The sequence below is a fragment of the Aeromicrobium sp. CFBP 8757 genome, from assembly GCF_014841755.1.
Classification (GTDB): Bacteria; Actinomycetota; Actinomycetes; order Propionibacteriales; family Nocardioidaceae; genus Aeromicrobium.
In genome coordinates this window covers 1-57,671 of the sequence record NZ_JACYUM010000001.1, presented here as the reverse complement: position 1 = coordinate 57,671, position 57,671 = coordinate 1, and the positions used below count along the sequence as shown (strand labels likewise).

The window sequence follows — 57,671 nt, the reverse complement described above, 5'->3', positions numbered from 1 at the left end:
CGAGCAGCGCGGACGGGCGGTGCGGCGGCCGGACGTGCTGGCGTCCGAGCCAGCACAGCAGCAGGAGCAGACCCCCGACGTACCAGGCGATCGAGACGGGCGTCAGGCCCAGCGTGAACGGGACGACGACCGACTGGCGCGTCGCGAGGAGCCAGCCGCAGACCACCGCGACGACCGTCGCGCCGACGCCGACGCGGTCGTCGACCACGACGCGGGGGCCGCGCACGCCGGTCGGGCCGGCGGCTGCGTCAGCCACGACCCGGGCGGATTGGGCGCGAGCGCTCGACCTGCCGTGTGCCGGACCGCTGCTGGGCCTCGAGCCGGGCCTCGGCGTTGCGCCACGCCTGCCGCGCCTCGGCGCGGGTCAGCGGCACGTTGCGCCCGCTGCGCTGCCACTCGTCCTGCAGCAGCTCGCGGACCGCCGATCGGGGGACGCCGCTGCGACCGGGGCCGTCGCCGCGCCCACCCTTCAGCAGGGGGGTCAGCGCCACGAGGGCCACGAGCGCGACGAACCCGGCCGCCAGGCCCGTCACGCCGGCCGCCCGCAGCTGGGCGTTGCCGACCGCGACACCCGTCGTGGGTGCGGCGGACGTGACGGTCGTGGCCTGCGAGGCCGGTGCGACGCTCGCCGACGTCTGGATCGCGGTGAGCTGCGTCGAGACCTGCTCGACGAGGGCGGCGGCGGCCCCCTGCGCACCGTCGGCGCTGTCGCCCGACGCGGTCAGCGAGATCAGCGGCGTCAGCTGGGCCACCGCGGCGTTGTCGCTGCTGAGCGTGTCGGCCGAGTAGACGCCGTCGCCTCCGGCGGCGACGACCGCGTCGCGGACGTCGTCGCCCTCGAGCTGCGTGCTGACGGTCAGCGCCAGCTGGCTGATGTTGTAGTCGAGGTTGACCAGCGGGTTGGCAGCGGCGCCCCCGTCGGCGGCCGGCGGCGGGATGACCAGCACGACGGCACGGCTCTCGTACGTCGTCGACGCGGACGTCCACCCGTAGGCGGCGCCCAGCACCCCGACGACCGCGACCAGGAGCAGCGCGACGGGCCGCCTCGTGAGCGACCGCACCAGCTCGTCAACCCGCACAGCTCGTCCTCCACGTCTCGGCTCGTCGTCTCGTCCGGCGGCTTCTCCACCGGTGGATAGTCTCGTGGTGCATGAGTATCGGGAGCGGCAACCATGACGGACGAATCGTCCGCGTTCGCGCGAACCGGCGTGTGGCCCCGGCCACGGCCGGTCCGCGACGCGTCGACGGCCTCGACGTGCTCCTGCGCGCCCCGCGCCTGACCGACGGGCCGTCGTGGCGACGGGCGCGGCTGCTCGACGAGGCGCGGCTGCGGCCGTCCCTGTCACGTGGCCTCGACACCTGGGACCGCGAGAGCTCGCTGACCGCCTGGGTCGAGCGCGTCCACGACCTCCGCGCCGGCGCCCGCGACGGCACCGTCGTGCCGCACGTGCTGGCGCAGGCCTCCGGCGACGTCCTCGGCGAGATCACGTTCGCGATCGACGCCCGCTCGGGTCTGGCCGAGCTGTCGCTGTGGACGGCGCGCAGCGTGCCGCACGCGGTGACGACGTGGTCGACGGCGACGGCGGTGCTGGGGGTCCTCGAGCGCCCGCACGTCGTGCCGTGGGTCGTGGCCCCCGTGGCGGTGGGCAACCCCGGGCCGTCCGGGCTGCTCGCACGGGCCGGCTTCGAGCCGAGCGGCACGGCGCGGCTGCTGCGACCGTACGGCGGGGTGCCGGCCGATCACGTCGTCTGGCGGCTCGAGAACACCGCCGCGACCCGCGACCACCTGCACGCCCAGATCGCCTGAGGCACCCCCGTGGGCGGGTTCAGGCGGAGGCGCGCAGGATGCCCGCCAGGACGGCGCTCATGCCCGCGGACGTCATCGCGGTGCGGGCGTGCTCGGCCGCGGCGCGGCCCATCGCCCGGGCGCGGTCGGGGTCGGCGAGCAGCTCGCGCAGCGCGGACGCGAAGGCGTCGACGTCGTCGGGCGGCACCAGCAGCCCGGTGACCCCGTGCTCGACGTACTCGGAGATGCCGGGGTTGTCGGTCACGACGATCGGTCGTCCGCTCGCCATGGCCTCGAGCACGACCGTCAGCCCCGAGCCCGTGCGCGTCGGGCGCAGCGCGATCGCGACGGCCGTCGACCGTCCGTACAGGTCGCGCATGCGCCCACCCATGCGACCCGTGTAGAGCGTGCCGAGGTCGTCCGGCAGGTCGACCGGCAGGCCCGTCGCGAGCTCGAGCCGGGCCTCCGGCACGGTGTCGCGGGTGCGGCGGACCGCCTCGACCAGCAGGGCGTGGTCGCGGAAGCGGTCCTCCCCCGCGCTCGCGACGGTCGGCGTCGCGAGCGCCCACGGCTGCTCGGGGTAGAAGTCGGTGTCGATGCCCAGCGGCACGTAGTGCACCCGGTGCCCCGGGACGCCCCACTCGCGCGACAGCACCGGCACCATCGCGCTGCACTGCGTCCACACGGCAGCGGCCCGGGGCAGGGCGACGGACGCGAGGCGGCGCTGCACCGGATGGGCCTCCTCGCGGGTCGTCAGCCACCCGATGCCGGTCACGACGGGCGCGAACCGCGAGTGTGGCGCACACAACGCCGCAGGAACCCCGGTTCGCTCGTCATAGGCCAGCACGACGTCACTCTCACCTCGTGACATCCGGCGCAGGTCCAGCAACGCCTCGACCGGTTCGAGCCCCGACGTCCGATAGCGCAACGACCGCGCGACCCGGGCCCAGGGGCCCGTCAGCTCGCGATCACCGAAGGTGACGTCGAAACCGTGATCCCGGAGGTGGTGGAGCCCGTATGGCGACGAGTCGGGGACCTCACCACGCGCCGAGCGGCGAGCCCAGTCGGCCGCGGCCGTCCCGTCGGGAAGAGGCACGAACACCCGCATCAGCAGAGCTCCCCTCGTCGCCGTCGGAGACCGACCCTACCGTCTCGGTGCCGCTGCCGACGGCGAAGCGCATGGCCGCCGCCTTCGGATACCAGCTGGTGTTCCGGGTGCTCGGCATGGTCGCGTCGATCGTCACGGTCGCGCTGACCGTGCGCCACCTGGGTGGCGACGACTACGGCCACCTCACCACCGCGATCGTGTTCGTCAGCCTCTGGACGAGCTTCACCGAGCTCGGCATCGGTGCGGTCGTCGTGCGCCGCGTGACGTCGGGGCACGGCGACCTCGAGCGGCTCGTGCGCATCAACACCGGCCTGTCGCTGGTGTACGGCGTGCCCCTCGCGCTCGTCGCGACGGTCACCGGCCTGCTGGTCTACTCCGGCGAGCGCGAGGTCATGACGGTGCTGCCGATCGTCGCGATCGGCCTGGCCCTGACGACGGTCGGCTCGTGCGTGCAGCCGGTGTTCCTCGCGACCGTCCGGTTCAAGGCCGTCGCGTGGTCGGACGTCGTGAGCCGTGTGCTGTCGCTCGGCGTGACGCTCGTGCTGCTGCAGACCGGTGCGGGGCTCGTGTGGTTCGCGATCGTCCAGGTCGTCCCGCCCCTGGTCGTCCTCGTGGTGCAGGGCGTCGCGGCGTCGCGCATCGTCAGCTGGCGGCCCGTCTTCGCGCTGCGCGAGAGCTGGGACCTGCTGCGCGAGAGCCTGCCCCAGACCGCGGTGCTCGTGATCGGCGTCCTGTACTGGCGCATCGACGGCGTGATGCTGAGCCTGCTCGACACCCCGCTGCAGGTCGGCACGTACTACCTCGCCTCGACGCTCGCGTTCACGCTGTCGGTCATCCCGACCTTCTTCGCGTCGTCGACGCTGTCGATGATGACGGGCCTGTGGGGCAGCGACCGCGAGCGGTTCGCGACGTTCACGGCCCGCAGCGTCGAGACCATGATGTTCGTCGGCGCGCCGATCGCGGTCGTGGGGCTCGTGCTGGCGGGGCCCGTCGTCCACCTGATCGGCTCGGCCGAGTTCGTCGACGACGGCACGCCGACGCTCGCCCTGCTGTTCGTCGCCGTCGGCGTGACGTTCCTGAACGGCACCGTCAGCCAGGCGCTGTTCGCGGCCCACCAGCAGGTCTTCCTGGTGCGGCTCAACGTCGTCAACCTGATCGTCAACATCGTCCTGAACCTGCTGCTGATCCCGGTCTGGGGCGCGGTGGGTGCCGCCGCGGCCCTGCTCGTGACCGAGCTCAGCGGCCAGGTCGTCGCGTCGTGGAAGCTCTCGCGGCACAGCAGCTACCGGACGCCGTGGCGGTTCGCGATCCGGCTCCTCGCCTCGCTCGTCGTCGCCGCGGGCGTCGCCGAGCTGCTGCGCCCCGCGCCGGTGCTGCTGGCCGTCGCTGCGGCGGGGGTCGCGTACCTCGCGGTCAACGTCGTGATCGGCCCCGTGCACCTGCGCACGGTCCGCGACATGCTCCGCGCCGGCCAGGAGACCGCGGAGGTGACGTCGCCATGAGCCGCCCCCTCGCGATCTGCTGCGTCGCCTACCGCACCCCCGACCTGCTGCGCTCGTGCCTCGCGACGCTCGCGGCGCACCTGCCGGATGTGCCGGTGCACGTGCACGACAACTCCGCCGAGCACGCCACCGAGCTCGACGACGTCGTCCGCGACCACCCCGACGTCACGTGGCACCGCGGCGGGCGCAACATCGGCTTCGCGGCGGCGGTCAACGCCCTCGCGGCGTCCGTGCCCGGCCACGACCTGCTGCTGGTCAACCCGGACGCCCTGCTGCAGGGACCGCTGACCGCGACGCTCGCCGCGATCCGCGGTCCGGGCGTCGCCGCGGCCGCGCCCCTGACGCCCCCGTCCAGCGGGGCCGGACGTCCGTGGGACGTCGCGCACCGCCCGCGCGGCGTCGTGCGCGCCCTGGTGTCGGCGGCGGGCTACGCCGAGCAGCTGCGGCGCACCCCCCTCTCGGAGCTGTACGCCGAGCGGCCCGGCGACGTCGACGGCTACCTGACCGGTGCGTGCCTGGCCATCAGCCGCGAGGCGTGGGACGCGATCGGCGCGTTCGACGAGGAGTACTTCCTCTACGGCGAGGAGTCGCAGTGGCAGCAGCGGGCGCGGGCGGCGGGCTGGCGTCTCGTGCTGGCCGACGAGCCGGGCGTGCTGCACGAGTCGGCCGGCACCGTGGCGTCCGACCCCGCGGCGTCGACCCGATCGGGCGACCTGCTGCGCACCAACATCGCCCTGCAGATCGACCAGTCCGGCGGCACCGGCTCGCGGCGCGGCGACCTGTACCTCGCCGGCACCTCGGTGCTCGACCGGGTGCAGCGCTCGAAGCGCCGCACCCGGGCGCGGCGTGGCGCGACCGACCGTCCGTCGGTCGTCCTGACGATCAATCGGCTCGTGTACGGCGGTGCCGAGCGTCACCACGTCGTCCTCGCCACCGAGCTCGCGCGGCGCGGCCACGACGTCACGATCGTCGCCCTGCAGCGCTTCGGACCCCTGGTCGCCGAGGTGCCCCACTCCGTCCGCGTCGTCCGGCAGCCGTGGTGGGCACCGGCGACCGACCTGCCGCCGGGCCCGTCGGTCGTCGTCACGGGCGACACCAACACCGAGACGGGCTTCGGCACGCTGTGGCGCGCGCGCCCCGGCGCCGACGACCGTCGCTGGCTCGTCGGCGCCCACGTGCCGCCCGACCCGGACGGACCGACGTACTCGGCGGGGCTGGCGCGCGCGATGCGGCGCGCCGACGGCTTCGTCGCGCTGTCGCCACGCCACCGCGAGCAGGTCGAGGCCCACCACGACCTCGCCCGGCGCCGGTTCGTCGCCCCGAACGGGGTCGCGCACGCCGCCGGGCTGGCCGACGTCCCGCCGCGACCGGAGCGCTCCCCCGGCGCCCCGCTGCGGCTCGTCATGATGTCGAGGATCGTCGAGCTCAAGAACCCCCACCTGCTGGTCGAGGCCCTCGACGGGCTGCGCGACCGGGCGTGGACGCTCGACGTCTTCGGCGACGGTCCCGACCGCGAGCGCCTCGAGGCGCTGACCCCCGCCGACCTGCGCGACCGCGTGCGCTGGCGGGGCTGGTCGCCCGGCCCCGACCACGCCTTCGCCGACGCCGACGTCGTGTGCCTGCCGAGCCGGTCCGAGGCGTTCCCGCTCACGATCCTCGAGGCGATGGCCCGCCGCCTGCCCGTCGTGGCCTCGGCGACGTGCGCCGTTCCCGACATGCTCGACCACGGCCGCGCGGGCGTCGTCGTCGACGACGTCACGGTGCAGGGGTGGCGCACGGCGCTGGCCGCGGTGCTGGACGACCCGACGGGCCTGCCCGCCCTCGCCGACCGCGGCCTCGCGCGCATGCGCGACCGCTACACGATCGAGGCCATGGCCGACGCCTACGAGAACGCGATCACGGAGGTCCTGTCGTGAAGATCCTGTGGATGTCCCCCTGGATGCGCCCCCTGGCCCGCGTCCACGCCGACGCGCTGCGCTCGGTCGGCCACGACGTGCGGCTCCTGACGTCCGACCAGCACCCCGAGTCGGGGCCCGCGCGCCACGACGAGTGGGTGCTCGACCCGCGGCCCAAGCAGGCGTCGACGTACCGGCCGTTCCTGCGGGTGCGCCGCGAGGTGCGCGACTTCGCCCCCGACGTCGTCGTCTCCGAGCTCGTCCGCGACCCCCGCTGGATCTCGCTGGCCGGTGCCGCGCCGCGCATCGACGTCGTCCACGACGACCGGCCGCACGACGCCGGCGAGGAGCGCCCGCGGTGGGAGCGGGCGGTCTTCGACCGGTGGCGGGCCCGATCCGACCTGACGGTGTTCTTCAGCGAGTACGTCGCCGAGCAGGCCGGCCGGGGCGACCGCACCGTCGTCCCGCTCAGCAGCGACGTCGCCGACTCAGCCGTGCCGCCGTTCGTCGAGGCCCACGGGCGCCGCGACTTCGTGCTGAGCGGCCGCCTCAACGCCTACAAGAACATCCCCGTCGCGCTCGAGGCCTGGGCGATGCACCGCGACGGACCGCACCACCGCGGCGACGAGCTCGTCCTGATCGGCGACGGCGACCTCGCGGGCGACCTGCCGGCCGGCGTCCGCTGGCAGCGCGGACCGTTCCGCTACGCCGACGAGCTCGGCACCCTCGCCCGCGCGAAGGGCTCGCTGGTGCACTACCGCCGGGCGACGCAGAGCGGCGTCCAGGTGCTCGCGATGCAGCTCGGCGTCATGCCGCTGGTGTCGCCGGAGGGCGCCCTGCCCGAGCTGCAGCCGCCCGGCGGGCCCGTCGTCGACGTCGACGACGCCCGCGGCCTGGCCGATGCGCTCGACGTGCTCGCCGACCCGGCCGAGGCCGAGCGTCAGGGCCGGGTCGCGCGCGACACCTACACGCAGCGGCACGGACGCCCGCACGTCGCGGCGGCCCTCGGCGAGGCGATCAGCCGCGTGACCGCCGCGCGGCGCGATCGAGGCTGATCCACAGCTCGGTCAGGTCGTCGTACCAGTGGTCGACGTCGAAGTGCTCGGCGCGCGACCGGGCGGCGGCCGCGACCCGCTGCCGCAGGGCCGGGTCGTCGACGAGACGGCGCAGGGCCACGGCCAGCGCGTCGACGTCGCCCGGCTCGACCAGCAGGCCCTCGACGCCGTCGCCGACGACGTTCGGGATCCCGCCGACGGGGCTGACGATCGGCGCGAGACCCTGGGCCATCGCCTCGAGCATCGCCATCGGCAGGCCCTCCTCGTAGCTCGGCAGCAGGAAGACGTCCGACCGGCGCACGAGGTCGTCGCGCTCGGCGGGACCCTGCCAGCCGCGCACCTCGACGACGTCCGACACCCCGGCCCGCGCGACGACCGCGCGCACCTCGTCGACCTCGCCGTCGCCGGCCAGCACGACGCCCAACCGCCCCCGGACGTCGGACGGCAGCTGCGCCACGGCCGCGACGACGTCGTAGCTGCCCTTGCGGTGACCGAGACGCCCGAGCGAGACGGCTCGGACGACGTCGTGGGCGCCGGGCACGGCGTGCCTCGCGGCGGGCCGGGGCAGCACGACGGGGTTGTGCAGCACCCGGATGCGCTCCTCGTCCATGTGCAGGCGCCGGCCGAACTCGGTGACGTGGTGCGTCGCCAGCACGAGCCAGACGTCGGCCGCCACGCCCCGCCGCACCAGCGCCCGGCCCCACGCCGGCAGGCGGTCGAACCAGCCCGCGAAGTCGTAGCTGTGCTCGTGCACGACGGTCGCCGTGCCGCGCAGCCGGGCCGCCGCGAGCGGCAACGACTTGCGGGCGACGCTGCCGCCGTGAGCCAAGTGCACGTGCAGCACGTCGACGCGGCCCGCCAGGATCAGCGCGGACGCGACGAGCATGCCGCGCAGGCCCAGCAGCGTCCGGCGCACGAGCCCGTGGTCGGCGTACGTCGGGACGACGCGGATCGTGACCCGCGGATCGGGGTGGGCCTGCATCAGCGTCAGGACCGTGGCCATGCCGCCGCGGCTGTCGGCCGACAGCGGCGCGGGCCCGATCGTCAGCACCCTCACGGGGCGCGGCTCACCCATCGGCCCGGCCCCTCGTGGGAGGTCGGCCTACCATGGACGACATGCCGCAGCCGCTCGTCCGACGCGTGGCCCACGGGGTCGAGATGCTGCCGGCGACGGCCCGCATCGCGGTGCGGCGGGCGCGCCGACGACGACGTCCCGACCGCGACGCGACCGCGACCTGGACGTCCACCGGACGGCGCGGCACCGTCGAGGTGACACCGCCGCGATCGGCCGTGCTGGTCGACGGCGTGGCCGTCGGACGGCTCACGTGCCGCGTCGACGCCGGCACCTCGACCGCCGAGTGCTCGTCGCAGGTGCCCGACGAGATGACGTCGGACGTCGTCGACCTCGTCGTCGCGGGCGTGCGGGCGGGCGTGCGCCGGGTGGCGTGGTTCGTGCCGGTCGACGACACCGCGCTCGAGGCGACGCTGGCCACCTCCGGATTCGTCTGCGAGGGCTGGGCGGCGCCGCCGATCGGCGACGGGCGGGAGCACCGGCAGTGGGCGCTGCTCACCTGATCACGACGGCTCACGGTCACCCCTGACGACCCATCGCCCCGCGAGTGCGGGGTACGAGGCCTCGAGCTCGGGCAGCAGGTCGGGCAGCGTCAGCAGCACCAGGTCGGGCGAGGACGCCACGAGGTCGTCGGGCGAGACGATCGGGACGTCGGTGCCCGGCATGCGCCGCCCCTGCTTGCCGGGCGACGCGTCGGCGACCGCCCCGAGCAGCGAGGCGTCGACGCCGGCCAGCCCGAGCTGGGCGACCGCCACGGACGCGGCGCCGTAGCCCAGCACGCGCCGACCCTCGGCCGATCGCGCCTCGAGCCAGCTGCGGAGCCCCGCGACGTCACGGTCGACCGTGGCCTGCAGGCGGCCGACGACCGCGGCATCGGTGACGCCGAGGGCGTCCTCGTCGGCCAGCATCGCGTCGACGCCGGCGTCGGGCCCGTGCTCGCCGTGCCGTGCCGCGGCCAGCACCGTCCCGCCGTAGAGGTCGAACGACTCGACCCCGACGAGCGACATGCCGACGTCGGCGAGCAGGCGGCGCAGCGCCGTCAGCGAGTAGTACGCGGCGTGGCCATGCCGCAGCGACGCCCACTGGGAGTGGCGCACGATCGCCGCCAGCGAGTGGAACTGGACCAGCAGGACGCCGTCGGCGTCGGTCGCCGCGGCGCGCGCACGCCACGCCGTGCGCTGGTCGGGCTCGTGCATCACGCCGAAGCTGTCGAGCACGACCGACGCGCGACCGGACGTCTCGACGTGACCGCGCGCAGTCATGAGCGGCACCCAGGTGCCCCCGTGCGGGCTGGGGAACTCGCGCACCGTCCGGCCCGGCAGCCAGCCGCGGTCGGCGGCGACCGCCACGGCGCGGCCCGCCTGCTCGACCAGCGCGCGCGGCTCGACGCCGAGGGGCTGCTCCGGCTCGGTGTCGTCGTGGACGATCTGCGCCAGCCCGCACGTGCGGCACAGCGCCATCGCGAGGGGGTGCCGCGGATCGGCCGCCGGGTCGCTCGTGACGGGCGGGAACGTGTCGGCGACCGGGACGCTGCCGAGGTCGAGCACGACCTCGGTGGCGTCGGACCCGCAGGCGCAGCACGTGGGGGGCGTCGTCATGGCAGCATGACCCCATGCGCGTCGACGGCACGTCCCTGCACGAGGTCCTGCTGATGGTCCCGGAGGAGTTCGGCGACGACCGCGGCTGGTTCGCCCGCACGTTCGACACCGCGATCTTCGACCGTGCCGCCGCCGAGGCCGGCATCGCCGTGCGCTCGGCCGACTTCACCCAGGACTCGCAGTCGAGGTCGCGACGAGGCGTCGTCCGCGGCCTGCACGGTCGCGGGGGTCGCGGCGAGGCCAAGCTCGTGCGGTGCGCGCACGGCTCGGTCGTCGACGTGCTGGTCGACGTCCGGCCGGACTCCCCGACCTTCGGCCAGCAGGCGATGTTTGAGCTCGACGACGAACGCCACGCGCACCTCTACGTCCCGCCCGGCTTCCTGCACGGGTTCCAGGTGACGAGCGAGTCGGCCGACGTCTGCTATCGCATCGACCGCCCGCACGAGCCCGGCGAGGACATCGGCGTCGCGTACGACGACCCCGACCTCGCGATCGCGTGGCCCGATCCCGTGACGATCGTGTCGGATCGCGACCGGTCGGCCGGCTCGTGGGCGAGCCTCCGGTCGTCGCTGATCTGATCTCGTGGCACCGGCCCTCATCGGATCAGCGGCCTCATGCTCTCGTCGAGGCTGCCCTCGGCCTGCCGCCGCTTCAGCACCGCGAGCCGGGTGAAGCGCTGCTCGAACGACTCCTGCGTCAGCCCGTGGCGCGTGTAGTGGTCGAACAGCTCGGCGGCACCGTCGGCGATCGACCACGTCGCGTCGTAGCCGGGCAGGACCTGGCGGATCAGCGAGAAGTCGACGCGGTACGACCGGGGGTCGGCGCCCGTCTCGCCCGTGATCGACAGCCGTGAGCCCGGGACGGTGTCGGCGACGGCCTGCGCGATCTCGGCGACCGTGACGTTGTTCGCCTCGGTGCCGACGTTGAACGCGCGGTCGTGGATCGCGTCGGCGGGCGCCTCGAGCGTGCGGACGAACGCCGTCGCGATGTCGCGCGCGTGCACCAGCGGGCGCCACGGGGTGCCGTCCGACAGCACCTTGACCTCGCCGGTCAGGACGGCGTGCCCCACGAGGTTGTTGAGCACGATGTCGGCGCGCAGGCGCGGCGAGAACCCGAAGGCCGTCGCGTTGCGCAGGTACGACGGGCTGAACGAGTCGTCGGCCAGCTCGCTGACGTCGGCCTCGACCCGCACCTTGCTCTCGGCGTAGGGCGTTAGGGGGTTGAGGGGCGCGTCCTCGGTCACGAGGCCGTCGCCCGCCGAGCCGTACACCGAGCACGTCGAGGCGTACAGGAAGCGCGAGACGCCGGCCTCCTTGGCCGCCCGCGCCAGGCGCACCGACGCGGCGTGGTTGATGTCGTACGTGATCTGGGGCGCCAGGGCGCCGAGGGGGTCGTTCGAGAGCGCCGCGAGGTGGATGACGGCGTCGAAGCCCTCGAGGTGCTCCGGCGTGACGTCGCGCAGGTCGACCGCGAGCGTGTCGGGGTCGACCGGCGCGGGGCCGATGACGCAGTCGGCGAACAGGCCCGTGTCGAGGCCCGTGACGTCGTGACCGGACTCGGCCAGCATCGGCGCCATGACGGTGCCGAGGTAGCCCTGGTGGCCGGTGAGGAGGACCTTCATGCGTGTTCAGCTCCTGGAAGAGGGCGGGAGGAGGGAGGGGGTGCGAGGGACAGGACGGCCTTCTCGACGACGAAGGCCTCGGCGTGCTCGTGGTGGCACTGCACGCCGCGCAGGCGCATGAGGGCCGCGAACGCCGACTCGTCGTACCAGTCCTTCGACTGCTGCGAGGGGTACGACGACATCAGGACGCGCAGCTTCTGGGCCGCGACGTCGGGCTCGAGCGGGTGCATCAGGACGGGTTGCGGGGTGTCGGTCTCCCACTTGAGGATCTCGTAGCCCAGCACGAGGTGGTCGCGGAACTCGGTCGGCGCGAGCTCGGCGACGAGCCGGTGGTCCTGGTGCGCGTCGCGCCGGTGCGGGGCGAAGACCAGGTCGGCGTCGCCGCCGCGGGCGAACTCGCCCATCGCGTCCTTGATGCGGTCCCAGTGGGCGGGGGCGCGACCGTCGGGAACGTCGAGGATCGTCAGGTCGACGTCGCCGGCCAGGGCCGCGAGGGCCGCCCGCTCCTCGCTCTCGCGGGGGGTGCCGGCGCCGCCGAGCACGAGCGCCCGCACCCGGACGTCGGGGTGCGTCCGCTTGAGCGTCAGCAGCGTGCCCCCCATGCCGATCGCGAGGTCGTCGCAGTGCGCCGCCAGGAGGGCGACCTCGCGGACGTCGTCGAGGCCGAGCCGGATCATGCGGTCACACCGCGGTCCTCCCAGACGGCCCACGGACGGCTGCCGTCGGAGTAGGCGGCGTCGAGCTCGGCCCGCTCCTTGAACGTGTCGGCGGGCTTCCAGAAGCCGTCGTAGCGGTAGCCGTAGAGCCTGCCCTGCGCCGCGAGCGCCGTGCACGCGTCCGCCACGAGGTCGCCGTTCTCGGGCAGGTGGTCGAAGACCTCCTGCGACAGCACGAAGTAGCCGCCGTTCTCGCCCAGCGGCAGGTCGCTCACGGGCGAGATGCCCGTGACGCCACCGCCGTCGGCGACGTCGACGATGTGGAACGACGACTGCGGCGGCACGACGATCATCGACGCTGCGGCGCCGAAGTCGTGGAACTCCTTGATCATGGCGTCGAGCGGGGCGTCGCACAGCACGTCGGCGTAGTTGGCCAGGAAGAACTCGTCGCCCTCCAGGTGGGGGCGCACCCGGCGCAGACGCTCGCCGATCGGCGTCTCGAGCCCCGTGTCGACGAAGGTGATCGACCAGTCGCTGATGTCGGTCGACAGCAGCTCGACCTTGCCGTCGCGCAGCACGAAGTCGTTCGACTCGGTCTCGGAGTACGACGTGAAGAACTCCTTGATCTGCTTCGCGCCGTAGCCGAGGCACAGCACGAACTCGGTGTGGCCGAAGTGCGCGTAGTACCGCATGACGTGCCAGATCAGGGGGCGCGGGCCGACCATCTGGAGGGGCTTGGGGATGACGTCGGCGTCGCCGTTGCGCATGCGCATGCCGTAGCCACCGCAGAAGAGCACGACCTTCATGACAGGACCTCCGTGGGAGTGGCGGCCGCGGGGGCCGGGACGGTGTGGACGTGCGGCAGGGGCACGACGATCTCGCCGCCCCAGTCGCGGACGTACAACAGCTGGGCGGCGATCTCGGTCTCGAGGTTCCACGGCAGCACCAGGACGACGTCGGGCCGGTCGTCGGCGATGCGCTCGGGCGCGTGGATCGGGACGCGTGTCCCGGGGGTGAACCGGCCGTGCTTGTAGGGGTTGCGGTCGACGGTGTACTCGAGCAGGTCGGGGCGGATGCCGCAGTAGTTGAGCAGCGTGTTGCCCTTGCCCGGCGCGCCGTAGCCGACGACCCGGCGGCCGGCTGCCTTGGCGTCGAGCAGGAAGCGCAGCAGCTCCTGGCGCACCCGCTGCGAGCGGGGCTCGAGGTCGAGGTAGCCCTCGACGGCGTGCAGGCCGGCCGCCGCCTCCTCGGCGAGAGCGTCGGCGACGGCGAGGCTCGGCTCGCCCGCGGCCTCGGCGGGCCGGGCCCACACGCGGATCGAGCCGCCGTGCGTACCGATCAGGTCGACGTCGACGACCGTCAGGCCCGCGGTGGCGAGGGCCCGGCTGATCGACAGGACCGTGTAGTACTGGAAGTGCTCGTGGTAGACCGTGTCGAACTGGCCCAGCGCGACGAGGTTGAGGGCGTGGTGCACCTCGATGCTGACCCAGCCGTCGTCGGCCGTCAGCGTCCGCAGGGCCCGGCTGAAGCCCAGCAGGTCGGGGACGTGGGCGTAGACGTTGTTGGCCACGACGAGCGACGCCGGGCCCCGCTCGGCGACGACGTCGTCCGCGACCTGCTCGTCGAGGAAGGTCGTGAGCGTCGGGACCCCGCGCTCGCGGGCCGCCTCGCCGACGTTGACCGACGGCTCGATCCCGAGGCACGGGATGCCGGCCGCGACGACGTGCTGCAGCAGGTAGCCGTCGTTGCTCGCGACCTCGATCACCGAGCTGTCGGACGTCAGGCCCAGGCGCTCGACCGCGCCGTCGACGAAGGCCCGTGCGTGCTCGACCCACGAGTCGGAGAACGAGGAGTAGTACGCGTAGTCGACGAACGTCTCCTCGGGCAGGATCAGCGCCGGGATCTGCAGCAGCAGGCAGTCCTCGCACAGCCGCAGGTGCAGCGGATAGGTCGGCTCGGGCAGGTCGAGGCCCTCGGCGGTCAGGAACAGCTCGCACGGCGGGGTGGCCCCGAGATCGAGGACGCTCCTCAGACGCGCGGACCCGCACAGACGACACGACACAGGAGACTCCGACCACTCGACGGCGAGCGGTCCGTGCCGCTCACCTGACGAGAGGTGCCATGGCGTCGCCTATGACGGCGAGCCCCGGTGAACACCCGGTGTGACGTCGTCGACGGCTCGGGGCGGTCGCCGGCGCCTCGGCCTACTCGACCGGGAGGCCGAGACCGCGCGCGATCAGCATGCGCTGCACCTCGGACGTGCCCTCGCCGATCTCGAGGATCTTGGCGTCGCGGTAGAAGCGGGCCACGGGGTACTCCTCCATGAAGCCGTAGCCGCCGAACACCTGGGTCGCGATGCGGGTCGCGGTGACGGCCGACTCGGACGTGTAGAGCTTCGCGATCGAGGCGGCCTGCTTGAACTCCCGGGCCGACGCGCCGGCGTCCTTGAGCGCGGCGGCCTGGTACGTCAGCGCCCGGCCCGCGCGCACCATCGTGGCGATGTCGGCGATCTGGAACGCGACCCCCTGCTTGGCGCCGATCGGCTTGCCGAACGTCGTGCGCTCCCCCGCGTACTGGACGCACAGGTCGAGGCACGCCTGCAGGCAGCCGACCGCGAGGGCCGAGATCGCGACGCGTCCGTCGTCGAGCGTCGCGAGGAACTGCGCGTAGCCCCGGCCGCGCTCGCCGAGCAGGTGGTCGGCCGGCACCCGGGCGTCGCTGAACGACAGCGGGTGGGTGTCGGAGATGTGCCAGCCGAGCTTGTCGTAGGCGGCCTCGGCGACGAAGCCGGGCGTGCCCGACGGCAGCATGATCGCCGAGATCTCGGGAGTCCCGTTCTCGCGCGTGCCGGTGCGGGCCGTGACGGTCACGAGCGAGGTGATGTCGCTGCCGGAGTTGGTGATGAACTGCTTCGAGCCGTTGACGACCCACTCGTCGCCGTCGAGCACCGCCTTGGTCCTGGTCGCGGAGGCGTCGGAGCCGGCGCCCGGCTCGGTGAGGCCGAAGCCGGCCAGACGACGTCCGGCCACGAGGTCGGGCAGCCACGTCTGCTTCTGCTCGGCGGTGCCGTACTCGAGGATCGGCGTGATGCCCAGCCCGACCCCGGCCTGCAGCGTGATGCCGATCGACTGGTCGACGCGGCCGAGCTCCTCGATCGCGACGCACAGCGACGTGAAGTCACCCCCGGAGCCACCGAACTCCTCGGGCGCCGTCAGCCCGAACAGGCCGAGGTCGCCCATCGCCCGCACGACGTCGACCGGGAAGTGGTGGGCCTTGTCCCACGCCGCGACGTGCGGTGCGACCTCGCCCTCGGCGAACTCGCGGACGCTGCGGCGGAAGGTCTCGTGCTCGGGCGACAGGGCGAAGGACATGCCGCGATGTTAACAACCATTAACCAGACGCGACAAGCCGGACGTGGGCTACCTCATATGACGTCCTACTAATCGACGCCCTAGACTGCGGCAGGATTCCGTCGCACAAGGAGAAGACTCAGTGAGCAAGCCCCTGGCCAAGGTCCTGATCGCCAACCGCGGCGAGATCGCCGTCCGCGTCATCCGAGCCTGCAAGGACTCCGGCATCGGCAGCGTCGCGGTCTACGCCGAGCCCGATCGCGATGCCGTGTTCGTCCGCATCGCCGACGAGGCGTACTCCCTCGAGGGCTCGACGCCGGCCGAGTCGTACCTGTCGATCGAGAAGATCATCGACGTCGCGAAGCGCTCGGGCGCCGACAGCGTCCACCCCGGCTACGGCTTCCTGGCCGAGAACGCCGAGTTCGCCCAGGCCGTCATCGACGCCGGGCTGATCTGGATCGGCCCCCCGCCGCACGCCATCGAGGCCCTCGGCGACAAGGCCAAGGCCAAGCACATCGCGCAGAAGGCGAACGCCCCGCTCGCCCCGGGCACCAAGGACGCCGTCAAGGACGCCAGCGAGGTCACCGCCTTCGCCGAGGAGAACGGCCTGCCGGTCGCGATCAAGGCCGTGTTCGGCGGCGGCGGTCGCGGCCTGAAGGTCGCCCGCACGATGGAGGAGATCCCCGAGCTCTACGAGTCGGCCGTGCGCGAGGCCGTCAGCGCCTTCGGCCGCGGCGAGTGCCTCGTCGAGAAGTTCCTCGACAAGCCCCGCCACGTCGAGACCCAGTGCCTGGCCGACAGCCACGGCAACGTCGTGGTCGTCTCGACCCGCGACTGCTCGCTGCAGCGCCGCCACCAGAAGCTCGTCGAGGAGGCACCGGCGCCCTACCTGACCGACGACCAGATCGAGCGGCTCTACACGTCCTCCAAGGCGATCCTGAGCGAGGCCGGCTACGTCGGCGCCGGCACGTGCGAGTTCCTCGTCGCGGCCGACGGCACGATCAGCTTCCTCGAGGTCAACACCCGCCTGCAGGTCGAGCACTGCGTCTCCGAGGAGGTCACGGGCCTCGACCTGGTGCGCGAGATGTTCCGCATCGCGGCGGGCGAGGAGCTCGGCTACGGCGACCCCGAGATCCGCGGGCACTCGATGGAGTTCCGCATCAACGCCGAGGACGGGGGCCGCGGCTTCCTGCCCGCCCCCGGCACGCTGACCCGCTGGGCTCCCCCGTCGGGCCCCGGCGTCCGCCTCGACGGCGGCTACGAGGAGGGCGAGACGATCCCCGGCGCGTTCGACTCGCTGATCGCCAAGCTCATCATCACCGGCACGAGCCGCGAGCAGGTGCTGGCCCGCTCGCGTCGCGCGCTCGACGAGTTCGTCGTCGACGGCATGCCGACCGTCATCCCGTTCCACCGCTCGGTCGTCGACGACCCGGCGTTCACGGCCGAGGGCGGCTCGTTCGACGTCTACACGACGTGGATCGAGACCGACTACGACAACCAGCTCGAGCCGTACTCCGGCGCGTCCGCGGACGCCGACGAGCCCGCCGAGCGCGAGCGCGTCGTCGTCGAGGTCGGCGGCAAGCGCGTCGAGGTCGTCCTGCCCGGAGGCCTCGGAGCCTCGGCAGCACCCGCGGGCGCCAAGAAGGCCAAGCGCAAGGCCGGCAAGGCAGCCGGCGCCGCGGCGTCCGGCGACTCGCTGGTCGCCCCGATGCAGGGCACCGTCGTCAAGGTCACGGTCACCGAGGGTCAGGAGGTCGCCGCCGGCGACCAGATCATCGTCGTCGAGGCCATGAAGATGGAGCAGCCCATCAACGCCCACAAGGCCGGCGTCGTCACGGGCCTGAAGGTCGAGGTCGGCGGACCCATCGGCTCGGGCGAGGTCGTCGCCGACATCAAGGACGCCCCGGCCGCGGAGTAACCCAGCCCAGAAGTGCGGAGAACCGGACCGAATCCCGTCAGGGATGTGGTCCGGTTCTCCGCACTTCTGGGTCAGGGTGGGGTCAGTGCCGCCGGGGGGCGGGAGCCTGGTTGTCGACCTCGCCGAAGGCGACGCCCGCGGCCCACACGATCAGCGTCACGCCGATCCACGTGCCCCACCCCTCGATCTCGAACCCGTCGCTGGGGACGACCAGATCGACGATGGCCAGCACCAGCAGGGTCAGCACCAGCCCGCCCACGATCGTGTAGCCGCGGGCGAACCGGTTGACGGTGCCCACCACGACGCCGCGCAGCACGACCGTCAGCACCGTGAACAGCACGACCGCCGCCACGAACCAGCCGAAGCGGATGTCGAAGCGGTCGAATACCCAGGCCGCGAAGCCCAGGGACAGCGCATTGGCCGCCGCGGCGATCGCGGCGGTCCGGGCGACGGCGATCACTTCACGGACACCGTGACACGGCCGTTCGCCTCGAGGGTCAGCGTGCCCTGCGTGAAGTACGCGCGCTGCCGTCCGCCGGAGATCGCCCGCTGCGACTTCGTCGGGACGCCCAGCTTGCCGCTGGCCTCCTTCAGCGAGCGGTACTTGTTCTCGAGCCGGTCGTACAGCGCGAAGCCCGCGAGCGGCTTGTTCTTGCGCTTGACGCGGTAGATCGTGCCGTGGTGGAAGCGCTGCACCCGCACCTGGGAGCGCCGCGTCGTCGTGACGATCGTGGTCGGTGCACCCATGACGCCGGACTGCGCGCCCAGCGAGTTGTAGCGCGAGCGCACGACGTCACCCAGCGAGAACGTGCCGAAGCGCGTCGAGATGATGTCGATCTTGCGGTAACGGGCCTTGGTGCCGCCCGGGGCCGAGCCGAAGGGGTACTCGGCCTTCACGAGCGCGCCGGTCGCCTTGGGGCCGAGCTTGTCGGCGCGCTGCGAGATCGCGGTGTTGGACGCCGTCATCATCGACGCGACGCTCTGGCGCAGACCGCCGGACGCGCTGAGCCACGCGTACGCCGCGGCTCCGGGGCACTCCGTGCCGATGACGTCGCGGTGGCCCGCGATGCGGTTGAGCGTCTTGCCGCCCAGCGAGTACGTGCCGGTCGCCGGGACCCCCGCGGCGCTGAGGCGCCAGCTGATGAGCTTGGCCACGGCGTCCTTGGTGGCCTGCGTCGGGGCGCTGCTCGAGAACGTGCCCATCATCGAGACGCCCATCGTGTACGTGTTGACCGCGGCGTTGCCGGAGTGGGCGGCCCGCACGGCCTTGTCGACACCGCCGTTGCGGCCCTCGAAGATCTGGCCGTACTTGTCGACCAGGAAGTTGTAGCCGAGGTCGCACCACTTGCGCGACTTCATGTGGTACGCCTGCGTGGCCCGCACGATCGAGGCCGACTGGGCCGCGGTGTACGAGTTGGTGCCGGCGGTGTGGTGGACGACGGCGCCGCGGATGGCGCTGCTGACCGTCGGGCTGTCGCACTTGGTGTTGGGTGCGGCCCCCCACTGCGAGCGCAGGATGATCGCCGGACGCGACGTGGTCGCGGCCGTCGTGACGGATCCGGCGGCCGACGCGCGGTACACCGCGCGGCTGACGTCGGAGGTCGACGTCGAGGTGGATCCCGCGTCGATCGTGGCGACCTTGAGGCCCGCCGGGCGCTCGCCGGTGGGGCTCGTCACGCGCACCGAGACGCCGTCGGCCGATCCGACCCACAGCGGGTCGGTGCCGTCCTGGCCGCCCTCGGAGCCGTCGTCGGCGTCGACGTCGAGCGCCTCCCACTCGCCCCATGCGCCGTCCGTGCGGAGCTTGATCTCGACGACCAGGCCGGTGATGTCGAAGCCGCGGTCCCACGTCACGCCGACGAGCCCGAAGTCGTCGGTGCCGCGCGGCGGCAGCTCGGCGACGAGATCGGATCCGTCACCGCCCGCAGCCGCCGCGTTGGACCCGTCGGCCCCCTCGACGCCCTGCGCCGAGAGTGCCTGCGGTGCCGCCGGCACCGTCGTGCTCTCGACGTCGACGGCTGCGGCCGTCGACGTCGGCAGCGCGATGTCGTCGGCCTGGGCCGATCCTGCTGCGACGTACGTCATGGACGTGGCCAGCACGGCCCCGACGATCGCCCCCGAGATGAAACGCATGTGTGAAACCTAACTGCTGAAGCTGAACCAATTGGACTTGAGGCCGAACGCCCATCGGGCGTCGTTGCCGGAGATCGAGACGGAGCCGGCGGTCCCCGCGAGCGTCACGGCCGAGACACGTCCGCCCCACGACCCGCCGCCCGACCGCTTGGTGACGGTGAGCGAGCGCAGCGTGCCGATGCGGGGGTACGCCTTCTGGATCGTGCTGGCCGACACCGTGGTCGTCCAGTCGTGGTTGGCGTTGCCCGACCAGCCGTCGTACGGGTCGTCGCCCGCCACGAGGTACGGCTGTGAACCCACCGAGGTGCGCCCGCCCGAGGATGACGAGAACTGCGTCAACGCCGGCGCACCTTGGTAGGACACGTACTGACCGCTGGTGGCCCGGGCCGCGGCGTCGGTCGACGCGGTCTCGCGCGACGCCCCTCCGTACACCTGGCACGCGGTGGTGCTGCAGATGTCGTAGTAGCGGGACGGCGCGAGGCTGCGGACGCCGTACGTCCGGGCCGCGACGGCCTGCGCCTTGAGCGCCTCCGCCGCCCATCCGGCCGGCATCTCGGCGGCGATGACGCCGCGCACGTAGTGCTCGAGCGGCAGGACGTTGACGGTGTCGCGGGCCGTCGAGCCCTTCGCCGGCACGGCCGAGCGGATCGCACCGCGATAGCTCGTGACGGTGCCGCCGGGCAGCACCAGCGCGATGCGGGCCGGGCCCTCGAACTGGCCGTCGCCGGTCCAGCGGATGCCCTTGTAGGTGCGGAACGTGCTGCTGCCCGAGACGCGGTACTGCAGCGTCGACTGGGTCTTGCGCGACGAGACGCGCACGATGCGCCACGTCGTGACCTTGCGGCCGCCGACCGAGGTCGGCAGCGACCTCTTGAACGACGAGGCGAGCTTGCGGAACCGGAGCCCCGACGCCGCGCGGACGTCGACGGCGTCCGAGGTGTCCTGCGAGATCAGGACGCGGATCGAGCCGCCGCGGGCCCCCAGGGCGGTGCCCGGGTAGTACGTCGCGAGGATCCGGTCGTAGGTGACGCCCTGGCGGGCCGCGCCCTGGGCGCCGTACTGGCTCATGCCGATGCCGTGGCCGAATCCGTGACCCGACAGCGTGATGCGTCCCGACGCCGGCACCGTGACGGTGTTGGCCGAGCCCGACGAGGTCGACGACCTCGACATCGATGCGGCGTTCAGCACCGGCGTTCCCGACGACGTCGAGGTCGTCGAGATGCTCGCGGGCGACACCCCACCGGAGAGGTTGAAGCCCTTGAGCTTGGAGTAGGAGCCCTTCAGGCCGCCGTTGACGCCGCGCACCTTGGCGTACCAGTCGGTGTCCCTGGTCGGCTTGAGCCGCGACATCAGCGCCGTCGGTGACGTCACGCCGGTCATGCTCCGGTCGCACGTCTTCGTGGTCTTCGTGGCGACCAGGCAGACGTCGTACGACGTCGCCCGCGCGACCGCCGTCCACCGCAGGCGGGCCGACTTGCGGCCGGCCTTGACCGTGATCGACTTGACCGTCCCCGGCTTGGTCGTGGCCGGCGCCGGAGCCGGCGTGGCGGGTCCGCCGCCGGTGATGACCGCACCCGAGTGGGTGTAGGCCGTGGCGCGGCCCGTCGCGGCGACCGTCATGACGTATCCGCCCTCGAACGGCTGGCGCGTGCCGCCCGACACCGCGACGGCGTCGCCGGTCGGGTAGCCGAGCGCGCCGGTGCGGGAGCCGACCCGGTCGTACTCGGTGCGGGCGGCACCCGCGACGGTGAACGCACGGCCCGTGCCGCCCGCGCCCTTGGCGTAGATGTCGAGGTTCTTGGCCCGCAGGCGGCTGCCCGTCGACGTCTGCGCCTCGCCGATGAAGATCGGACCGGCCGCCGTGGCGCCCAGCGCGGTGTACCGCGACTTGACGGTGCTGGTGTAGCCCGCGAGGTAGGCCTCGACGCGGTCGCGCAGCCCGCCCGACTCCGACAGCCACGCGTACCCGTAGCGTCCGGGGCACGCGGTCTGCAGGACGTCGCGGTGCCCGGCGATCATGTTGAGCGTCTTGCCGCCCAGGCTGTAGGTGCCCTTGGCCTTGAGGTAGTTGGTGCCCATGCGCCAGCCGATGAGCTTGACCATGGCGTCCTTCAGCGCGGCCGTCGGCTTGACGAGGTCGTAGTTGCCCATCATCGAGACGCCCATGGTGTACGTGTTGACCGCGGCGTTGCCGGAGTGGGCGGCGCGGACGGCGCGGTCGATGCCGCCGCGACGTCCCTCGAAGATCTGGCCGTACTTGTCGACCAGGAAGTTGTAGCCGAGGTCGCACCACTTGCGCGACTTGACGTGATACGCCTGCGTGGCCCGCACGATCGAGGCCGACTGCGCCTTGGTGTACGAGTTGCTGCCCGCGGTGTGGTGGACGACGACGCCGCGGGTGCGGTCGCCGGCGGCCGGCGTGTCGCACGGCGTGCCCGCCGAGGCGCCCCACTGGGCGCGCGTGATGATCGTGGGCTGGCCGGTGTACGCCGGCGCGCCGTCGGACGTCGCGGCGACGCTGGTCGCGGCGGCGGTGCGGTACGAGGCGCCCGTGACCTCGGCACCGGTGCCCGTCTCGGCCTCCGCGGCGGCACCGGCCTGGGTCGCGTCGTCGGCGCCGGGGTCGATCGTCGCGATGTGCACCCCCTGGACCGCGCCGGCCTGGCTCGTGACGCGGGCCGCGACGCCGTCGGCGTCGCCGACCCACAGGGGCTCGGTGCCGGGCTGGCCGCCCTCGCCTTCCTGCACCTCCGGGTCGAGCGTCGTCCACGCCGACCACGTGCCCGACGTGCGCGTGCGCACCTCGACCGTCACGCCCGTGGCGGGGCCGCTGGTCCACGTCACGCCGACCATGCGGAAGTCGGACGTCGTCGTCTTGGGCAGCTCGGCCACGACCCTGCTGGTCGAGGGCGCGGCGGGATCGGGCTGCGTGGTCTCGGCGGGCTCGGCCTGCGGGACGGCCGTCGACGTGACGTCGACGACCGGCGCGGGCGCGTCGGTGGCGGTCGGTGACGACGCCGGCGGAGCCACGGCACCCGGAGCGTCACCCGTCACCTCGGTGCCGGCGGCCTGCGCCGAAGAGGGCGCGAGCATGCCCGCCGTGACCACGAGGGCGATCGAGAGGCCCGACAGACGCCGGGCTGCGCTCCAGGAAAGCATGGGGGAAGTCCATTCCTGTGACTGATGTGACGGATGTGACCAGAGTGGTCGCCGGACGATTATGCCCACAGTTTTTCCCGAAATGCGACCAGAAATCGGCGATCCGGAGAACTACAAGCGTGTCATTCCTGCGGTTGCAGGGGGGACCGTCCCAGGACCGTCCGACAACCTGTCAGCCGATGTGGTGCAGACGGCGTGCCGCCTCGGCGACCGAGCCCGACATCGACGGGTACACCGTGAACGCGTCGGCGACCTGGTCGACCGTCAGCGAGGCCGACACCGCGATCGACAGCGCGTGGATCAGCTCGCTGGCGCGGGGGCCCACGACGACGCCGCCGACCACGACGCCCATCCCCCGCCGGCAGAAGATCTTGACGAAGCCGTCGTGCACGCCCTGCATCTTGGCGCGCGCGTTGGAGGCCAGCGGCAGCATCGCGACGTCGATCTGCAGATCGCTCTCCTCGACCTGCTTCTGCGACATGCCGACCGTCGCGATCTCGGGCGACGTGAACACGTTGCTCGAGACCTTCGACAGGTCGAGCGGGTGCACCGCGTCGCCCAGCAGGTGCGACATCGCGATGCGTCCCTGCTGCGCCGCGACCGACGCCAGCATCAGGACGCCCGTGCAGTCACCCGCCGCGTAGATGCCCCGCACCGAGGTGCGCGAGACCCGGTCGACCGCGATGAAGCCCGCGTCGTCCAGGGCGACGCCGACCTCCTCGAGGCCGAGGCCCTGCGTGTTGGGGATCGAGCCGAGGGCGAGCAGGCAGTGCGAGCCCTCGACGGTGCGCCCGTCGGTCAGCGTCACGCGCACGCCGGCGTCGGTGCGGACGACCGACGCCATGCGCGAGTTGCCCATGACGGTCATGCCGCGGCGCGTGAACACGTCCTCGATCACGTTGGCGGCGTCGACGTCCTCGCCGGGCAGCACGCGGTCGCGGCTCGACACCAGGGTCACGGCGGCGCCGAGACCGTTGTAGGCGCTCGCGAACTCGGCCCCCGTCACGCCGGAGCCGACGACGATCATGTGCTCGGGCAGCTCCTGCAGGCCGTAGACCTGCTCCCACGTCAGGATGCGCTCGCCATCGGGCTGCGCGTCGGGGCTGACGCGGGGGTGGGCGCCGGTCGCGACGAGGATCGCATCGGTCTCGATGAGGTGCTCGCCGTCGGCGGTCTCGACCCGCACGGAGCCGGCGGTCTCGATCGTCGCGGTGCCGTCGATCATGACGACGTCGCTCGCGGCGAGCCGGTGCGCGACGTCGTCGGACTGGGCCTGGGCCAGGCGCAGGACGCGGGCGTCGACCGAGGCCAGGTCGGCGCGGATCGAGGCCGGCACCTTGACCCCCAGCTCGCCCGCGGTGCTGACGTCGGTGAGCAGGTCGGACGTCGCGATGAGCGTCTTGCTGGGCACGCAGTCGGTCAGGACCGTCGACCCGCCGATGCCGTCTCGCTCGACGAGCGTCACCTGCGCCCCGAGTCGTGAGGCGACCAGCGCCGCCTCGTATCCACCGGGTCCGCCGCCGACGATCGTCACATGAGCCACGCGGCGATTGTCGCAGCCCGCGAGGTGTCAGAGCCNGCGAGGGACGAGCCTCTGGAGCGGCGGAGCCGCGCGCCCCTCGTCGGCGAGGTGGGTCAGCGGGTGTAGCGGTCGAGGTGGGTCGTCATCTCGGCGAACAGGCCGCCGTTGAGGGCGAAGACCGCCTTGACCTCGTCGAGGACGCGCAACCGCTCGGCGTCGTCGAGCGGCAGGGCGTCGAGCCGGGCGCGGTAGGCGTCCTTGTAGAGCTTGGGCTTGGGCACGTGCTCGAACGAGTAGAAGGCCGTGCCCACTCCCCCGTCGAGCTCGAACTCGCGGCCGATGATGCGACCGATCGCCTGACCGCCGCTGAGGTCGCCGAGGTAGCGCGTGTAGTGGTGGGCCACGAACAGCCCGCCCCACGAGGCGGACTCGCGGATGCGCGCGACGTAGGCGTCGGTCGCGGGGCTGTCGACCGTGACGCGGCCCCAGTGGTCGAGGTCGGAGTCGATCGCCGCGAGCCGCTCGATCGACGGGTCGACGACGGCCGAGGCGACGGGGTCGTGGGCCAGCTCGGCGGCCGTCGTCTCGAGTGCCTCGTACACGCGTCGCAGCAGGCCCAGGAAGTGCGCGTAGCCCGCGCCGTTGATGCGTCCGGCCAGCAGCTCGGACATGAAGGTCGAGCCCTCGGCGGCGGTGTGCTCGGCCTGCGAGCCCGAGCGCAGGAGGGCCGAGAGGGACGTCTCGCGGGACGCGGCGACGAGGGTCATGGCGGTCTCCTGGCTACGGATGGCGGGTGTCCCCCCGATTATGACACACAGTCAGATTGATATGACAATGTGTCATGACGTATGTCACAGTATGGGTAGGCAACCCTTAGTGATGTTAGCCTACCCTTGCTCAGCCGGTCCGTGACCGGAACCGGAGCTCGATCGAAGGATTCCCGTGCGACGTCCCGTCCTCTCCGCCGCCCGCCGCCTCGCCGCGCTGACCCTCGCGACGGCGGTCGTCGCCGCGTGCGGCATGACCCCCGGCGGCACCGGGGGCGCCGAGGAGGGCTCGGACGTCGCGGCCGTCGACCTGTCCGCCGCGACGGTCCTCGACGACCCCAAGGCGTACGAGGGCGCCTCGCACGCCTCGCTGGCCGACACGACGATCACCCCGGTCGACTCGTCGCCGCGGCAGACCCTGCCCGTCACCGTGACCGACGCGCAGGGCACGAAGGTCACGATCCTCGACACGAGCCGCATCCTGGCCCTCGACATCTACGGGACGCTGTCGCAGACCGTCTTCGAGCTGGGCCTGGGAGACCGGGTGGTGGGTCGCGACGTCTCGACGCAGTTCGCCGAGGCGAGGAAGCTGCCGCTCGTCACGAGCAACGGTCACGACCTCACCGCCGAGTCGATCCTCGAGCTCGACCCGACCGTCATCCTCACCGACACCTCGCTCGGGCCGTGGGACGTCATCCTGCAGATGCGCGACTCCGGCATCCCCGTCGTGGTCACCGACTCCCAGCGCAGCCTCGACAACATCGGATCGCTGACGCAGGAGGTGGCCGACGCGCTCGGCGTCCCCGACGCGGGGGTCGAGCTCGGGCAGCGCATCGAGGCGGAGGCCGCCGCGACGCGGGCCGCCATCGCGAAGGTCGCGCCCACCGCCGTCCAGGACAAGCTGCGCATGGTGTTCCTGTACGTCCGCGGCCAGGCCGGCGTCTACTACATGTTCGGCGAGGGCTCGGGCGCCGACGGCCTGATCGACGCGCTCGGCGGCTACGACGTCGCCCGGGAGATCGGCTGGAACGGCATGAAGCCCGTCAACGACGAGGCCATCATCGCCGCCCAGCCCGATCTCGTCATCATGATGAGCAAGGGGCTGGAGTCGGTCGGCGGCGTCGACGGCCTGCTCGACCGGCTGCCCGCGATCGCCAACACCCCCGCGGGGCAGAAGCGCCGCATCGTCGACATGCAGGACACCCAGGTGCTGAGCTTCGGCCCCCGGACGGCCGAGGTGCTCAACTCGCTGGCCGTGTCGGTCTACGCCCCGGAGTCGGTGCGATGACGGCGACGCTGCCGGAGCGCGCGACGTCCGGGGTCGCCGAGGCGCCGGCGCTCCCCCGCCACCGCGGCGCACGTGCCACGGCGCTGTTCGTGGTGCTCGGCGTGGGGCTCGTGCTGCTGACGGTCTACGCGGCCGGCCGCGGGCAGCTCGCGATCCCCGCCCACGAGGTGTGGGGCTCGCTGATGCACCGCATCGGGCTCGACCGGGGCACCCTGCCCACCCACCCGCAGGGCGACAACACCCTCTGGCAGGTGCGGTTCCCGCGCATCGCGCTCGCGATCGTCGTCGGCGCCGCGCTCTCGACCGCCGGCGCCCTGATGCAGGGCATCTTCGGCAACCCGCTCGCCGAGCCCAGCGTCGTCGGCGTCTCGACCGGCGCCGCCTTCGCCGCGGCGATCGTGATCGTCTTCCAGATCCAGCTGATCGGCACGTGGACGACCGCGCTGTTCGCCTTCGTCGGCGGCCTGGTCACGACGCTGCTCGTCTACGCCCTGTCGCGTGCCGACGGACGCACCGAGGTCGTGACGCTCGTGCTGACGGGCATCGCCGTCAACGCCGTGTGCGCGTCCGGCCTGGCCCTCATGATCTTCCTCGGCGACACGCAGGAGCGCGAGCAGATCGTGTTCTGGCAGCTCGGCAGCCTCAACGGCAGCCGGTGGGAGCACGTCGGCGTCGTCACTCCCCTGGTCGTGGTCGGCCTGGTCGGCGCGATGCTGATGGCCTGCCGGCTCGACGTCCTCGCGCTCGGCGACCGCGCCGCACGACACGTCGGCATCGACGTCGAGCGGCTGCGCCTCGTCGCGATCGTGCTGGTGGCGCTGCTGACCGCCGCGGCGGTGTCGTTCGCGGGCATCATCGCGTTCGTCGGCCTCGTCGTGCCGCACCTGATCCGGATGCTCGTCGGCCCCGGCCACCGCGTCCTCGTGCCGGCCAGCGCGCTGGCCGGCGCCGTGCTGCTGCTCGCCGCCGACCTGATCGCCCGCACCGCCATGACCGGGGCCGACCTGCCGATCGGCATGCTCACGTCCCTGGTCGGCGGCCCGTTCTTCTTCTGGCTGCTGCGACGCACGCGCCGGACGGCGGGGGGCTGGGCATGAGCCTGCGCATCGCCGGGGTCTCCGCCCGGCTCGGCGGCCACCCGATCCTGCACGACGTCTCGCTCGAGATCGTCCCCGGCGAGCTCGTGGCCCTGGTCGGGCCCAACGGGGCCGGCAAGACGACGCTCCTGAGCGTCATGTCGGGCGACGTCGTCCCGTCCGCGGGTCGCGCCGAGCTCGACGGCGTCGAGCTGCACCGCTGGAAGGTCGCGGCCCTCGCCCGTCGTCGCGCGGTCCTGCCGCAGGAGCAGCGGCTCGCCTTCGGCTTCCGCGCCGTCGACGTCGTCCGCATGGGCCGCGCGCCATGGGCCCGGTTGCCGCAAGAAGACCTGGACGACGTCGTGGTGGCCGACTCCATGCAGCGCACCGACGTCCTGCAGCTGGCGGACCGCTCGTTCCCGACCCTGTCCGGTGGTGAGAAGGCGCGCACGTCGTTCGCCCGCGTGCTCGCCCAGCAGACGTCCGTCGTGCTGCTCGACGAGCCCACCGCGGCCCTCGACATCCGCCACCAGGAGCAGGTGCTGTCGGAGGCACGCCGGCTCGCGGCCGACGGCCACGCGGTCGTCGCGGTGCTGCACGACCTGACCGTCGCGGCCGCCCACGCCGATCGCGTGTGCGTGCTCGCCGACGGTCGCCTGCGCGCCGACGGCCGACCCCGCGACGTCCTGACCCCCGACGTCCTCGGCGAGGTCTACGGGCACCCCGTCGACGTCATCGACCACCGCGGACGCCTCGTCGTCCTGCCCCACCTGATCGCCCACTCCGAGGAGGCACCGTGCGTGTCCGCTCTCTCCTGACCGCGACGGCCCTGTGCACGGTCGCGCTGTCCGTCCCCGCGCCGGCCCAGGCCGCCGCACGGGTCACCGTCAGCAACGACCAGGGATCGGCCAAGGCCGACCCCACCTACGCGACGACCCTGAAGGTCAGCGGATCGGGCTTCCAGTCGATCAAGGGCGGGCACGGCGGCGTCTACGTCTTCTTCGGCACCGTGTCGGGCTCCTGGCAGCCCAGCAAGGGCGGTCAGGTCGGCACCGACTACCGCTACGTGCCCGACAGCGAGAGCAAGGACAACCAGGGCTACCAGCGCTTCGTGGCGTTCCCGGGCAGCGACACCGCCGGGGCCGCCAACGGCGGCACGATCGCCGCGAACGGACGCTGGTCGACGACCCTGACCGTGCCGGGCGCGACGTTCAAGACCGTCGACCGCACCGGCAAGAGCGTCGAGGTCGACTGCCTGAAGGTCACGTGCGGCGTCATCACGATCGGCGCGCACGGGGTCAAGAACGCCCGCAACGAGAGCTTCACCCCCGTGCAGTTCGCGTCGCTCGGCGCCTCGCGGGCACCTGCCGCCGCCCCCACGGAGGCGCCGGCTGCTGGGGCGGCGGCGCCGAGCGCGGGCGCCCCGACGGCCGCGGCCTCGCAGCCGACGGCTGCTCCGGGCAAGGCCGCCGACGCCACGGCCGTCGTCGACCCGAGCACCGCGGTCGTCGGACGGGTGCTGTCGTTCACCGGCAGCGGGTTCACCCCGGGCGAGCAGGTCGTCGCGACCCTCGACGACGGCCTGGCGGCTGTCGGCCCGCTGAGCGCCGGCCCGTCCGGCGAGATCGCCGGCGTCCTGCAGCTGCCGGCCGGCACGACGACCGGCACCCACGTCCTGAAGCTCACCGGGGCCGCCTCCGGCGCGACCCCCACCGTCAACTTCCCGATCGCGGCCGACCCCACCCCTGCCTCGGCCACGACCGACGACGCCGGTGGGCTGCCCGACTGGGTGCCCTTCGCGTTCGTCGGTCTCGCGGCCGTCGCGCTGCTCGGCGCCGTGACCTTCGCCGCCCTCCGGATCCGCAGGATGCGCAGGCCCGCCCATGCGATCTGAGATCCGCACCGCGCTGGCCGTCCTTGCGACCGCCGCCGTGCTGATGGGCTCGGCGACGATGGCGCTGGCCACCGACGCCGACCCGGACGAGCCCGATCCGACGGCCACCGCGACGACACCGACCGCCTCGCCGACGCCGTCGTCCGCCCCGACGCCGACGCCGTCGCCGACGACCGAGGTGCCGTCCACGACCCGCACGATCACCGACGCCCAGCTGCGCTGGGGCGTCAACGACGAGTCGAACAACCGGGCGTTCGCGCCCGGAACCTTCAACTTCCTCTCCGCCGGCAGGATCCCCGACCCGGGGCGCGGCGGCGTGATCGTGCCGCAGTCGAGCTGGAGCCAGCGGTCCGGTGACGTCTCCATCGAGAAGTTCGCGGCCGGCAGCTGGAGACCGGCCACGTGGGCCGGACTGCAGACGACGTCGTCCGGAGCCGTGATGTCCGGCACGAACGGCCCGTTCAGCAACCACGAGGTCGTCGTCTCCGGCGGCACGGGCACGGTCGATCCCGCGACGGGGGCGGCCTCGATCCGGTGGACCGGCTCCTTCACGGTCGTCTACTACTCGGGCTTCAGCTTCTTCTACGTGTCCGACCCACGGCTGACGGTCGTCGACGGCGTCGGCACCCTGACCGGGACCCTCAGCGGCTTCGGGTCGTCGATGGAGGACACGACGACCTGGAGGCCCGTGCCCGACGCGCCCGACGCCGTCCTGGCCGACCTCGGTCCCGTCGACCTGACGAAGGACCTCGGCTTCACCGTGCAGCCGGCCTACGCGGGGGTCGCCGTCGACGTGAAGGACCAGACCCCGCAGGCGCGCACCGGCGGCAGCTGGGGATCGTTCCCACAGTCATTCGTCGACTTCCAGCTGACGGCCGGCACCGGCTCCTACTGGTACTCCAGCGGCGGCTCGGCCGACGCCCACAAGGTCGCCAAGCCGGTGACCGTCAGCTACTCGTCGGGCGCACCCGTCGTCACCAGGCCCCCCAGCAGCAAGGGCGCCAAGACCTCGAAGGTCGAGAACGACGCACCTGAGGCACCGAGCAACGACGCCCTCGCCGCCCCGGGCCTCGCGACCACCCAGCCCGACCCGGCCGCCGTGGTCCCCGCTGCCGACGGCCTACCACTGGCCGGAACCACCACGACCCAGTTCCAGCCGGCATCGACGGTCCTCGGCGCCCGGTCATCGACCGAGGGCTCCGGCCGAGCCGGCCTCTGGGTGCTCGGTGGGGTGCTGCTCGCCGGGGCCCTGTTGATCGCCGTCAGCCCGTACGCCTACTCCGCCGTCCGGAAGGACTGAGCATGACGCCGTCCGCACCGCGGACCTCCGCGGCCTCGACCCGCCCGAGCGAGGGCAGCCTCCTCACCCCACACCACCCCCCTCCCCCGATCGCCGGCATCCTCCCGGCACCGTCCGAAAGGTAGAACATGTCCATCACCTCCCGAGCCCGCAGAGGGCTCGCGACGACCGTTGCAGCGGTGCTGGCCGCCGGCGGAGTCGTCGCCCTGGCCGCCACGCCCGCCCAGGCCGCCCCGGTCACGACCGTCGGCAGCAACCCCGTGCTCGACGCGACGTTCACCTGGGGCCTGAGCGACGAGCAGGGCGGCGGCGCCTTCTTCGGCGGGTGCAACTTCCTGTCCGCCGGCGCAGCCGGCAACACCGGCTCGAGCCGCCTCTGGACCGAGGCCGACGGCTTCTACAAGAACGTCGACGGCAACGTCACGATCCAGAAGCCCGACTCCACCGGCGCGCCTGTCGCACCCACGTGGTCGACCAAGTGCCAGACCGCCGCCGGAACTCCGGTCGTCGCGGCGAGTGCCGCCTCCAAGACCGGCAACCAGGTCAGGATCACGGCCGGCAAGGGCGCCGTCAGCGTCGCCGACAACACCGCCAACATCCAGTGGACCGGGTCCTTCACGTCGGTCTTCTACGGCGGTCTGACCTACTGGTCCGCGACCAACCCCAAGCTCGTGGTCAAGGCCGACGGCACGGGAACCGTCACCGCGACCGCCAGCGGCTACGGCACCGACATGCAGGACACCACGAAGTGGACGACGATCGCTCCGCGGACCATCACCCTCGCCACCCTCAAGAACGTCGACGTGACCAGCTCCGGTCTCGTCGTGGGTGGGTCCTCGAGCCCCGCGATCACGCCCGACTACCTCGGCGTCACGGTCCAGACCGGCACCGGGACCGCCCAGGCGACCTCCGGCGCGAGCTGGGGATCGTTCCCGCAGTCCTACATCGACTTCCAGCAGCTCACCGGACAGTCCTCGTACTGGTACTCGTCGGGCGGCGCCCGTGACGCGGCCAAGCCCGCGGCGCCGCTGACCGTCGGCCTGGCGGTCGCCGGGCCCGCGCCGACCGTCACCGTCTCGGAGTCCGCGATCGAGGCCGACGGCACGGCGACCGTCACCGTCTCGGGCCGGAACTTCGACCCCGCGCTCGCGACGGGCAGCCGTCCGCCGCTGGCCGGCAAGCCCTCCGGCGCCTACGTGGCGTTCGGCAAGTACGCCGACGTCTGGAAGCCGTCCGAGAGTGCCGCCGCATCGGCCCGCTCGAACCTCGGCAGCGCCACCAAGTGGGCCGTGCTCGCCGCCGACACCGCGACGATCGGCGGCCCGACCGCCGGTGCCATCGAGCTCGCCGCCGACGGCTCGTTCACGACCGAACTGAGCATCGACAAGGGTGAGCTGGACAAGACCGCGACGGCGACGACCCTGAAGAACTACGGCGTCTACACCTACCCCGGAGGCGGCGCGACCCAGCCCGCCTACGAGACCTACACGCCGCTGTCCTTCGGCTCCACCCAGCCGCCGGTCGTCGAGCAGCCCGTCGTGACGCCCCCGGCCGCCCAGCCGGCCGCACCGTCGAAGGTCTCCGTCAAGCGAGGCAGCACCTCCAAGCCGACGACCAGGAAGACCGGTCGGACGTCGATCACCGTCAAGGCCGCGAACGGCTCTGCCGTCACGGGCAAGGCCACCGTGACCTTCAAGAAGAAGGGTCAGAAGACCAAGACGAAGACCGTCACGATCAAGAACGGCAAGGCCGTCGTAACGATCCCCCGGCTCGCCAAGGGCACGTGGACCGTGTCGGTCAAGTACGCCGGAACGGCGAGCTTCGCCAGGACCGCCACCCTGAAGCGAGGCTCCTTCACCGTCACGAAGTAGTCACGCCGCACCACCGGCTCGGCCCGGTCACGGAACCTCGTGGCCGGGCCGAGCTGCGTCCGGTCCATCACGCGAGTGCTGCATTCCCGTCCCCGAGCGGTGCGGCGTGGTCCGACACGCCGTCCCGGAATGACCGGACCGCACCACTCGCGGATCCGGGCGGGGACGGCGCGGGGTCAGGGGGCGCCGAGGGCTCGCAGCACGAAGGTCTCGACGGCGGCCGGGGTGACGCGGCGGGTCGAGAGGCACGAGTGCACCAGGGCCATCGTCGACGTCACGTCGTCGACCGTGAACACGCCCGCCGCCACGCCGTCGTCGATGATGCCGCGCAGCACCGACTCGACCGCCACGACGTGCTCGCGGATCTCGGCGATCGACTCGCGCGACAGCATGCCGTAGAGCTCGGGGCCGAAGCCGAAGTGGAACTCGTCCGAGGAGTCGAGGTGCTCGAGGACGTAGATGCGCATCGCGTCGGCCGGGCCCTGCGCCCGCTCGAGGGCGGCGCCCAGCCGGGCGAGGTAGCGATCGGTCTCGGCGCTCGCGAAGCCCACGACGACGGCGTCCTTGTCGGCGAAGTGGTTGTAGATCGCGGTGCGGCCGATGCCGGCCTGCGCGGCCAGGTCGGCCATCGTCAGGGCGTCGAACGAGCGCTCGGCCAGCAGCGTCGTGAAGGCGTCGAAGACACGGCGACGGGTCTGCTCGCGGTGCTGCTCGAGCGAGCCACCAATGATCTTCGGCATTGTCGTAATGTACGGCAGGTGACCTCCACCGAACTCGCCCGACAGGCCGCCGACGCACTCCGTGAACGCACCGGTGGAGGTGACCACGACATCGCTCTCGTCATGGGGTCCGGCTGGCTCCCCGCCGCCGACGCGCTGGGCACGCCCGAGCACGAGGTGCCCCTCGCCGAGCTGCCCGGGTTCAGCGCCCCGGCCGTCCAGGGACACGGCGGCACGGTCCGCTCGGTGCGTCTGGGCGACAAGCGGCTGCTGATCTTCCTCGGGCGCACGCACTTCTACGAGGGCAAGGGCGTCGCCGCCGTCGTCCACGGCGTCCGCACGGCCGCCGCCGCGGGCGTCTCGACCCTCGTGCTGACCAACGGCTGCGGTGGCCTCAACCCCGACTGGGCCCCCGGCACCCCCGTGCTGATCAGCGACCACATCAACATGACGGCGACGTCGCCGCTCGAGGGCGCGCACTTCGTCGACCTCACCGACCTGTACTCCAGCCGCCTGCGCGCCCTGTGCCGCGAGGCCGACCCGAGCCTCGACGAGGGCGTGTACGTGCAGCTGCCCGGCCCGCACTACGAGACTCCCGCCGAGATCGGCATGATCCGCGCGATCGGCGGCGACCTGGTGGGCATGTCGACGACGCTCGAGGCCATCGCCGCCCGCGCCGCGGGGCTCGAGGTCCTCGGCATCTCGCTGGTCACCAACGCCGCGGCCGGCATGACCGGCGAGCCCCTCAACCACGAAGAGGTGCTCGAGGCCGGCAAGGCCGCGGCGACGCGCATGGGCGCACTCCTCGGCGACATCCTGCCGCGCATCTGATGAAGGTCCTGGTCACGGGGGCCGGCGGGTCGATCGGCCGCGCCCTCGGCCGCGGGCTGCCCGACCTCGGGCACGACCTGCGGGGCCTCGACCTGACGCCCGCCGCCGTCGCGGGCTACGAGCACGACTGGGTCGTCGGCGACTGCCTCGACGCCGCGACGGTCGACGCCGCCGTCCGGGGCGTCGACGCCGTCGTGCACCTGGCCGGCAACCCCGACGAGGACTCGCTGCCCGATGCGCTCGCCTCGCACGCGCACACCACGGCCCACCTGCTCGAGGCGATGGTGCGCCACGACGTCCGGCGCATCGCGTACGCCAGCAGCAACCACGCCGTCGGACGAACGCCGCACGACGCCCCCCTCACGACGTCCGTCCGCCCCCGCCCCGACACCTTCTACGGTGTCGCCAAGGTGGCCGGCGAGGCGCTGCTGAGCCTGTACGTCGACCGGTACGACATCGGGGCCGTGGCGATGCGCATCGGCACGTTCGCCGACGCTCCCGAGACCGTCCGCCAGCTCTCGACGTGGCTGTCGCCCGCCGACACCGTCCGCATGGTCGACGCGGCGATCACGCACCCCGATCCCGGGTACACCGTCGTCAACGGCATCAGCGCCAACACCCGGGGCTGGTGGGACCTCGAGCCCGGCCGCGCGATCGGCTTCGACCCGCAGGACGACGCCGAGCGCCACGCCGACTCGATCGTCGCCCGCCCCGAGGACGACGTGGAGGACGCCTTCGTCGGCGGACCGCACGTGACGTCCGCCTACGTCCGATCCGCCTTCTGAAGGGACCCACCGTGACCACCGACACCGACCTCATCGCCCGAGCCCACGACTGGCTGAGCCAGGACCCCGACCCCGTCACCCGCGACGAGCTGCAGGCGCTGATCGACGCGGACGACACCGACGCGCTGCAGGACCGGTTCTCCGAGCGGCTCCAGTTCGGCACGGCGGGTCTGCGCGGGGCGCTCGGAGCGGGCCCCAACCGGATGAACCGCGTCATCGTCGCCCAGGCCGCGGCGGGTCTCGCGGCCTACCTGCTCGAGCAGGCGTCGGGCGCCGGCGAGCGTCCCAGCGTCGTGGTCGGCTACGACGCCCGCCACAACTCCGACGTGTTCGCGCGCGACACCGCCGAGATCATGGAGGGTGCCGGGGTCCACGCCCTCCTGCTGCCGACGCACCTGCCGACCCCGGTGCTGGCGTTCGCGATCCGACACCTCGGGTGCAGCGCCGGCGTCATGGTCACCGCCTCGCACAACCCGCCGCAGGACAACGGCTACAAGGTCTACCTCGAGGACTCGAGCCAGATCGTGCCGCCCGCCGACGCCGACATCTCCGACGCGATCGACGCGGTCGGCCGGGTCGACGAGATGCCTCGCAGCGACGGGTACGAGACGCTGGGCGACGACGTCGCGACGGCGTACGTCGACGCCGTCGTCGCGCTGCCCGGCGACGGTCCGCGCGAGGTCGTCGCGGTCTACACCCCGATGCACGGCGTGGGTCGCGACACGCTCGTCGAGGCCGTCGCGAAGGCGGGCTTCCCGCCGCTGCACGTCGTCCGCGAGCAGGGCGACCCCGACCCCGACTTCCCGACCGTGGTGTTCCCGAACCCCGAGGAGCCCGGCGCGATGGACCTCGCGCTCAAGCTCGCGTCCGAGGTCGGTGCCGACGTCATCGTCGCCAACGACCCCGACGCCGACCGGTGCGCCGCCGGCGTCCGCGAGGGCGAGTCGTACCGCATGCTGACCGGCGACCAGGTCGGCGTCCTGCTGGCCGACTTCCTGCTGCGCCGCGGCGTCGAGGGCACGTACGGCTCGTCGATCGTGTCGTCCGACCTGCTGGGCCGTCAGGCCGCCGCGTTCGGGCAGCCGTGGGAGCAGACCCTGACGGGCTTCAAGTGGCTCGGCAAGATCCCGACGCTGGTCTTCGGCTACGAGGAGGCGCTCGGCTACAGCGTCGCCCCCGACATCGCCCGCGACAAGGACGGCGTCTCGGCGATCGTCACGGTGCTCGAGATGGCCGCGCAGCTCAAGGCCGACGGTCGGACGCTGATCGACCGTCTCGACGACATCTACCGCGAGCACGGCCTGCACGGCACGAGCCAGCTGTCGGTGCGCGTCGACGACCTGTCGATCATCAGCCGGGCCATGGACGTCCTGCGCACGTCGCCGCCGACGGTGCTCGGCGGGCTCGACGTCACCTCCGTCGACGACCTCGCCGAGGGGTACCACGGGCTGCCGCCCACCGACGGCATCCGGCTGGGCCTCGACGGCGGGGCGCGCATCATCGCGCGTCCGTCCGGCACCGAGCCCAAGCTCAAGTGCTACATCGAGGTCGTCGTGCCGGTGACCGACTCGATCGACGACGCGCGTCGCACGGCCGACGAGCAGATCGCCGCGATCAAGACCGATCTCGCGGCCACGCTGGGCATCTAGCGTGGGCACGGCGAAGCGCCGCTACGCCGTCGCCGCGGGTCTCGTCGTGCTGGCGGTGGCCCTCGGTGCGGTGTTCGGGCTCGTCGTGTCGCGCGCCCTCGCGGGGTACGACATCGAGCCCGTCGCCGATCCGACGCGGTCGACCGTCACGGTGGGCGACCGCCCGCTCGCGGTCTGGGTCAGTCCGGCCACGGCCTCGACCTCGTGCGACGCCGAGGAGGTCGACGGCGGCCGCGACTCGTTCTCGACGGGCCGCGCCTCGATGACGATCAACGGTCGCACCCGCTCGTGGGAGCGCGTGGGCGTCGTCAGCGGCGCCGCGGGATCCCGGCACACGCTGACGTGCACCGGCGGGTCCGACCTCGTGATCGGCACGGCCGACAACCCGCGCCTGACGCGCTACGTCGTGCTCGGGATCGCGGTCGCCGGCATCGCCCTCGTCCTGGTCGTCGCGGCCGGGACGCTGGCGCTCGTCACGGCGTTGCGTCGCCGGCCGACCGCCTAGCAGCGCGTCGCCCCCACCGCCGCGCACACGAGGGCGGCGGTGGTCAGCGCCGACCGCACGTGGTTGGACGCCACCCACCGGCGCTCGAACGCGGCCCGCAGCGACCGCACGTCGTCACCCTCGGCCAGGGCGTCGTTCAACGGCACGTTGACGACGCCGGTCACGACGAACGCCCCGACGACGTACAGCAGCGTCGACGCCAGCAGCCACGGCGCGGCGGAGCTGCCCCACGACGCGACCACGGCCGCGACGGACAGCACGAACGCTCCCCCGAAGACGACCGCGAAGACCGGGTTGAGGATGGCGACGTTGACGGCACGCATGGCCTGCACGAAGACCGCGTCGTCGGTGCGGCGCAGACCGGGCATGACGGCGTAGCCGAAGGTCGCGAACAGGCCCGCCGACAGGCCCGTCAGGACGGTCGCGGCGATGACGAGGATCGAGGTCATGTTCCATCCGNCGTGAGCGCTACCTCCTGCGGACCTTCACGGTGAAGCTCGTCGAGGAGCCCTTCGCGACACCGTTGCCGGAGAAGGTCGCGGTGACCTTCTTGCGCGGGCCGGACGTCGTGAACGTGCCGAGGCGCACCCGCACCTTCCCGTTCCTGACCGTCCCGGTCGACGTCTTCCCGCTGGCGCGCACCGTGACGGTGCCGCCGTCGACCGTGAAGCCGGCGGCCCGGACACGCAGCTCGACGAACGCCTTGGTGCGCTGGCGGACGATCTTCGTGGGGCTGACCGAGACCTTGCGCGTCGTCGTCGCCGCCTTGGCGACCGTCACGCTCGTGGTCGTCGACGTCGGGTCGTACGATCCGTCGCCCGCGTAGAACACCCTCAGCGCCACCGTGCCGACCGGCAGGGTGCTCGACAGCCTGACGGTCGCGGTGCCGCCGAGCATCGTGCCGAGGCCGACGACCTCGCCGCCCGCCTCGACGTACACCAGGCCGGTCGCGCCGGGCGCACCCGTCACGGTCAGCGTCGAGCTGGTGCCGTAGGTCGCCGGACCGGCCGAGGCCGTGAGCCCGGACGTCGCCTTCAGCACCTGCACCTCGAGCGTCGTGCTCGACGGTGCGTGCGTCGCGTCGCCGCCGTAGGCGACGGTCAGGGTGTGCGAGCCGATCGGCAGGCCCTTGACGACGACCTGCGTCGAGCCGTCGGCGAGCGTGCCGGTGCCGAGCTGCTTCGTGCCCTCCGTCACCGTCACGGTGCCGCCGGGCGTCCCGTCGCCCTCGACGCCCACCGCGACGGTCAGGTCGCTGCCCGACCGGATGGACGCCGGGGCGTCCGCCGTCGTGGCGGTGACGTCGAGGTCGGTGTCGGTGTCGAGGTCGACGCCGACCAGCTCGGGGTCGTGGTCGCTCGCCCGGTACGGCGTCGGCTCCCACAGCAGCGTCGCGTTGTAGTTGTAGCGGCTGTACTCGCGCGCCAGCGCCTCGTAGGCGTTGATGTTCCACACGTCGGCGCCCGTGACCCGCTCGTACGCGGCCGGGGAGGCGAAGACGTGGTCGAGCGAGCCCACCATGCCGTCGAACTGGTACGTCTCCTTGTCGGTCCTGGCGGCCGTGACGTTGGTGTAGCCGGCCTTCTCGATGATCTGCACCGGCTCCTCCTTGTCGTAGGCGTTGAAGTCGCCCGTCAGGAAGATCTTGTCCGTGCCGGCCGCCGTGCCGAAGCCGTCGGCGAAGTCGACCAGCGCCGCGGCCTGCAGGGTACGCGAGTAGTTGGACGCCCCCTGGCCGTCACCCTGGTCGTCGTCCTCGGGCCGCGAGCCGCTGCCCTTGGACTTGAAGTGGTTGACGATGACCGCGAACGTCGACGTGTCGGGCCCACCGGTCTTCTTGAACGCCTGCGCCAGCGGCGGCCGGGCGTTGCTGAAGGCGTCGCTGCCGACCAGGATCGACGAGGCACCGACGGTCGTGACGACCTTCGGCTGGTAGATGAACGCCGTCCGGATCACGTCCTCCTTGGCCGGCGTCTGCGCCGGCGAGGGCACGAAGGCCCAGCGCTGCTCGCCCGCGTCGGCGTTGAGGGCCGCGACCAGCGTGCCCAGGGCCTTGTCACGGCTCGCCGACGGGTCGACCGACCGTGAGTTCTCGATCTCCTCGAGCGAGACGACGTCGGCGTCGAGCGTGTTGATGGCCGTGACGATCTTGGTCTGCTGACGCTCGAGGTCACCCTGGTCGGCCGCTCCGCGCGGGCCGTTGTTGCTGCAGGTGTCGGCCGTGACGGGTTCGCCCTCGCGGTCCTTGTACGTCGAGCAGGTGCCCAGCCCGGCCGCCACGAAGTCGGCAGCCGTCGTCGGGAAGTAGTTCAGGACGTTGAAGGTGCCGATGCGCACGTCGCCGCCGACCGGCTCGGGCGTGGCCGTACGGGTCGAGCTGAACGTCACGGGCTCCTTGCCCGTCGCGGTCAGCTGCTGCGTGGGCTGCAGCTTCCAGACGCTGTTGCGCCAGTCGAGGACCACGGGGTCGACGAAGGTGACGTCCGCGCCGACCCGCACCTCGTTGCCGGGGCGCAGCCACGGGATCGGGGTGCCCGACCCGGACGCCGACAGGTAGTTCACCGACGAACCGTCGTCGAGGTTGACCAGGCGCTGCTTGTTCTCGGCCAGCAGCTTCCGGGCGGGCTCGCCCGGCAGGACGACGTTGGTCGGGGTCTGCAGCGGCTCGGTGCCGTCGGCCAGACCGATCTCGGCGTACTGGTTGGTCGTGTAGTTGTTGGTGACCGTCATGTCGCCGGTCGGCAGCAGCAGCATCCCCTCGAGCGACTCGCGCTGCGTCTCCGACAGCGGGAACGCGACGGAGGCGGGGACGACGGGCGCCGCGGTCTCGGTGAGCGTCCGGAACTGTCCGGTCGACGTCGTCAGCTCGGTCAGCCCGTTGAACTCCGAGACGGCACCCGTGACCTCGACGAAGTCGCCCTTGCGGACGCCCGCGGCGAAGGCCGCGTCGAACACGAAGAGCCCGTCGGACGCCTGGTGCGTCGCGAGGTCGAGGGCGCCACCGGTGCCGGCGGTCTGGATGTAGCCGCCGTTGAACCCACCGGTCGAGTAGACCGCGGTCACGACTCCACGGGTCGTGACCGTCTTGCCGGCCAGCGGACTGGCCGCGCCGGTGCCCTGGATCTCGGCGATCGTCGCCGCGACGGGGTCGGCCGGCTGCTCCGGCTCACCGGTCCCCGACCCGTCGCAGGCCGTGCCGCACGCCTGGGGCGTGGGCGGCGAGGACGGGGCGAAGTCGGTGGCGTTGTCGTCGGTGTCGGCGCCGTTCGCCGCGCGCGCCAGCGACGTCGTGACGTTGTAGCCGCCGGCGGGCTCCGCCGTCTTCTCGAACGTGTTGCCGGTGCCGTAGCCGATCAGGTCGACCAGGTTCGGGTCGGCCAGCATCGCGGCGGGAGTCGTCGCGGTCAGGGCCGCCGTCGACCTCGACAGCGCGAGCACGCCGCCCGCGCTGCCGCTGGGGTTGAGGCTGGTGCTGACGACGTCGGGGGCCGGCAGGGCCGTGGTGGTCGTGCCGTTGCCCTGCGCCTGGACGAGCAGGGTCTTGCCGGGCTCGATGTGGTGGTCACCCAGGGGGACGTTGTTGGCCGTGGTGATCGAGGTGCCGGTGCTCGACTTGTACTGGACCGACCACCCGCTGACGTCGATCGCGGCGGACGTCGGGTTGTAGAGCTCGACGAACTTGTTGGTGTAGCTCGCGCCGGCCGATCCACCGTTGAGGTAGACCTCGCTGATCACGACGTTCGTGCCGGCCGGATCGGCCGTGGCGGGCGCCGCCGGGAGGGCGACGAGTGAGGCGACCGAGACGGCCGCGACGGCCGCCCATCGCGTGACGTTCGACTTCTTCATGAGTTCCCCGGGTTCTCGTGCAGATGGGCGTGCGGAGGGCCGTGCGGACGTGCGGGACGGACCCCGGGGCGGTCGACGACCGCCCCGGGGACACCGGGTGTGCCTACTTCTTGGCGACCTTGACCGTGAAGCTGGTCGAGGAGCCGTTCGCGACACCGTTGCCGGAGTACGTCGCGGTCACCTTCTTCTTCGAGCCCGACGTCGTGAACTTGCCGAGGCGGATGCGGGCCTTGCCGTCCCTGACCGCGCCGGAGTAGCTCTTGCCACCCTGGCGGAGGGTGACCTTGCCGCCGTCGACCGTGAACCCGTCGCCCCTCACCGAGACGGTCACGAACGGCTTGGTGCGGTTGCGGACGATCGTGGTCGGGCTGACCTTGGCCTTGCGGACCGACGTGCTGCCCTTGGCGATCGTGATCGACGCCGTCGTGCTCGTGGGGTCGAACTTCTCGTCGCCGTTGAAGAACACGTCGAGGGTGTGGGTGCCGGGCGTCAGGGCCGTGCCGTCGATCGCGACGGTGCCCTTGCCCGTGACCAGGAAGCCCAGGCCGATCGTGCGTCCACCCTGGGCCACGTAGACCAGTCCGGACGCCTCGGGGTCGGCCGTGACCGACACCTGGCTCGTGCGGCCGTAGGTGCCGGAGGCGGCGACGGCGCCGAAGCCCGAGCCGCCCTTGACGATGTCGATCGTGCCGGCGTCGGCGGTCGACGCCGCGTGCGTCGCATCGCCTGAGTAGGCGACGGTCAGCGCGTGCTCGTCGGCCGACAGCCTGCTGGCGTTGACCTCGACCGAGGCCTTGCCGTCCGTGACCGGGCCGGTGGCCAGCACGGTGTCGCCGTCCTTGACCGAGACCGTGCCGGTCGGGACCGCGTCGGTCTCGCCGTCGACCGTGCTCTCGACCGTGAACGTCGTGCCGGTCTTGGCCTTGGCCGGGGCCGTGGCGGTCGTCGTGGTCGACAGCTTCTCGACCGTCAGCGGGATCGTGACGGACGTGCCGGTCGGTGCGGCCTTGAGCGTCAGGGTCACGTCGCCGGCGATGCCTGCGGGCAGCGTGAAGGCGACGTTCGCGGCACCGCCCGTGACGGGGAAGTCACCGACCGTGGTCGTGGTGCCGCCGCTCGTGACGGTCGCCGTGAGGCTCGTGTTGGCGGGGCTACCGGTTGACGTCAGGTCGAGCTTCGACAGCGCGACCGACACGTCGCCGAGGGCCTTGTACGACGACGCGACCCCCGTGACGGAGGCCGAACGCTTCGCGAAGTCGGGCGACACCGGGCTCTTCTCGGCGAAGAACTGCTCCCAGCCGTCGCGGTCGACGAGGGCCGTGTCGGTCGAGACGCCCTTCTTGAACGCCGAGAAGTTGTCACCACCGGCCGCGAGGAACGAGAACGTCGCGACCCGGTACGTCTTGGTCGGGTCGAGCGGCGCGCCGCTGATGCGCACCGCCGTGATGCGGTCGCCGAGCGCCCGCGATCCGTCGTAGGTGTAGCTGACGTTCTTGGAGACACCCAGCTGCAGGTACGTCCGCGTGGCACCACCGGTCGGCCACTGCTGCTCCAGGATCTCCTTCAGCACCGCGCCGGTGACGGCCACCGAGTTGAGGTTGTTGGCGAAGGGAAGCACCGTGTTGAGCTCGGCACGGGTCACGACGCCTTCGGTGTTGACCTGGTCGTTCGGGACACCGGCTTTCAGGAGGTCGGCCCGCAGGCCACCGGGGTTGACGATGCCGAGGTCCGCGCCGGGGGCTGTCGTGCCGACCCGGTAGAGCAGCGCGTCGGCCACGAGGTTGCCCATCGTCGACTCGTTGGTGCGGTCGGGGCCGCCGTAGTTCGCGGGGTCGGTGAAGGCACGGGTGATGTCGGCCGTGATCGTGCCCTTCTTGACGTTGCCCTCCGTGGCGGCGTAGGCCACGGCGTCGTCGCGGACCTTCTTGACCGCCGCGAGCGAGGGGTACGTCTTGAGCAGATCGGCCTCGGTGGCCGTGCTGCGTGCGACCGTCTGCGCCGTCGCGGCGCTGACGACGTCCGTGTCGGGGTCGACCGTCAGGGAGATCTGGCCGACGTTCTCGCCGTACTGGCCGGTCTGGACGACGGGACGGGTCTTGCCGGGCTGTCCCGGGATCGGGGCGTCGTACACGTACTTCTGGTGCGTGTGGCCCATGAAGATCGCGTCGACGTCGGGCGAGGTGTTCTCGACGAGACGACGGAACACCGTGCTGCTCGCGACGGCCTGCTGGAAGGTCGCGGCACCGTCGGGTGCGCCCTCGTGGAACGAGGCGACCGTGACGTCGGGCTGCTGGTCGGCCGGCAGCGCCTCGATCTCGGCGACGGCCTCGTTGATCGAGTCGGACGGGTCGCCGAACGTCAGACCGCTGACGCGGTCGGGGCTGACGAGCGTCGGCGTCTCCTGCGTCACGGCTCCGACGACGGCGACCTTGACGCCGTCGAGGGTGTAGATCCTGTAGGCGGGCAGGGCACGCGAGCCGTCTGCCTTGCGGACGTTGGCACCGAGGATGTCGAACTTCGCGGCGGGGACGATGCGCTTGACCAGGTCGTCGTACCCCTGGTCGAACTCGTGGTTGCCGACCGCTGACGCGTCGAGACCGATCAGGTTGAGGATGTCGAGCGTGGGCTGGTCGCCCTGCAGCGACGACGCGAACACCGAGGCGCCGACGTTGTCGCCGGCCGAGACGATCAGGCTCTTGCCGTCTCCCCCGCCGTCAGTACGCAACTTCTCGACCGTGCCGGCCCACTGCACGGTGGCCGTGTCGATGCGGCCGTGGAAGTCGTTGATGCCGATCAGGTTGATCGTGACGTCGTCGGCGGCACTGGCCGGTGTGACGGCCAGCAGCGGTGCGCTCAGCAGTGTCGCGGTCGCGACGGTCAGCAGACGGCGGGACTTGAGTCTCACGCAGGTACCTCTCCGAGAAGACAGGGGAAGCGGCTGCGCGGCTCACCCCCGATGGTGTGCCCACCTGAGAACGTCTCAGGAAGTTGTGAGCACAGCACATCTCGGCGAGCGCGAGAAGTCAACGGTCGTCATGAGGACGCAACATGACGAAACGGTGAAGTTCAGTACGAGCTCTCGTCGGTGGCCGCCGACGACGTCGACCCGGTCTCGCGGGCGGCCGCGTCGTCGAGAATCGTGGCGGTCGCGCTGGTGCCGAACCGCGTGACCCCCAGGTCGCGCATCTCGAGCAGCGTGTCGAGCCCGCGGACGCCGCCGGACGCCTTGACCTGCACCGCGTCGCTCACGGTGGCCCGCATGAGCGTCAGGTGCTCGACCGTGGCCCCTCCCCCGGCGAATCCCGTCGAGGTCTTGACGAAGGCGGCGCCCGCCCGCTCGGCGGCCTCGCAGCCCGCGACGACCTCGTCGTCGCTCAGGTACGCGGTCTCGAGGATGACCTTGACGACGTGCTCGCCCGCGGCCTGCACGACGGCCCGGATGTCGGCCTCGACGTCGTCGACCATGCCGCTGCGCAGACGTCCGATGTTGAGGACCATGTCGAGCTCGACGGCACCGTCGTCGAGCGCCTGGCCCGCCTCCGCGACCTTGGCCTGCGTGCTGGTCGTGCCGTGCGGGAAGCCGATCACGGCGCACACCGCGACGCCGCTGCCGGCCAGCACCTCGTACGCGTGCGACACGTCGCTCGGCCGGACGCACGCGCTGAACACGCCGTAGCGGGCCACCAGGGCCAGCTGCTCGTCGACCTCGGCGCGCGTGAGCTCGGGCTTGAGGATGGCGTGGTCGATGGTCGCGGCGATCTCGGCGGCGGTGACGTTCGTGGGCATGTCGCCATCCTAGGGACCGACCGGGGACGATCGCGAGCACGACTATCCTCGACGGGTGGCCGCATCCTCCGGAGTCGTGATCGTCGCCGGGCCGTCCGGCTCGGGCAAGTCGCACCTCGCCGCCCGGCTGGGCTGGTCGGTGCTGCGACTCGACGACTTCTATCGCGACGTCGACGCCCCCGGCATGCCGCGGTCGAGCCTCGGGATCGTCGACTGGGACCACCCCGACTCGTGGGACGCCGTCGCGGCCGTCGGCGCGATCGCCGAGCTGTGCGCGTCGGGCGCCGCCGAGGTGCCGGTCTACGACATCGCGGCGAGCCGGCGCACCGGCTCGCAGGTGCTGAGCGCCCCGTCGGGGCGGTTCATCGCCGAGGGCCTGTTCGCGCCCGTCATCGTCGACGCGTGCCGCGAGGCCGGGCTGCTCGACGAGGCGATCTGCCTGCACCGCCACCGGGTCGTGACGTTCGGGCTGCGCCTGTTCCGCGACCTGCGCGAGGGGCGCAAGGCGCCCTGGGTGCTCGTGCGCCGGGGCTGGCGGCTGATGCAGGACGAGCCCCGCATCGTCGCCGAGGCCGTCGCGCACGGCTGCACGCCGATCTCGCCGCGCCGCGCCCGCGCCCTGCTCGCGGGCTGACCGTCCGCCGTCAGCGAACACCCACCCTCCGGCGGAACACGGAACCACGGCGCAAGGTTGAGCCCATCAGACTCACGTCTGAGGAGACCATCATGAGCGCACTGCAGCAGTTCCCCGTCCTGGCCCTGGAGGACGTCGTCGTCCTCCCCGGGATGGTCGTCCCGATCGAGCTCGACGACGCGGCCCGCGCCGCCGTCGACGCCGCCCGCACCAGCAACGACGACCGGCTCCTCGTGGCCCCGCGCCTCGAGGACCGCTACGCGACCCACGGCGTCATCGCCACGATCCAGCAGGTCGGCCGGCTCCCCGGCGGCGGACCCGGGGCGGTCCTGCGGGCCGGTCGGCGCGCGCACATCCAGGGCGGCGTGACCGGACCCGGGGCGGCGCTGTGGGTCGAGGCCGAGCCGATCGACGACCCCGAGCCGTCCGAGGCGGTCCTCGACCTCGCCGCGGAGTACAAGGGGCTGCTCGTCGCGATCCTGCAGAAGCGCAACGCGTGGCAGGTCGTCGACTCCGTGCAGCGCCTCAGCGACCCCGGCGAGCTCGCCGACACCGCGGGCTACGCCTCGTACCTCGAGAACGAGCAGAAGCGACGGCTCCTCGAGACCGAGGACGTCGGCGAGCGTCTGACGGCCCTGATCGGCTGGGCGCGCGACTACCTCGCCGAGGCCGACGTGACCGAGAAGATCTCCGAGTCGGTGCAGGAGAGCATCGACAAGAGCCAGCGCGAGTTCGTCCTGCGGCAGCAGCTCGCCGCGATCCGCAAGGAGCTCGGCGAGGGCGAGCCCGAGGGGGCGGTCGACTACCGCGCACGGGTCGAGCAGGCCGATCTGCCCGACGACGTCCGCAAGGCCGCGCTGCGCGAGGTCGACAAGCTCGAGCGGGGCAGCGACCAGAACCCCGAGTCGGGCTACATCCGCACGTGGCTCGACACCGTGCTCGAGCTCCCGTGGGGCGTCCGCACCGACGACCACGACGACCTCGTCGCGGCACGCGCCGTCCTCGACGCCGACCACCACGGGCTCGACGACGTCAAGGACCGGATCGTGGAGTACCTCGCGGTGCGTGCGCGCCGGCGCGAGCGCGGCCTCGAGGTCGTCGGCGGACGCGGGTCGGGTGCCGTCATGGCGCTCGTCGGCCCTCCCGGCGTCGGCAAGACGTCGCTGGGCGAGAGCGTCGCGCGGGCCCTCGGACGCGACTTCGTCCGGGTCGCCCTCGGCGGCGTGCGCGACGAGGCCGAGATCCGCGGCCACCGGCGCACGTACGTCGGGGCCCTGCCCGGACGCCTGGTGCGCGCGATCGCCGAGGCCGGATCGATGAACCCCGTCGTGCTGCTCGACGAGATCGACAAGGTCGGCGCCGACTACCGCGGCGACCCCGCCGCGGCGCTGCTCGAGGTGCTCGACCCGGCGCAGAACCACACGTTCCGCGACCACTACCTCGATCTCGACCTCGACCTGTCCGACGTCCTGTTCCTGGCCACCGCCAACGTCGTCGAGCAGATCCCCGAGGCCCTGCTCGACCGCATGGAGCTCGTCCAGCTCGACGGCTACACCGAGGACGACAAGGTGCAGATCGCGCGGCAGCACCTCGCACCTCGCCAGCTCGAGCGCGCGGCCCTGACCGCCGACGAGGTGACCGTCACCGACGAGGCGCTGCGCGTCATCGCCGCCTCGCACACCCGCGAGGCGGGCGTGCGCCAGATGGAGCGGCTGCTGGCCAAGGTGTTCCGCAAGGTCGCGACCCGGCTCGCCGACCCCGACGTCGCCCGACCGGTGGTCGTCGACGAGCACACGCTGGTCGACTTCGTCGGGCGCCCGCGATTCGTCCCGGAGGTCGAGGAGCGCACCGCGGTGCCCGGCGTCTCGACCGGGCTCGCGGTCACGGGCCTGGGCGGCGACGTGCTGTTCATCGAGGCCAGTGCCTACGACGGCGAGCGGTCGCTCGCGATCACGGGCCAGCTCGGCGACGTCATGAAGGAGTCGGCGCAGATCGCGCTGACGTACGTCCGCTCGCACGCGGCGCAGCTCGGGATCGACCCGGCGACGCTCGAGCGGTCGATCCACCTGCACGTGCCCGCGGGGGCGGTGCCGAAGGACGGTCCGTCGGCCGGCGTCACGATGGTGACGGCCCTGACGTCGCTGGCGCTGGGTCGTCAGGTGCGGGCCGACGTCGGCATGACGGGTGAGGTGACGCTCAACGGACGGGTGCTGCCGATCGGCGGTGTCAAGCAGAAGCTCATGGCGGCGCAGCGGGCCGGGCTGAGGACCGTCTTCATCCCGGCACGCAACGAGGTCGACCTGGCCGACGTGCCCGACGAGGTGCTGGCCGAGCTCGACGTGCGGCCGGTCGCGGACGTCGCCGACATCCTCGCGCACGCCCTCGAGGACGCCGACGCGAGCCCGGCCACCCGCGCCGCCTGATCGCCGACGAGTCACTCAGGCCCGCTGACGAGTCACTCAGACCGAACGAGGAGTCACTCACGCCGGACGTGAGTGACTCCTCGCCGGGCGTACGTGACTCGTCGGCGGGCGTACGTGACTCGTCGGCGGGTGGGGGTCAGGCGAGGGCGGCGTAGCCCGGCTTGATGACGTCGTTGATCAGCGCGAGGCGCTGGTCGAACGGCAGGAAGGCGCTCTTCATCGCGTTGATCGTGAACCACCGGACGTCGTCGAGCGAGTAGTCGAAGGCGTCGGCCAGCAGCTGGAACTCGCGACTCATCGACGTCCCGCTCATGAGCCGGTTGTCGCAGTTGACCGTGACGCGGAAGCCGAGGTCCTTGAGACGGCCGATCGGGTGGTCGGCGATCGTCTCCATGCCGGCGACGGCACCGGTCTGCAGGTTCGACGACGGGCACATCTCGAGCGGGATGCGACGGTCGCGGATGTACGCGGCCAGGTCGCCCAGCACCGGGCCGCCCGGCGCGTCCCAGTCGATGTCGTCGACGATGCGGACACCGTGACCGAGCCGCTCGGCGCCGCAGCGCTGGATCGCCTGCCAGATCGACGGCAGCCCGAACGCCTCGCCGGCGTGGATCGTGAAGTGCGCGTTCTCGCGCCGCAGGAACTCGAACGCCTCGAGGTGCAGGATCGGCGGGAAGCCGTCCTCGGCGCCGGCGATATCGAAGCCGGCGACCCCGCGCGTGCGGTACTCGACCGCGATCTCGGCGATCTCCATGCCCCGCTTGGCGTGCCGCATCGCCGTCAGCAGCTGACCCACGACGATGGAGTGGCCGAGGCCCGCGGCCTCCTCGCGTCCCGCGTCGATGCCGGCCTGCACGGCCTCGACGGCCTCGCGCAGCGAGAGCCCCGCCGACTGGTGCTGCTCGGGCGCCCACCGCAGCTCGGCGTAGACGCACCCGTCGGTCGCCAGGTCGACGACCGACTCCCGCGCGACGCGGGCGAGGTCCTCGGGGCGCTGCATGACCGCGACGGTGTGCACGAACGTCTCGAGGTAGCGCACCAGCGAGCCCGAGCTCGACGCCTCCTCGAACCACGCCCCCAGCGCCTCGGCGCCGTCGGCGGGCAGGTCGTGCCCGATCTCGTCGGCGATCTCGACGATCGTGGCGGGCCGGACACCTCCGTCGAGGTGCTCGTGCAGGGCGACCTTGGGGGCCTTCTTGATCTGTTCGGGGGTGGCAGTCACCCCCTCATCGTGTCATGGTCACGCGTTCATCAGGAGGGTGACGGTCTCCGCGACGCAGGCCGGCTTGTCGCCGCCGCGGATCTCGATCGTGTGCTGCAGCGTGACCTGCTGGCCCTTCTCGATGTCGGTGACGTCGAGCATCGCGACGCGGCTGCGCAGCTTGGAGCCCACCGTGACGGGTGCGACGAAGCGGACCTTGTTGAGCCCGTAGTTGACCCGGGCCATGTCGCCGGCGAAGGCGAACACCTGCGCGCCCAGGAACGGGATCAGCGACAGCGTCAGGTAGCCGTGGGCGATCGTGGCGCCGAAGGGACCGTCGGCGGCGCGCTCGGCGTCGACGTGGATCCACTGACGGTCGCCCGTCGCGTCGGCGAACATGTCGATGCGGTCCTGCGTGATGCCGACCCACTCGCTGACGCCCAGCTCGTCGCCGGCGGCCGCGGCGATCTCGGTGCGGTTGTTGAACATGCGCATCGGGTGAACCTACCCAATCCGGTCGATGACGACACTCGTGGTCGCCGCACCCGCGGCGCCGATGTCGTAGCCGCCCTCCAACGCCGCGATCGCGCGGTCGAAGCGCTCGGGCGTGTCGGTGTGCAGCGTCAGCAGGGGCTGCCCGGCCGTCACGGCGTCGCCCGGCTTGGCGTGCATCACGACGCCCGCGGCGGCCTGCACCTGCTCGCCCGGACGTGAGCGGCCCGCGCCGAGGCGCCACGCCGCGACGCCGACGCTGAGCGCATCGAGCCGATCGAGCGTGCCCGACGCCGGGGCCGTCACGACGTGCGTCTCCTTGGCCGTCGGCAGCGCGGCGTCCGGGTCGCCGCCCTGCGCCGAGATCATCCGCTTCCAGACGTCCATCGCGGCGCCGGACGCCAGGACGTCGGCGGGATCCTTGTCGTCGCGGCCGGCCGCCGTCAGCATCTCGCGCGCCAGCGCGACGGTGAGCTCGACGACGTCGGCGGGTCCGCCGCCCGACAGCACCTCGACCGATTCGGCGACCTCGCACGCGTTGCCGGCGGTCAGGCCGAGCGGGGTCGACATGTCGGTCAGCAGCGCGACGGTGCGCACGCCGGCGTCGGTGCCGAGCGCCACCATGGTCTCGGCGAGCTCGCGCGCCTGGTCGAGGTCCTTCATGAACGCACCCGAGCCGGCCTTGACGTCGAGCACCAGCGACCCGGTGCCCTCGGCGATCTTCTTGCTCATGATCGAGCTGGCGATCAGCGGGATCGCCTCGACCGTGCCGGTGACGTCGCGCAGTGCGTAGAGCTTCTTGTCGGCCGGGGCCAGACCGGCGCCGGCGGCGCAGATCACGGCACCGACGTCCTCGAGCTGCGCCATCATCTCGTCGTTCGTCAGCGCGGCGCGCCAGCCGGGGATGGCCTCGAGCTTGTCGAGCGTGCCTCCCGTGTGGCCCAGACCGCGCCCGGACAGCTGCGGGACGGCCACGCCGCACGCCGCGACGAGGGGGGCCAGCGGCAGCGTGATCTTGTCGCCCACTCCCCCGGTCGAGTGCTTGTCGGACGTCGGCCACGACAGCGACGAGAAGTCCATCCGCTCGCCGCTGTCGATCATGGCGTGCGTCCAGCGGCTGATCTCGCGGCGGTCCATCCCGTTCAGCAGGATCGCCATCGCGAGCGCGGCCATCTGCTCGTCGGCCACGACCCCGCGGGTGTAGGCGTCGACGACCCAGTCGATCTGCGGGTCGGTCAGCTCGTGGCGGTCGCGCTTGGCGGCGATGACCTCGACGGCGTCGAAGGCTTCGGTGCGGGTGGGACCTGTCGTCATGGGGACCTCCGGGGTCAGGTGGAGACGGGGATGCTCTCGTAGCCGCGCAGCACCCAGGTCGGGCGTCGCGGCGACTCCCCCGCGAGCCGCAGCCCGGGGAACCGGTCGAGCAGGGCGCGGATGCTGATCTGCAGCTCGAGGCGGGCCAGGGGGGCGCCCAGGCAGAAGTGGAGCCCCATGCCGAAGCCGACGTGGGGGTTGGGGTCGCGACCGACGTCGAACACGTCGGGCTCGTCGAAGGCCGCGGCGTCGCGGTTGGCCGATCCCATCAGGCAGGCGATCTTCTGCCCCGTGCGGATCAGCTGGCCCGACACCTCGACGTCGGCGGTCGCGGTGCGCTCGAACAGCTGGAGCGGCGCGTCGAAGCGGATGAGCTCCTCGAGCGCCGTCTCGACGGAGACCTCTCCCGAGACGAGCCGCGCCATCTGGTCGGGGTGCTCGAGCAGCGCGTGGAAGCCGTTGCCGAAGACGTTGACGGACGCCTCGTGCCCCGCGTTGAGCAGCAGGACGACCGAGGCCACGAGCTCGTCGTCGCTCAGCTTCGAGCCGTCGTCGCGCGCCTGGATGAGATCGGTGATCAGGTCGTCGCCGGGCGACGAGCGGCGCTGCTCGACGACGCCGCGCACGTAGTCGGAGAACGCCGTGCTCGCGTCGATCGCAGCGGCCTTCGTGAGCGCGCCGACGCCCGGCTCGTACATGTGGACGATCGCCTGCGACCAGTCGCGCAGCTTCGCGTGGTCGTCGCGCGGGACGCCGAGCAGGTCGGCGATGACGTAGACCGGCATCGGCTCGGCGTAGTCGCCGAGCAGGTCGAACGTGTCGCCCGGACCGTTCGGCAGGTCGGCGACCATCGACGCGGCCAGCGACTCGATGCGGGGCCGCATGCGCTCGACGTGCCCGCGCCCGAAGGCCGCCGCCACGAGACGACGCAGACGCGTGTGGGTCGGCGGCTCATTTTCCATCATCTGGTTGCGGTGCAGCGCGTTGAACGGCTCCATCTGCGACGCGGGCTCCCAGTCGGTCCAGAGCCGGCCGAACGAGCGGTTGCGCAGCACCTGGCTGACGGAGTCGTGCGTCGTCGCGAGCCACGTGCCCATCGGCTCGTGCCACAGCACCGGCCCGTTGTCGCGCAGCGCGGCGAGCACCGGGTAGGGATCGGCGATGAACGCGGGCGAGCCGGGGTCGAGCTGCACGGCGTAGCGGGTCACACCGTGCCCAGGTCGTCGGCGCCGAAGGCGTCCGGCAGCACCTCGGTCATGGTGCGGACGCCCGAGGGCGTCATGAGCTGCATGTCGGGCCCGCCGTTCTCCCACAGCAGCTGGCGGCAGCGGCCGCACGGCATGAGGGCGGCGCCGCGCGAGTCGACGCAGGCGACCGCGACGAGACGTCCGCCGCCGGTGGAGTGCAGCGCCGAGACCATGCCGCACTCGGCGCACAGCGCCACGCCGTAGGCGGCGTTCTCGACGTTGCAGCCCAGCACGACCCGTCCGTCGTCGACGAGGCCCGCGACGCCGACCTTGTAGTTCGAGTACGGCGCGTAGGCGCGGCCCATGACCTCGGTCGCGTACTTCGTCAGCGACGCCCAGTCGATGGGGTCGTCCGGTCCGTTGATGCCCAGCGCCATCAGCCGGCACTTCCTCGTCGATAGGGCTTGCCGTCGGCCGCGGGCATGCGGAGACGTTGTGATCCGAGCGCCAGCACGAACATCGTCGTGACGTAGGGCGTCATGACCGTGAACTCGCGCGGGACGCTGTCGGTGAGCAGGAACCACGCCATCACGAGCACGCCGGCGCCGGCGACGACCAGCGCCCCGGTGACCTGCTTCTTGTAGGCGCGCCACGCCGCGAAGGCCAGCAGGCCGATCGCGACGAGCAGCAGCAGCGAGTGCACCGACTGGGTGTCGCGCAGGCGCAGCGAGTCGGTGTAGCCGAACGTCAGCGCACCGGCCAGGAGCCCACCGGGTCGCCAGTTGCCGAAGATCATGGCCGCCAGGCCGATGTAGCCGCGGCCACCCGTCTGACCGTTGCTGAAGCCGCTCGAGGCGACGAGCGCCAGGAAGCCGCCGCCGATGCCGGCCAGGGCGCCCGACACGAGCACCGCGACGTACTTGTAGAGGTAGACGTTGATGCCGAGGGTCTCGGCCGCCTGGGGGTTCTCGCCGCACGAGCGCAGTCGCAGGCCGAACGACGTGCGCCACAGCACGAGCGCCGAGACGATCACCAGCGCGAAGATCAGCAGGCTCAGCGTCGAGATGTTGGTCGTCAGGGCCTGGACGACCGAGGCGATGTCGGACACGACGAACCAGTGCCGGTCGGCGATCGAGTTCGCGAGGTCGGACACCCCGGGGATCGTGATCTGCGCCGGTGCCTCCAACCCGTTGAGCTGGCGGGGACCGCCTCCCTCGTAGTCGGGGAAGATCGCCTCGGCGAGGTACGTCGCGGCACCCGCGCCGATCAGGTTGATCGCGACGCCCGACACGATGTGGTCGACGCCGAACGTGACGGTCGCGACGGCGTGCAGGAGCCCGCCGATCAGGCCCAGCAGGGCCGCGCCGAGGATGCCGACCCACGGACCGTAGTGGTACGTGAAGAACGCCGCGCCCCACGTGCCGAGGATCATCTGGCCCTCGAGGCCGATGTTGACGACACCGGCCCGCTCGGCCCACAGGCCGCCCAGCGCGGCCGCGAGGATCGGGCACGTCGCGATGATCGCGGCGCGGATCGTGCCCGCCCCGGTCAGGTCGTCGGTGTCGGTGATGATGCGGACGAACGAGACGACGCCGATGCCGATCAGGCCGATGTACAGCCAGCTCGTCGTCAGCCGCTCGACGATCGTCCGCTTGCGCCCCGTGGTCGCCGTGGTCGCGCTCATGAGGTCGCTCCTGCCGTCGTGCCGGTCAGCTCACGGCTGACGGCTCGCTGCTCGAGGCGCGTGCGCCAGCGGCGCACCACCTCGTACGTGACGACGACCGCGAGCACGGCGACTCCCTGGGTGATCTGGACGATGCTCGGCGAGACGTCGGTGCCGAACGTGAGGTCGTTGGACTTGACCGACAGGAACGCGAACAGCAGCGCGCCGAACAGCATGCCGACGGGACGGTTGCGGCCCAGCAGGGCCACGGCGATGCCGAGGAAGCCGAGACCGACCTGGAACGACGTGCCGTAGTTGCGGGCACCGCCGAACAGCGCGGGCATCCAGATCAGGCCGGCGACGGCCCCCGACAGCATCATCGAGATCAGGATCATCCGCTTGGGGTTGATGCCGCTGGCCAGCGCGGCACTCTCGGACTGCCCGCTGGCGCGCAGGTCGAAGCCGAAGCGCGTCTTGTTGAGCAGCACCCAGAAGCCGATGCCGAGCAGCAGCGCGACGATCGACAGCGCCCAGATCTCGCCGTCGCGGTCCTCGAACGGCGAGAATCCGCCGAGCGTCGAGGAGGGCTCGAGGTTCTTGGTGTGGACCGTGTTGCCCTCCTTGACCCCGTAGTTGTTCAGGAAGTAGCCCACGAGCGTCACGGCGATCGCGTTGAGCATGATCGTCGAGATGACCTCGCTGACGCCTCGGGTCGTCTTGAGGAGGCCGGCGATGCCCGACCAGGCGGCACCCACGAGCATCGCGACGGCCAGCGAGGCGATGACGTTCGCGAAGCCGCCCAGGTAGGCCGCTCCCGCGAACGAGGCGGCCGCGAACGACGCGATCGTGTACTGGCCCTCGAGGCCGATGTTGAACAGGCCCATGCGGAAGCCGATCGCCGCGGCGACCGCGGCGATGTAGATCATGGCGGTCTGGTTGACGATGTCGACGCGCAGGCGCGGCTTGGGCACCTCGAACATCGTCGACCAGAACTCGCCCGGCGAGCTGCCGACGGCGGCGATGACCAGCGTCGTCACGAGGATGCTCAGGACGATCGCGATCGCCGGCGCGAGCAGCGCCAGCGCGACGGACTTCAGGCGGCCGGTCATGCCGCACCTCCGGTCATGGCGGTTCCGAGGTCCTGGGGCGTGACCTTGGCCGGGTCGAACGTGCCGACGAAGCGGCCGCGCAGGATCACCTGGATCGTGTCGGACAGGCCGATCAGCTCGTCGAGGTCGGCCGAGATCAGCAGCACCGCCAGGCCCGCGCGACGGGCCCGCTTGATGTGGTCCCAGATCGCGGCCTGCGCGCCGACGTCGACACCGCGCGTGGGGTGCGACGCGATGAGCAGGACGGGGTCGCCGCTCATCTCGCGTCCGACGATGAGCTTCTGCTGGTTGCCGCCCGACAGGGCGCGCGACGGCGTGTCGATGCCGGGTGCGCGGACGTCGTAGTCGGCGACGATGCGCTCGGTGTCCTTGCGCGCACCCCGCCGGTTGATGAACATGCCCTTCGAGCTCGGCGGGCGCGTCTGGTGGCCGAGGATCCGGTTCTCCCACAGGGGCGCGTCGAGCAGCAGCCCGTGACGGTGACGGTCCTCGGGGATGTAGCCGATGCCGGCCTCGCGCAGGCGGCGCGTGTGCCAGTGCGTGACGTCCTCGTCGCCGAGCATGATGCGTCCGGCGGTGGGGATGCGCATGCCCATGATCGTCTCGACCAGCTCGGCCTGCCCGTTGCCCTCGACGCCCGCGATGCCCAGCACCTCGCCGCGGCGGATCGTCAGCGACAGGTCGCTGAGCAGGTTGCGTCCGAACTCGTCGGTCAGGGTGACGTCGGACAGCGACAGCTGCACCGTGTCGGTGACCGTCGACTCCTCGGTCTCGGGCGAGGGCAGCTCGGAGCCGACCATCAGCTCGGCGAGCTCCTGCTTGGTCGCGGTCGCGGGATCGGCCGTGCCGACCGTCGTGCCGCGCCGCATGACCGTGATGTCGTCGGCGATCGCGAGCACCTCGTCGAGCTTGTGCGAGATGAACAGCACGGAGTTGCCGGCGCTGGTGAGCTCGCGCAGGTTCTCGAACAGGGCGTCGACCTCCTGCGGGACGAGCACGGCCGTCGGCTCGTCGAGGATGATGATGCGGGCACCGCGGTACAGCACCTTGGCGATCTCGAGCCGCTGACGGGCCGCGACGCCGAGGCGCTCGACCAGCACGTCGGGGTCGAGGTCGAAGCCGAAGCGGTCGGAGATGCGGCGGATCTCGGTGCGCGCGCCGTCGCCGATGCCGTGCAGCTTCTCGGCGCCGAGCACCATGTTCTCGAGCACCGTCAGGTTGTCGGCCAGCATGAAGTGCTGGAAGACCATGCCGACGCCGACCTCGATGGCCTCGGTCGGCGACTTGAGGACGACCTGCTCGCCCTCGATCGTGATCGTGCCGTCGTCGGGACGCTGGACCCCGTACAGGATCTTCATGAGCGTCGACTTGCCGGCACCGTTCTCGCCGATCAGGGCGTGGACCGTGCCCGGTCGGATCGTGACGTCGACGTCATGGTTGGCGACGACACCCGGGAATCGTTTGCCGATTCCCCGCAGCTGCACTGCATCGACGGCAGACGGCACGGATACTCCCTACGTACTTGCGTTCTGAGACTGACGTTGGCGACCGGCCGCCCACCCGTTGTGGACGCCTGCCGGTGGCCGGACAACGGCGAACCTGGGCTGAACGCTACCGCGCCAGCCCAGGTTCGTCGTCGTCGATGGTGTCGACCGAGCCGTTACGGCTTGGTCGGGACCGTGATCTCCCCGGAGACGATCTTGGCCTTGTACTCGTCGATGCCGGTCGTCAGATCGGTGATCGCCGACTCGTTGGCCGTCGAGTAGCCGACGCCGTCCTGCTTGAGGTCGTAGACCGTGTAGCTGACCAGCGGCTTGCCCTCGTCGATCGACTTGGCGAAGTTGTACGTCGCCGTGTCGACGCGCTTGAGCATCGACGTCAGGATGAACGGCTTCTGCTCGGCGGTCGCGGTCAGGTACTGGTCGGAGTCGACACCGATCGCCCAGTTGCCCTCGCCGGCCTCGACGGCGGCGTCGAAGACGCCCGAGCCCGAACCACCGGCTGCGTGGTAGACCACGTCGGCGCCCTTGTCGAACTCGCCCGTCGCGGCGGCCTTGCCGCCGGCCGGGTCACCGAAGCCGGACAGGTCCGACTCCTGGATGTACTGGACCTCGACCTTGATGTCGGGCTTGGCGGCCTTGGCGCCCGCGGTGTAGCCGGCCTCGAACTTCTGGATCAGCTCGTTGTTGACGCCACCGACGAAGCCGATCGTGCCGGACTGGCTCTTCTCGGCGGCGGCGACGCCCACGAGGAAGGAGCCCTGCTCCTCGGCGAAGCCGAGGTAGGCGACGTTGTCGTTGGCCGTGTCGTCGGGGTCGAAGCCGTCGATGACCGCGAAGTTGACCTCGGGGAAGTCGGGGGCCACGGCGTTGACCGACTCGCTGTAGGCGAATCCGACGCCGACGATCGCGGTGGCGCCGCTCTCGGCCATGTTGCGCAGACGGTCCTCGCGGGCCGACTCGGCCTCGCCGTCGGTCGCCTCGCCCTCGATGCACGTGGCGTCGAAGTCGCTGACGGCCTTCTCCATGCCGGCGTACGCCGAGTCGTTGAACGACTGGTCGCCGCGTCCGCCCACGTCGTACGCCAGGCCGATCTTCGGGCCGTCGCCGTCGGCGGTCTTGCAGACGTCGTCGCTGGCAGCGGGCTTGTCGCCTCCGCCACCCTCGCTGTCGCTGCCCCCTCCACAGCCCGCGAGAGCGAGCGTGGCCACGGCGGCAACAGCGGAAAGCCTGGTCAATCGACGCAAAATTCCTCCTCGGTACGGAGCCGGGGAGCCCGGCACTCGTGACCGACCCTAGTGTCCGGGTGGGTCGTGCGGGAGGGCCTCGGAGCGATTGCCGGGCGCTGTAACCGTATCTTCACCTCGCGGCGACAGCGAGCCCTCGAACCCGCTCGCCAGCCGACACCGGTCGCCAGCCGCGAGGAACGAGCGGCGTGAGCGAAGCGAGGCGACCCA

General features: G+C 72.1%; 48 protein-coding genes (1 of these 48 running past the window's edge). 19 read left to right on the top strand and 29 right to left on the bottom strand.

Features of this window, described 5'->3' with window-relative positions; translation table 11 throughout:
- Both IFT73_RS00240 and IFT73_RS00235 read right to left on the bottom strand, forming a co-directional pair.
- Nucleotides 1-256 carry the beginning of an O-antigen ligase gene (locus tag IFT73_RS00240; RefSeq protein WP_192165623.1) on the bottom strand. The gene continues 1,082 nt to the left of window position 1, outside the view, so the window shows 256 of its 1,338 coding nt (coding positions 1-256); it begins with the start codon at nt 254-256; its stop codon lies beyond the left edge, outside the window.
- Nucleotides 249-1,079: a hypothetical protein gene (locus tag IFT73_RS00235; protein ID WP_192165621.1), complete on the bottom strand. Its 831-nt coding sequence runs from the start codon at nt 1,077-1,079 to the stop codon at nt 249-251. Before IFT73_RS00235 ends, IFT73_RS00240 begins: the two co-directional genes overlap by 8 nt.
- A gap of 71 nt (nt 1,080-1,150) precedes the next feature.
- Between IFT73_RS00235 and IFT73_RS00230 the strand changes: the two genes are divergently transcribed.
- Nucleotides 1,151-1,807, top strand: a complete 657-nt coding sequence (locus tag IFT73_RS00230) for a GNAT family N-acetyltransferase (RefSeq protein ID WP_192165619.1) — start codon at nt 1,151-1,153, stop codon at nt 1,805-1,807.
- 19 nt (nt 1,808-1,826) lie between these two features.
- Here the strand turns inward: IFT73_RS00230 and IFT73_RS18735 are convergent, their stop codons facing one another.
- A complete protein-coding gene (locus tag IFT73_RS18735) occupies nt 1,827-2,561 on the bottom strand; it encodes a glycosyltransferase family 4 protein (RefSeq protein WP_371811114.1) in 735 nt (244 codons plus the stop codon).
- Between the two features lie 404 nt (nt 2,562-2,965).
- Here IFT73_RS18735 and IFT73_RS00220 point away from each other — a divergent pair, with 404 nt between their 5' ends.
- Genes IFT73_RS00220 through IFT73_RS00210 form a run of 3 tightly spaced genes read left to right on the top strand, consistent with a single transcriptional unit; the run spans nt 2,966 to nt 7,346 of the window.
- Complete coding sequence (locus IFT73_RS00220) at nt 2,966-4,396, top strand: oligosaccharide flippase family protein (RefSeq protein WP_192166911.1); 1,431 nt, start codon at nt 2,966-2,968, stop codon at nt 4,394-4,396.
- Complete coding sequence (locus IFT73_RS00215) at nt 4,393-6,312, top strand: glycosyltransferase (protein ID WP_192165615.1); 1,920 nt, start codon at nt 4,393-4,395, stop codon at nt 6,310-6,312. Before IFT73_RS00220 ends, IFT73_RS00215 begins: the two co-directional genes overlap by 4 nt.
- Nucleotides 6,309-7,346 carry a glycosyltransferase family 4 protein gene (locus tag IFT73_RS00210; protein WP_197983447.1) on the top strand — a complete coding sequence of 346 codons (1,038 nt, stop codon included), beginning with the start codon at nt 6,309-6,311 and terminating at the stop codon, nt 7,344-7,346. The genes IFT73_RS00215 and IFT73_RS00210 overlap by 4 nt, the downstream gene beginning before the upstream one ends.
- On the opposite strand, the gene IFT73_RS00205 is transcribed toward IFT73_RS00210, so the two are convergent.
- Complete coding sequence (locus IFT73_RS00205; RefSeq protein WP_192165613.1) at nt 7,309-8,421, bottom strand: glycosyltransferase family 4 protein; 1,113 nt, start codon at nt 8,419-8,421, stop codon at nt 7,309-7,311. The genes IFT73_RS00210 and IFT73_RS00205 overlap by 38 nt on opposite strands.
- 41 nt (nt 8,422-8,462) lie before the next feature.
- Between IFT73_RS00205 and IFT73_RS00200 the strand changes: the two genes are divergently transcribed.
- Nucleotides 8,463-8,921: a hypothetical protein gene (locus IFT73_RS00200; RefSeq protein WP_192165611.1), complete on the top strand. Its 459-nt coding sequence runs from the start codon at nt 8,463-8,465 to the stop codon at nt 8,919-8,921.
- On the opposite strand, the gene IFT73_RS00195 is transcribed toward IFT73_RS00200, so the two are convergent.
- Complete coding sequence (locus IFT73_RS00195) at nt 8,922-10,016, bottom strand: methyltransferase domain-containing protein (protein ID WP_192165609.1); 1,095 nt, start codon at nt 10,014-10,016, stop codon at nt 8,922-8,924. It lies immediately after the preceding gene.
- A gap of 14 nt (nt 10,017-10,030) precedes the next feature.
- On the opposite strand from IFT73_RS00195, the gene IFT73_RS00190 reads away from it, so the two are divergent.
- On the top strand, nt 10,031-10,594 hold the full coding sequence (locus IFT73_RS00190) for a dTDP-4-dehydrorhamnose 3,5-epimerase family protein (protein WP_192165607.1): 564 nt from the start codon (nt 10,031-10,033) through the stop codon (nt 10,592-10,594).
- 17 nt (nt 10,595-10,611) lie between these two features.
- Here the strand turns inward: IFT73_RS00190 and IFT73_RS00185 are convergent, their stop codons facing one another.
- From IFT73_RS00185 to IFT73_RS00165, 5 genes are all read right to left on the bottom strand, one after another.
- A complete protein-coding gene (locus IFT73_RS00185; protein ID WP_192165605.1) occupies nt 10,612-11,637 on the bottom strand; it encodes an NAD(P)-dependent oxidoreductase in 1,026 nt (341 codons plus the stop codon).
- A complete protein-coding gene (locus IFT73_RS00180) occupies nt 11,634-12,314 on the bottom strand; it encodes a PIG-L deacetylase family protein (RefSeq protein ID WP_192165603.1) in 681 nt (226 codons plus the stop codon). Before IFT73_RS00180 ends, IFT73_RS00185 begins: the two co-directional genes overlap by 4 nt.
- Nucleotides 12,311-13,099 carry a glucose-1-phosphate cytidylyltransferase gene (locus IFT73_RS00175; RefSeq protein WP_192165601.1) on the bottom strand — a complete coding sequence of 263 codons (789 nt, stop codon included), beginning with the start codon at nt 13,097-13,099 and terminating at the stop codon, nt 12,311-12,313. Before IFT73_RS00175 ends, IFT73_RS00180 begins: the two co-directional genes overlap by 4 nt.
- Entirely contained in the window at nt 13,096-14,355 is a 1,260-nt protein-coding gene (locus tag IFT73_RS00170) for a methyltransferase domain-containing protein (RefSeq protein WP_192165599.1), read from the bottom strand. The genes IFT73_RS00175 and IFT73_RS00170 overlap by 4 nt, the downstream gene beginning before the upstream one ends.
- A 142-nt stretch (nt 14,356-14,497) precedes the next feature.
- Nucleotides 14,498-15,664 (bottom strand): acyl-CoA dehydrogenase family protein, encoded by a 1,167-nt coding sequence (locus tag IFT73_RS00165; RefSeq protein ID WP_192165597.1) that lies wholly within the window; start codon nt 15,662-15,664, stop codon nt 14,498-14,500.
- A gap of 121 nt (nt 15,665-15,785) precedes the next feature.
- Here IFT73_RS00165 and IFT73_RS00160 point away from each other — a divergent pair, with 121 nt between their 5' ends.
- Entirely contained in the window at nt 15,786-17,561 is a 1,776-nt protein-coding gene (locus tag IFT73_RS00160) for a biotin carboxylase N-terminal domain-containing protein (RefSeq protein WP_250184034.1), read from the top strand.
- A gap of 82 nt (nt 17,562-17,643) precedes the next feature.
- Here the strand turns inward: IFT73_RS00160 and IFT73_RS00155 are convergent, their stop codons facing one another.
- From IFT73_RS00155 to IFT73_RS00135, 5 genes are all read right to left on the bottom strand, one after another.
- Nucleotides 17,644-18,021 carry a phage holin family protein gene (locus IFT73_RS00155; protein ID WP_056606684.1) on the bottom strand — a complete coding sequence of 126 codons (378 nt, stop codon included), beginning with the start codon at nt 18,019-18,021 and terminating at the stop codon, nt 17,644-17,646.
- Complete coding sequence (locus IFT73_RS00150) at nt 18,018-19,694, bottom strand: N-acetylmuramoyl-L-alanine amidase (protein WP_192165594.1); 1,677 nt, start codon at nt 19,692-19,694, stop codon at nt 18,018-18,020. Before IFT73_RS00150 ends, IFT73_RS00155 begins: the two co-directional genes overlap by 4 nt.
- A 9-nt stretch (nt 19,695-19,703) precedes the next feature.
- Nucleotides 19,704-22,853 (bottom strand): SpoIID/LytB domain-containing protein, encoded by a 3,150-nt coding sequence (locus IFT73_RS00145; protein ID WP_192165592.1) that lies wholly within the window; start codon nt 22,851-22,853, stop codon nt 19,704-19,706.
- A 172-nt stretch (nt 22,854-23,025) separates the two neighbouring features.
- Nucleotides 23,026-24,396, bottom strand: coding sequence for an NAD(P)H-quinone dehydrogenase (locus IFT73_RS00140; protein ID WP_192165590.1), 1,371 nt, complete (start codon nt 24,394-24,396; stop codon nt 23,026-23,028).
- A 92-nt stretch (nt 24,397-24,488) separates the two neighbouring features.
- Nucleotides 24,489-25,142: a heme oxygenase (biliverdin-producing) gene (locus tag IFT73_RS00135; RefSeq protein ID WP_192165588.1), complete on the bottom strand. Its 654-nt coding sequence runs from the start codon at nt 25,140-25,142 to the stop codon at nt 24,489-24,491.
- A 175-nt stretch (nt 25,143-25,317) separates the two neighbouring features.
- On the opposite strand from IFT73_RS00135, the gene IFT73_RS00130 reads away from it, so the two are divergent.
- The 6 genes from IFT73_RS00130 to IFT73_RS00105 all read left to right on the top strand — a co-directional run bounded on the left by IFT73_RS00130 (nt 25,318) and on the right by IFT73_RS00105 (nt 32,571).
- On the top strand, nt 25,318-26,430 hold the full coding sequence (locus tag IFT73_RS00130) for a hemin ABC transporter substrate-binding protein (protein ID WP_371811113.1): 1,113 nt from the start codon (nt 25,318-25,320) through the stop codon (nt 26,428-26,430).
- Nucleotides 26,427-27,527 (top strand): iron ABC transporter permease, encoded by a 1,101-nt coding sequence (locus IFT73_RS00125; protein ID WP_192165586.1) that lies wholly within the window; start codon nt 26,427-26,429, stop codon nt 27,525-27,527. Before IFT73_RS00130 ends, IFT73_RS00125 begins: the two co-directional genes overlap by 4 nt.
- Complete coding sequence (locus IFT73_RS00120) at nt 27,524-28,324, top strand: heme ABC transporter ATP-binding protein (RefSeq protein ID WP_192165583.1); 801 nt, start codon at nt 27,524-27,526, stop codon at nt 28,322-28,324. The genes IFT73_RS00125 and IFT73_RS00120 overlap by 4 nt, the downstream gene beginning before the upstream one ends.
- Nucleotides 28,303-29,400 (top strand): hypothetical protein, encoded by a 1,098-nt coding sequence (locus IFT73_RS00115; RefSeq protein ID WP_192165581.1) that lies wholly within the window; start codon nt 28,303-28,305, stop codon nt 29,398-29,400. The genes IFT73_RS00120 and IFT73_RS00115 overlap by 22 nt, the downstream gene beginning before the upstream one ends.
- Nucleotides 29,390-30,700, top strand: a complete 1,311-nt coding sequence (locus tag IFT73_RS00110; RefSeq protein WP_192165579.1) for a hypothetical protein — start codon at nt 29,390-29,392, stop codon at nt 30,698-30,700. The genes IFT73_RS00115 and IFT73_RS00110 overlap by 11 nt, the downstream gene beginning before the upstream one ends.
- A gap of 128 nt (nt 30,701-30,828) precedes the next feature.
- Nucleotides 30,829-32,571, top strand: coding sequence for an Ig-like domain repeat protein (locus IFT73_RS00105; protein WP_192165577.1), 1,743 nt, complete (start codon nt 30,829-30,831; stop codon nt 32,569-32,571).
- A gap of 176 nt (nt 32,572-32,747) precedes the next feature.
- On the opposite strand, the gene IFT73_RS00100 is transcribed toward IFT73_RS00105, so the two are convergent.
- Nucleotides 32,748-33,311, bottom strand: a complete 564-nt coding sequence (locus tag IFT73_RS00100; RefSeq protein ID WP_192165575.1) for a TetR/AcrR family transcriptional regulator — start codon at nt 33,309-33,311, stop codon at nt 32,748-32,750.
- An 18-nt stretch (nt 33,312-33,329) separates the two neighbouring features.
- Between IFT73_RS00100 and IFT73_RS00095 the strand changes: the two genes are divergently transcribed.
- From IFT73_RS00095 to IFT73_RS00080, 4 genes are read left to right on the top strand one after another with little or no spacing between them, the layout of a single operon-like run.
- Nucleotides 33,330-34,121, top strand: coding sequence for a purine-nucleoside phosphorylase (locus tag IFT73_RS00095; RefSeq protein WP_192165573.1), 792 nt, complete (start codon nt 33,330-33,332; stop codon nt 34,119-34,121).
- Nucleotides 34,121-34,906: an NAD(P)-dependent oxidoreductase gene (locus IFT73_RS00090; protein ID WP_192165571.1), complete on the top strand. Its 786-nt coding sequence runs from the start codon at nt 34,121-34,123 to the stop codon at nt 34,904-34,906. The genes IFT73_RS00095 and IFT73_RS00090 overlap by 1 nt, the downstream gene beginning before the upstream one ends.
- A gap of 11 nt (nt 34,907-34,917) precedes the next feature.
- Nucleotides 34,918-36,555, top strand: coding sequence for a phospho-sugar mutase (locus IFT73_RS00085; protein ID WP_192165569.1), 1,638 nt, complete (start codon nt 34,918-34,920; stop codon nt 36,553-36,555).
- A 1-nt stretch (nt 36,556) separates the two neighbouring features.
- Nucleotides 36,557-37,060 (top strand): hypothetical protein, encoded by a 504-nt coding sequence (locus tag IFT73_RS00080; RefSeq protein ID WP_192165568.1) that lies wholly within the window; start codon nt 36,557-36,559, stop codon nt 37,058-37,060.
- On the opposite strand, the gene IFT73_RS19440 is transcribed toward IFT73_RS00080, so the two are convergent.
- The 4 genes from IFT73_RS19440 to deoC form a co-directional block, all read right to left on the bottom strand.
- Nucleotides 37,057-37,383: an anthrone oxygenase family protein gene (locus IFT73_RS19440; RefSeq protein ID WP_371811183.1), complete on the bottom strand. Its 327-nt coding sequence runs from the start codon at nt 37,381-37,383 to the stop codon at nt 37,057-37,059. The two genes, IFT73_RS00080 and IFT73_RS19440, sit on opposite strands and share 4 nt — an antisense overlap.
- Before the next feature lie 145 nt (nt 37,384-37,528).
- Nucleotides 37,529-40,906, bottom strand: coding sequence for an ExeM/NucH family extracellular endonuclease (locus IFT73_RS00070; RefSeq protein ID WP_192165564.1), 3,378 nt, complete (start codon nt 40,904-40,906; stop codon nt 37,529-37,531).
- Nucleotides 40,907-41,009: 103 nt separating this feature from the next.
- Nucleotides 41,010-43,811, bottom strand: a complete 2,802-nt coding sequence (locus IFT73_RS00065) for a 5'-nucleotidase C-terminal domain-containing protein (protein WP_192165562.1) — start codon at nt 43,809-43,811, stop codon at nt 41,010-41,012.
- Nucleotides 43,812-43,972: 161 nt separating this feature from the next.
- Complete coding sequence (gene deoC / locus IFT73_RS00060; protein ID WP_192165560.1) at nt 43,973-44,692, bottom strand: deoxyribose-phosphate aldolase; 720 nt, start codon at nt 44,690-44,692, stop codon at nt 43,973-43,975.
- Nucleotides 44,693-44,747: 55 nt separating this feature from the next.
- On the opposite strand from deoC, the gene IFT73_RS00055 reads away from it, so the two are divergent.
- Complete coding sequence (locus IFT73_RS00055) at nt 44,748-45,326, top strand: ATP-binding protein (protein WP_192165558.1); 579 nt, start codon at nt 44,748-44,750, stop codon at nt 45,324-45,326.
- Nucleotides 45,327-45,418: 92 nt separating this feature from the next.
- Nucleotides 45,419-47,749: an endopeptidase La gene (gene lon, locus IFT73_RS00050; protein WP_192165556.1), complete on the top strand. Its 2,331-nt coding sequence runs from the start codon at nt 45,419-45,421 to the stop codon at nt 47,747-47,749.
- A gap of 136 nt (nt 47,750-47,885) precedes the next feature.
- Here the strand turns inward: lon and IFT73_RS00045 are convergent, their stop codons facing one another.
- From IFT73_RS00045 to IFT73_RS00005, 9 genes are all read right to left on the bottom strand, one after another.
- Complete coding sequence (locus IFT73_RS00045; protein WP_192165554.1) at nt 47,886-48,971, bottom strand: adenosine deaminase; 1,086 nt, start codon at nt 48,969-48,971, stop codon at nt 47,886-47,888.
- Nucleotides 48,972-48,989: 18 nt separating this feature from the next.
- Nucleotides 48,990-49,445, bottom strand: a complete 456-nt coding sequence (locus tag IFT73_RS00040; protein ID WP_056606615.1) for a MaoC family dehydratase — start codon at nt 49,443-49,445, stop codon at nt 48,990-48,992.
- A gap of 9 nt (nt 49,446-49,454) precedes the next feature.
- Nucleotides 49,455-50,756, bottom strand: a complete 1,302-nt coding sequence (locus tag IFT73_RS00035) for a thymidine phosphorylase (RefSeq protein ID WP_192165552.1) — start codon at nt 50,754-50,756, stop codon at nt 49,455-49,457.
- A gap of 14 nt (nt 50,757-50,770) precedes the next feature.
- Nucleotides 50,771-51,964 carry a cytochrome P450 gene (locus IFT73_RS00030; RefSeq protein WP_371811112.1) on the bottom strand — a complete coding sequence of 398 codons (1,194 nt, stop codon included), beginning with the start codon at nt 51,962-51,964 and terminating at the stop codon, nt 50,771-50,773.
- Nucleotides 51,961-52,380: a cytidine deaminase gene (locus IFT73_RS00025; protein WP_056606610.1), complete on the bottom strand. Its 420-nt coding sequence runs from the start codon at nt 52,378-52,380 to the stop codon at nt 51,961-51,963. Before IFT73_RS00025 ends, IFT73_RS00030 begins: the two co-directional genes overlap by 4 nt.
- Nucleotides 52,380-53,627: an ABC transporter permease gene (locus tag IFT73_RS00020; RefSeq protein ID WP_192165550.1), complete on the bottom strand. Its 1,248-nt coding sequence runs from the start codon at nt 53,625-53,627 to the stop codon at nt 52,380-52,382. Before IFT73_RS00020 ends, IFT73_RS00025 begins: the two co-directional genes overlap by 1 nt.
- Nucleotides 53,624-54,715, bottom strand: a complete 1,092-nt coding sequence (locus IFT73_RS00015) for an ABC transporter permease (RefSeq protein ID WP_056606604.1) — start codon at nt 54,713-54,715, stop codon at nt 53,624-53,626. Before IFT73_RS00015 ends, IFT73_RS00020 begins: the two co-directional genes overlap by 4 nt.
- Entirely contained in the window at nt 54,712-56,220 is a 1,509-nt protein-coding gene (locus tag IFT73_RS00010) for an ABC transporter ATP-binding protein (RefSeq protein ID WP_371811111.1), read from the bottom strand. Before IFT73_RS00010 ends, IFT73_RS00015 begins: the two co-directional genes overlap by 4 nt.
- A 155-nt stretch (nt 56,221-56,375) precedes the next feature.
- Entirely contained in the window at nt 56,376-57,425 is a 1,050-nt protein-coding gene (locus IFT73_RS00005) for a BMP family protein (protein WP_371811110.1), read from the bottom strand.
- Between the last annotated feature and the right edge of the window lie 246 nt (nt 57,426-57,671).

What these genes read in the sequence shown, in the direction of transcription:
- IFT73_RS00105 (WP_192165577.1), top strand. Translation starts at nt 30,829, where the DNA reads ATGTCCATCACCTCCCGAGCCCGCAGAGGGCTCGCGACGACCGTTGCA.
- IFT73_RS00125 (WP_192165586.1), top strand. Translation starts at nt 26,427, where the DNA reads ATGACGGCGACGCTGCCGGAGCGCGCGACGTCCGGGGTCGCCGAGGCG.
- IFT73_RS00175 (WP_192165601.1), bottom strand. Translation starts at nt 13,099, where the DNA reads ATGAAGGTCGTGCTCTTCTGCGGTGGCTACGGCATGCGCATGCGCAAC.
- IFT73_RS00190 (WP_192165607.1), top strand. Translation starts at nt 10,031, where the DNA reads ATGCGCGTCGACGGCACGTCCCTGCACGAGGTCCTGCTGATGGTCCCG.
- IFT73_RS00040 (WP_056606615.1), bottom strand. Translation starts at nt 49,445, where the DNA reads ATGCGCATGTTCAACAACCGCACCGAGATCGCCGCGGCCGCCGGCGAC.
- IFT73_RS00025 (WP_056606610.1), bottom strand. Translation starts at nt 52,380, where the DNA reads ATGGCGCTGGGCATCAACGGACCGGACGACCCCATCGACTGGGCGTCG.
- IFT73_RS00200 (WP_192165611.1), top strand. Translation starts at nt 8,463, where the DNA reads ATGCCGCAGCCGCTCGTCCGACGCGTGGCCCACGGGGTCGAGATGCTG.
- IFT73_RS00100 (WP_192165575.1), bottom strand. Translation starts at nt 33,311, where the DNA reads ATGCCGAAGATCATTGGTGGCTCGCTCGAGCAGCACCGCGAGCAGACC.
- IFT73_RS00215 (WP_192165615.1), top strand. Translation starts at nt 4,393, where the DNA reads ATGAGCCGCCCCCTCGCGATCTGCTGCGTCGCCTACCGCACCCCCGAC.
- IFT73_RS00180 (WP_192165603.1), bottom strand. Translation starts at nt 12,314, where the DNA reads ATGATCCGGCTCGGCCTCGACGACGTCCGCGAGGTCGCCCTCCTGGCG.
- IFT73_RS00220 (WP_192166911.1), top strand. Translation starts at nt 2,966, where the DNA reads ATGGCCGCCGCCTTCGGATACCAGCTGGTGTTCCGGGTGCTCGGCATG.
- IFT73_RS00205 (WP_192165613.1), bottom strand. Translation starts at nt 8,421, where the DNA reads ATGGGTGAGCCGCGCCCCGTGAGGGTGCTGACGATCGGGCCCGCGCCG.
- IFT73_RS00165 (WP_192165597.1), bottom strand. Translation starts at nt 15,664, where the DNA reads ATGTCCTTCGCCCTGTCGCCCGAGCACGAGACCTTCCGCCGCAGCGTC.
- IFT73_RS00070 (WP_192165564.1), bottom strand. Translation starts at nt 40,906, where the DNA reads ATGAAGAAGTCGAACGTCACGCGATGGGCGGCCGTCGCGGCCGTCTCG.
- IFT73_RS00145 (WP_192165592.1), bottom strand. Translation starts at nt 22,853, where the DNA reads ATGCTTTCCTGGAGCGCAGCCCGGCGTCTGTCGGGCCTCTCGATCGCC.
- IFT73_RS19440 (WP_371811183.1), bottom strand. Translation starts at nt 37,383, where the DNA reads ATGCGTGCCGTCAACGTCGCCATCCTCAACCCGGTCTTCGCGGTCGTC.
- IFT73_RS00035 (WP_192165552.1), bottom strand. Translation starts at nt 50,756, where the DNA reads ATGACGACAGGTCCCACCCGCACCGAAGCCTTCGACGCCGTCGAGGTC.
- IFT73_RS00195 (WP_192165609.1), bottom strand. Translation starts at nt 10,016, where the DNA reads ATGACGACGCCCCCCACGTGCTGCGCCTGCGGGTCCGACGCCACCGAG.
- IFT73_RS00150 (WP_192165594.1), bottom strand. Translation starts at nt 19,694, where the DNA reads ATGCGTTTCATCTCGGGGGCGATCGTCGGGGCCGTGCTGGCCACGTCC.
- IFT73_RS00185 (WP_192165605.1), bottom strand. Translation starts at nt 11,637, where the DNA reads ATGAAGGTCCTCCTCACCGGCCACCAGGGCTACCTCGGCACCGTCATG.
- deoC (WP_192165560.1), bottom strand. Translation starts at nt 44,692, where the DNA reads ATGCCCACGAACGTCACCGCCGCCGAGATCGCCGCGACCATCGACCAC.
- IFT73_RS00120 (WP_192165583.1), top strand. Translation starts at nt 27,524, where the DNA reads ATGAGCCTGCGCATCGCCGGGGTCTCCGCCCGGCTCGGCGGCCACCCG.
- IFT73_RS00135 (WP_192165588.1), bottom strand. Translation starts at nt 25,142, where the DNA reads ATGACCCTCGTCGCCGCGTCCCGCGAGACGTCCCTCTCGGCCCTCCTG.
- IFT73_RS00015 (WP_056606604.1), bottom strand. Translation starts at nt 54,715, where the DNA reads ATGACCGGCCGCCTGAAGTCCGTCGCGCTGGCGCTGCTCGCGCCGGCG.
- IFT73_RS00090 (WP_192165571.1), top strand. Translation starts at nt 34,121, where the DNA reads ATGAAGGTCCTGGTCACGGGGGCCGGCGGGTCGATCGGCCGCGCCCTC.
- lon (WP_192165556.1), top strand. Translation starts at nt 45,419, where the DNA reads ATGAGCGCACTGCAGCAGTTCCCCGTCCTGGCCCTGGAGGACGTCGTC.
- IFT73_RS00230 (WP_192165619.1), top strand. Translation starts at nt 1,151, where the DNA reads ATGAGTATCGGGAGCGGCAACCATGACGGACGAATCGTCCGCGTTCGC.
- IFT73_RS00020 (WP_192165550.1), bottom strand. Translation starts at nt 53,627, where the DNA reads ATGAGCGCGACCACGGCGACCACGGGGCGCAAGCGGACGATCGTCGAG.
- IFT73_RS00110 (WP_192165579.1), top strand. Translation starts at nt 29,390, where the DNA reads ATGCGATCTGAGATCCGCACCGCGCTGGCCGTCCTTGCGACCGCCGCC.